Annotated in this window: 56 protein-coding genes and 3 tRNA genes (2 of these 59 only partly in view); 41 read left to right on the top strand and 18 right to left on the bottom strand. The window is 72.6% G+C overall.

Features of this window, described 5'->3' with window-relative positions; genetic code table 11:
• On the top strand, positions 1-337 hold the 3' end of the coding sequence (locus RVR_RS26490; RefSeq protein WP_202236413.1) for an acyl-CoA carboxylase subunit beta. Its footprint begins 1247 nt before the window's first position; 337 of the gene's 1584 nt are visible here — the last part of the coding sequence; its start codon lies off the left edge, out of view; the stop codon is at positions 335-337.
• Positions 338-459: 122 nt separating this feature from the next.
• Positions 460-669, top strand: coding sequence for an acyl-CoA carboxylase epsilon subunit (locus tag RVR_RS26495; protein WP_202239208.1), 210 nt, complete (start codon positions 460-462; stop codon positions 667-669).
• A gap of 140 nt (positions 670-809) precedes the next feature.
• Here the strand turns inward: RVR_RS26495 and gltX are convergent, their stop codons facing one another.
• From gltX to RVR_RS26510, 3 genes are all read right to left on the bottom strand, one after another.
• A complete protein-coding gene (gene gltX / locus RVR_RS26500; RefSeq protein WP_202236414.1) occupies positions 810-2318 on the bottom strand; it encodes a glutamate--tRNA ligase in 1509 nt (502 codons plus the stop codon).
• Positions 2311-3153: a fumarylacetoacetate hydrolase family protein gene (locus RVR_RS26505; protein WP_202236415.1), complete on the bottom strand. Its 843-nt coding sequence runs from the start codon at positions 3151-3153 to the stop codon at positions 2311-2313. Before RVR_RS26505 ends, gltX begins: the two co-directional genes overlap by 8 nt.
• 91 nt (positions 3154-3244) lie before the next feature.
• Positions 3245-3436, bottom strand: coding sequence for a hypothetical protein (locus RVR_RS26510; RefSeq protein ID WP_202236416.1), 192 nt, complete (start codon positions 3434-3436; stop codon positions 3245-3247).
• Between the two features lie 572 nt (positions 3437-4008).
• On the opposite strand from RVR_RS26510, the gene RVR_RS26515 reads away from it, so the two are divergent.
• From RVR_RS26515 to RVR_RS26565, 11 genes are all read left to right on the top strand, one after another.
• Complete coding sequence (locus RVR_RS26515) at positions 4009-8310, top strand: sensor histidine kinase (protein WP_202236417.1); 4302 nt, start codon at positions 4009-4011, stop codon at positions 8308-8310.
• 9 nt (positions 8311-8319) lie between these two features.
• Positions 8320-8733, top strand: coding sequence for a roadblock/LC7 domain-containing protein (locus tag RVR_RS26520; RefSeq protein ID WP_037917495.1), 414 nt, complete (start codon positions 8320-8322; stop codon positions 8731-8733).
• A gap of 112 nt (positions 8734-8845) precedes the next feature.
• The gene (locus RVR_RS26525; protein ID WP_037913670.1) at positions 8846-9253 is read left to right on the top strand and encodes a DUF742 domain-containing protein; all 408 of its coding nucleotides are present in this window, start codon (positions 8846-8848) and stop codon (positions 9251-9253) included.
• Positions 9234-9842, top strand: a complete 609-nt coding sequence (locus tag RVR_RS26530) for a GTP-binding protein (RefSeq protein WP_430393182.1) — start codon at positions 9234-9236, stop codon at positions 9840-9842. The genes RVR_RS26525 and RVR_RS26530 overlap by 20 nt, the downstream gene beginning before the upstream one ends.
• A 459-nt stretch (positions 9843-10301) precedes the next feature.
• Positions 10302-13571, top strand: a complete 3270-nt coding sequence (locus RVR_RS26535) for a sensor histidine kinase (RefSeq protein WP_202236418.1) — start codon at positions 10302-10304, stop codon at positions 13569-13571.
• Positions 13572-13580: 9 nt separating this feature from the next.
• A complete protein-coding gene (locus tag RVR_RS26540) occupies positions 13581-13994 on the top strand; it encodes a roadblock/LC7 domain-containing protein (protein ID WP_093787504.1) in 414 nt (137 codons plus the stop codon).
• 75 nt (positions 13995-14069) lie between these two features.
• A complete protein-coding gene (locus RVR_RS26545) occupies positions 14070-14723 on the top strand; it encodes a DUF742 domain-containing protein (RefSeq protein ID WP_202236419.1) in 654 nt (217 codons plus the stop codon).
• On the top strand, positions 14704-15282 hold the full coding sequence (locus RVR_RS26550; RefSeq protein WP_202236420.1) for a GTP-binding protein: 579 nt from the start codon (positions 14704-14706) through the stop codon (positions 15280-15282). Before RVR_RS26545 ends, RVR_RS26550 begins: the two co-directional genes overlap by 20 nt.
• A 184-nt stretch (positions 15283-15466) precedes the next feature.
• Positions 15467-15538 (top strand) — tRNA-Gln (locus RVR_RS26555).
• A gap of 20 nt (positions 15539-15558) precedes the next feature.
• Positions 15559-15631: transfer RNA gene (locus RVR_RS26560), tRNA-Glu, on the top strand.
• Between the two features lie 63 nt (positions 15632-15694).
• Positions 15695-15767 (top strand) — tRNA-Glu (locus tag RVR_RS26565).
• Positions 15768-15836: 69 nt separating this feature from the next.
• On the opposite strand, the gene ndgR is transcribed toward RVR_RS26565, so the two are convergent.
• Positions 15837-16553, bottom strand: coding sequence for an IclR family transcriptional regulator NdgR (gene ndgR / locus RVR_RS26570; RefSeq protein ID WP_093737876.1), 717 nt, complete (start codon positions 16551-16553; stop codon positions 15837-15839).
• A 127-nt stretch (positions 16554-16680) separates the two neighbouring features.
• Here ndgR and leuC point away from each other — a divergent pair, with 127 nt between their 5' ends.
• The 4 genes from leuC to RVR_RS26590 all read left to right on the top strand — a co-directional run bounded on the left by leuC (position 16681) and on the right by RVR_RS26590 (position 19954).
• The gene (gene leuC / locus RVR_RS26575; protein WP_202236421.1) at positions 16681-18105 is read left to right on the top strand and encodes a 3-isopropylmalate dehydratase large subunit; all 1425 of its coding nucleotides are present in this window, start codon (positions 16681-16683) and stop codon (positions 18103-18105) included.
• Between the two features lie 6 nt (positions 18106-18111).
• The gene (leuD, locus tag RVR_RS26580; protein WP_202236422.1) at positions 18112-18717 is read left to right on the top strand and encodes a 3-isopropylmalate dehydratase small subunit; all 606 of its coding nucleotides are present in this window, start codon (positions 18112-18114) and stop codon (positions 18715-18717) included.
• Positions 18718-18975: 258 nt separating this feature from the next.
• Positions 18976-19200 (top strand): SCO5555 family protein, encoded by a 225-nt coding sequence (locus tag RVR_RS26585; protein WP_202236423.1) that lies wholly within the window; start codon positions 18976-18978, stop codon positions 19198-19200.
• A gap of 133 nt (positions 19201-19333) precedes the next feature.
• A complete protein-coding gene (locus tag RVR_RS26590; RefSeq protein ID WP_202236424.1) occupies positions 19334-19954 on the top strand; it encodes an HU family DNA-binding protein in 621 nt (206 codons plus the stop codon).
• Positions 19955-20085: 131 nt separating this feature from the next.
• Here RVR_RS26590 and RVR_RS26595 read toward each other — a convergent pair whose 3' ends face one another.
• Both RVR_RS26595 and cofC read right to left on the bottom strand, forming a co-directional pair.
• Positions 20086-20322 carry a cupin domain-containing protein gene (locus RVR_RS26595; RefSeq protein WP_202236425.1) on the bottom strand — a complete coding sequence of 79 codons (237 nt, stop codon included), beginning with the start codon at positions 20320-20322 and terminating at the stop codon, positions 20086-20088.
• Positions 20323-20556: 234 nt separating this feature from the next.
• Positions 20557-21228 carry a 2-phospho-L-lactate guanylyltransferase gene (gene cofC, locus RVR_RS26600; protein WP_202236426.1) on the bottom strand — a complete coding sequence of 224 codons (672 nt, stop codon included), beginning with the start codon at positions 21226-21228 and terminating at the stop codon, positions 20557-20559.
• A gap of 149 nt (positions 21229-21377) precedes the next feature.
• On the opposite strand from cofC, the gene RVR_RS26605 reads away from it, so the two are divergent.
• The 3 genes from RVR_RS26605 to RVR_RS26615 are packed head-to-tail and all read left to right on the top strand — an operon-like array spanning position 21378 to position 24301.
• The gene (locus RVR_RS26605; protein ID WP_202236427.1) at positions 21378-22118 is read left to right on the top strand and encodes a lysophospholipid acyltransferase family protein; all 741 of its coding nucleotides are present in this window, start codon (positions 21378-21380) and stop codon (positions 22116-22118) included.
• Positions 22115-23116, top strand: a complete 1002-nt coding sequence (locus RVR_RS26610; protein WP_202236428.1) for an NAD(P)H-dependent glycerol-3-phosphate dehydrogenase — start codon at positions 22115-22117, stop codon at positions 23114-23116. Before RVR_RS26605 ends, RVR_RS26610 begins: the two co-directional genes overlap by 4 nt.
• Before the next feature lie 12 nt (positions 23117-23128).
• The gene (locus RVR_RS26615) at positions 23129-24301 is read left to right on the top strand and encodes a D-alanine--D-alanine ligase family protein (protein ID WP_202236429.1); all 1173 of its coding nucleotides are present in this window, start codon (positions 23129-23131) and stop codon (positions 24299-24301) included.
• A gap of 36 nt (positions 24302-24337) precedes the next feature.
• Here RVR_RS26615 and RVR_RS26620 read toward each other — a convergent pair whose 3' ends face one another.
• Positions 24338-24820 carry a DUF3515 domain-containing protein gene (locus RVR_RS26620; protein WP_237404975.1) on the bottom strand — a complete coding sequence of 161 codons (483 nt, stop codon included), beginning with the start codon at positions 24818-24820 and terminating at the stop codon, positions 24338-24340.
• A gap of 56 nt (positions 24821-24876) precedes the next feature.
• Entirely contained in the window at positions 24877-25110 is a 234-nt protein-coding gene (locus RVR_RS26625) for an Lrp/AsnC family transcriptional regulator (protein ID WP_202236430.1), read from the bottom strand.
• Between the two features lie 170 nt (positions 25111-25280).
• Here RVR_RS26625 and RVR_RS26630 point away from each other — a divergent pair, with 170 nt between their 5' ends.
• Positions 25281-26246: a thiamine-phosphate kinase gene (locus tag RVR_RS26630; protein WP_202236431.1), complete on the top strand. Its 966-nt coding sequence runs from the start codon at positions 25281-25283 to the stop codon at positions 26244-26246.
• Entirely contained in the window at positions 26243-27094 is an 852-nt protein-coding gene (thiD, locus tag RVR_RS26635; protein ID WP_237404976.1) for a bifunctional hydroxymethylpyrimidine kinase/phosphomethylpyrimidine kinase, read from the top strand. Before RVR_RS26630 ends, thiD begins: the two co-directional genes overlap by 4 nt.
• A gap of 59 nt (positions 27095-27153) precedes the next feature.
• On the opposite strand, the gene rpmB is transcribed toward thiD, so the two are convergent.
• Positions 27154-27339 (bottom strand): 50S ribosomal protein L28, encoded by a 186-nt coding sequence (rpmB, locus tag RVR_RS26640; RefSeq protein ID WP_093737864.1) that lies wholly within the window; start codon positions 27337-27339, stop codon positions 27154-27156.
• Positions 27340-27726: 387 nt separating this feature from the next.
• On the opposite strand from rpmB, the gene RVR_RS26645 reads away from it, so the two are divergent.
• From RVR_RS26645 to mutM, 9 genes are all read left to right on the top strand, one after another.
• A complete protein-coding gene (locus tag RVR_RS26645) occupies positions 27727-29586 on the top strand; it encodes a DAK2 domain-containing protein (protein WP_237404979.1) in 1860 nt (619 codons plus the stop codon).
• Positions 29587-30055: 469 nt separating this feature from the next.
• Entirely contained in the window at positions 30056-32323 is a 2268-nt protein-coding gene (recG, locus tag RVR_RS26650; RefSeq protein ID WP_202236433.1) for an ATP-dependent DNA helicase RecG, read from the top strand.
• A gap of 164 nt (positions 32324-32487) precedes the next feature.
• Positions 32488-33069 (top strand): 16S rRNA (guanine(966)-N(2))-methyltransferase RsmD, encoded by a 582-nt coding sequence (gene rsmD / locus RVR_RS26655; protein WP_202236434.1) that lies wholly within the window; start codon positions 32488-32490, stop codon positions 33067-33069.
• 55 nt (positions 33070-33124) lie between these two features.
• Positions 33125-33604, top strand: a complete 480-nt coding sequence (coaD, locus tag RVR_RS26660) for a pantetheine-phosphate adenylyltransferase (protein WP_202236435.1) — start codon at positions 33125-33127, stop codon at positions 33602-33604.
• Positions 33605-33615: 11 nt separating this feature from the next.
• Complete coding sequence (locus tag RVR_RS26665; RefSeq protein ID WP_202236436.1) at positions 33616-34836, top strand: F0F1 ATP synthase subunit B; 1221 nt, start codon at positions 33616-33618, stop codon at positions 34834-34836.
• Positions 34837-35027: 191 nt separating this feature from the next.
• Positions 35028-35642: a YceD family protein gene (locus RVR_RS26670; RefSeq protein ID WP_202239214.1), complete on the top strand. Its 615-nt coding sequence runs from the start codon at positions 35028-35030 to the stop codon at positions 35640-35642.
• A 2-nt stretch (positions 35643-35644) separates the two neighbouring features.
• On the top strand, positions 35645-35818 hold the full coding sequence (gene rpmF, locus RVR_RS26675; protein WP_069465182.1) for a 50S ribosomal protein L32: 174 nt from the start codon (positions 35645-35647) through the stop codon (positions 35816-35818).
• Between the two features lie 19 nt (positions 35819-35837).
• Positions 35838-36599, top strand: coding sequence for a ribonuclease III (gene rnc / locus RVR_RS26680; protein ID WP_202239216.1), 762 nt, complete (start codon positions 35838-35840; stop codon positions 36597-36599).
• A gap of 90 nt (positions 36600-36689) precedes the next feature.
• Positions 36690-37550 carry a bifunctional DNA-formamidopyrimidine glycosylase/DNA-(apurinic or apyrimidinic site) lyase gene (gene mutM, locus RVR_RS26685; RefSeq protein ID WP_202236437.1) on the top strand — a complete coding sequence of 287 codons (861 nt, stop codon included), beginning with the start codon at positions 36690-36692 and terminating at the stop codon, positions 37548-37550.
• 85 nt (positions 37551-37635) lie between these two features.
• Here mutM and RVR_RS26690 read toward each other — a convergent pair whose 3' ends face one another.
• Together RVR_RS26690 and RVR_RS26695 are read right to left on the bottom strand one after the other, a co-directional pair.
• Complete coding sequence (locus tag RVR_RS26690; protein ID WP_202236438.1) at positions 37636-38034, bottom strand: winged helix-turn-helix transcriptional regulator; 399 nt, start codon at positions 38032-38034, stop codon at positions 37636-37638.
• Between the two features lie 39 nt (positions 38035-38073).
• Positions 38074-38865, bottom strand: coding sequence for a CAP domain-containing protein (locus RVR_RS26695; RefSeq protein WP_237404980.1), 792 nt, complete (start codon positions 38863-38865; stop codon positions 38074-38076).
• Positions 38866-39118: 253 nt separating this feature from the next.
• On the opposite strand from RVR_RS26695, the gene RVR_RS26700 reads away from it, so the two are divergent.
• From RVR_RS26700 to RVR_RS26715, 4 genes are all read left to right on the top strand, one after another.
• A complete protein-coding gene (locus RVR_RS26700; RefSeq protein WP_202236440.1) occupies positions 39119-39400 on the top strand; it encodes an acylphosphatase in 282 nt (93 codons plus the stop codon).
• 310 nt (positions 39401-39710) lie between these two features.
• Positions 39711-39914 carry a hypothetical protein gene (locus RVR_RS26705; RefSeq protein ID WP_202236441.1) on the top strand — a complete coding sequence of 68 codons (204 nt, stop codon included), beginning with the start codon at positions 39711-39713 and terminating at the stop codon, positions 39912-39914.
• A gap of 435 nt (positions 39915-40349) precedes the next feature.
• Complete coding sequence (locus RVR_RS26710) at positions 40350-44369, top strand: AAA family ATPase (RefSeq protein ID WP_202236442.1); 4020 nt, start codon at positions 40350-40352, stop codon at positions 44367-44369.
• A gap of 227 nt (positions 44370-44596) precedes the next feature.
• Positions 44597-46027: a sugar porter family MFS transporter gene (locus RVR_RS26715; RefSeq protein ID WP_202236443.1), complete on the top strand. Its 1431-nt coding sequence runs from the start codon at positions 44597-44599 to the stop codon at positions 46025-46027.
• 16 nt (positions 46028-46043) lie between these two features.
• Here RVR_RS26715 and RVR_RS26720 read toward each other — a convergent pair whose 3' ends face one another.
• From RVR_RS26720 to RVR_RS26745, 6 genes are all read right to left on the bottom strand, one after another.
• Positions 46044-46418 (bottom strand): ASCH domain-containing protein, encoded by a 375-nt coding sequence (locus RVR_RS26720; protein WP_202239218.1) that lies wholly within the window; start codon positions 46416-46418, stop codon positions 46044-46046.
• Positions 46415-47509: a hypothetical protein gene (locus tag RVR_RS26725; protein ID WP_346731478.1), complete on the bottom strand. Its 1095-nt coding sequence runs from the start codon at positions 47507-47509 to the stop codon at positions 46415-46417. The genes RVR_RS26720 and RVR_RS26725 overlap by 4 nt, the downstream gene beginning before the upstream one ends.
• A 5-nt stretch (positions 47510-47514) precedes the next feature.
• Complete coding sequence (locus tag RVR_RS26730; protein ID WP_202236444.1) at positions 47515-48117, bottom strand: AAA family ATPase; 603 nt, start codon at positions 48115-48117, stop codon at positions 47515-47517.
• A complete protein-coding gene (locus RVR_RS26735; RefSeq protein WP_202236445.1) occupies positions 48114-49022 on the bottom strand; it encodes a hypothetical protein in 909 nt (302 codons plus the stop codon). The genes RVR_RS26730 and RVR_RS26735 overlap by 4 nt, the downstream gene beginning before the upstream one ends.
• An 81-nt stretch (positions 49023-49103) precedes the next feature.
• Positions 49104-49373: a hypothetical protein gene (locus RVR_RS26740; protein ID WP_202236446.1), complete on the bottom strand. Its 270-nt coding sequence runs from the start codon at positions 49371-49373 to the stop codon at positions 49104-49106.
• Positions 49374-49388: 15 nt separating this feature from the next.
• The gene (locus RVR_RS26745) at positions 49389-50063 is read right to left on the bottom strand and encodes a helix-turn-helix domain-containing protein (RefSeq protein WP_202236447.1); all 675 of its coding nucleotides are present in this window, start codon (positions 50061-50063) and stop codon (positions 49389-49391) included.
• 366 nt (positions 50064-50429) lie between these two features.
• Between RVR_RS26745 and RVR_RS26750 the strand changes: the two genes are divergently transcribed.
• The 5 genes from RVR_RS26750 to ftsY all read left to right on the top strand — a co-directional run bounded on the left by RVR_RS26750 (position 50430) and on the right by ftsY (position 54562).
• Positions 50430-51257 carry a helix-turn-helix domain-containing protein gene (locus tag RVR_RS26750; RefSeq protein ID WP_237404982.1) on the top strand — a complete coding sequence of 276 codons (828 nt, stop codon included), beginning with the start codon at positions 50430-50432 and terminating at the stop codon, positions 51255-51257.
• Complete coding sequence (locus tag RVR_RS26755; RefSeq protein ID WP_202236449.1) at positions 51254-51499, top strand: DUF397 domain-containing protein; 246 nt, start codon at positions 51254-51256, stop codon at positions 51497-51499. Before RVR_RS26750 ends, RVR_RS26755 begins: the two co-directional genes overlap by 4 nt.
• A 186-nt stretch (positions 51500-51685) precedes the next feature.
• Positions 51686-52519, top strand: coding sequence for an alpha/beta fold hydrolase (locus RVR_RS26760; protein ID WP_202236450.1), 834 nt, complete (start codon positions 51686-51688; stop codon positions 52517-52519).
• Between the two features lie 22 nt (positions 52520-52541).
• Entirely contained in the window at positions 52542-53081 is a 540-nt protein-coding gene (locus RVR_RS26765; protein WP_202239220.1) for a TetR/AcrR family transcriptional regulator, read from the top strand.
• Between the two features lie 272 nt (positions 53082-53353).
• Positions 53354-54562, top strand: a complete 1209-nt coding sequence (ftsY, locus tag RVR_RS26770) for a signal recognition particle-docking protein FtsY (RefSeq protein ID WP_202236451.1) — start codon at positions 53354-53356, stop codon at positions 54560-54562.
• 178 nt (positions 54563-54740) lie between these two features.
• On the opposite strand, the gene RVR_RS26775 is transcribed toward ftsY, so the two are convergent.
• Positions 54741-55463: a bifunctional DNA primase/polymerase gene (locus RVR_RS26775; protein ID WP_202236452.1), complete on the bottom strand. Its 723-nt coding sequence runs from the start codon at positions 55461-55463 to the stop codon at positions 54741-54743.
• 196 nt (positions 55464-55659) lie between these two features.
• Between RVR_RS26775 and nsdA the strand changes: the two genes are divergently transcribed.
• Positions 55660-56973, top strand: partial view of a transcriptional repressor NsdA gene (gene nsdA / locus RVR_RS26780; RefSeq protein WP_202239222.1) — the 5' portion only. It continues 150 nt past the right edge of the window; the window shows 1314 of its 1464 coding nt (coding positions 1-1314); it begins with the start codon at positions 55660-55662; its stop codon lies beyond the right edge, outside the window.

Genomic DNA, 56973 nt, shown 5'->3' on the forward strand with positions numbered 1-56973 from the left:
CGGTGCTTACATCGTCATGGACAGCCAGTCGATCGGCGCTGACCTGACGTTCGCCTGGCCGACCAACGAGATCGCGGTCATGGGCGCGGAAGGCGCGGCGAACGTCATCTTCCGCCGGCAGATCGCGGACGCCGACGATCCGGAGGCGATGCGGACCCGCATGGTCAAGGAGTACAAGGCGGAGCTGATGCACCCGTACTACGCCGCCGAGCGCGGCCTGGTGCACGACGTCATCGACCCGGCCGAGACCCGCGAGGTGCTCGCCCACTCGCTGGCGATGCTCCGCACCAAGCACGCCGACCTGCCCTCCCGCAAGCACGGCAACCCCCCGCAGTGACCCTCGAACCCGGCCGGGTGAGCGCCACGTTCCGCAACGCGGCGCCCGCCTCCGACCACCCGAACGATCCGAACGACCCGGCCCGGTCCGGCACGCTGCCCACCGGTTCACCCTTGGAGACCATCGTGAGCACTCCCACGGATTCGCTGGTGCGCGTCGAGAAGGGGCACGCGGCACCCGAGGAACTCGCCGCGCTCACCGCGCTGCTGCTCGCCCGCGCCGCCGCGGGCGGCGGCCCCGCCGTTCAGGCCCTCCCCGTCCGCTCCACGGCCGGCTGGCGCCGCCTGGAGCGCACCCCGGGCTTCCGCGCGCCGCACTCCTGGCAGGGCTAGGGCCGGTCCGGCGGATCCTGCCGGGCTCAGGTGGTTCCCCCGGGGGAGGGAACCACCCACCGGTGGGGGCGCGCGGTTGCCCGCGGCCCGCCACCGTCGACCCCCGCGGCCTTGTGGACCGCAGGACGGGGCCCGGAGGGTCAGGCGAGCTTCAGCAGGGCCGCGTCCACGCGGGCGAGGGTCCGCTCGCGTCCCAGCACCTGGAGCGACTCGAACAGCGGCAGGCCGACCGTACGCCCGGTGACCGCCACCCGGACCGGTGCCTGCGCCTTGCCCAGCTTGAGCCCGTGCTCCTCACCCGCCGCGAGCACGGCCTCCTTCAAGGACTCGGCGGCCGACCAGTCCGCCGCCGCGAGCTTGTCCCGGGCGGTGCGCAGCAGCGCGTCCGCCCCCTCCTTCATGGCCTTCGCCCACGACGCCTCGTCCTGCACCGGCTCGTCGAGGAAGAGGAAGTCGACGTTCGCGGTGATGTCGGAGAGCACCGTCACCCGGGTCTGGGCGTACGGCGCGATCGCCTGCCACGCGGCCTCGTCGAAGGATTCCGGCGCCCAGGGCGCGAACGGCGCGCGCAGCCACGGCGCGCACGCCTCGGTGAACTCCTTCACCCCGAGCCGCCGGATGTGGTCGGCGTTGATCGCCTCGGCCTTCTTCAGGTCGAAGCGGGCCGGGTTGGCGTTGACGTCGGCGATGTCGAACTTCGCCACCATCTCCGCGACCGAGAAGACGTCCTGGTCGGCGGAGTACGACCAGCCCAGCAGCGAGAGGTAGTTGAGCAGCCCCTCCGGCAGGAAGCCGCGCTCCCGGTACAGGTTGAGCGACGCCTGCGGGTCGCGCTTGGACAGCTTCTTGTTGCCCTCGCCCATGACGTACGGCAGGTGGCCGAAGGCCGGCACCGTCCTGGCCAGGCCCAGCCCGATCAGCGCCTCGTAGAGCGCGATCTGCCGCGGGGTGGAGGAGAGCAGGTCCTCGCCGCGCAGCACGTGCGTGATCTCCATCAGCGCGTCGTCCACCGGGTTGACCAGGGTGTACAGCGGCGCGCCGTTGGCCCGCACGATGCCGTAGTCCGGCACGTTCTCCGGGGCGAAGGCCAGCTCGCCGCGGACCAGGTCGGTGAAGACGATCGGGCGGTCGGGCATCCGGAACCGGACGATCGGGGCGCGGCCCTCGGCCCGGTAGGCGGCGACCTCGTCGGCGCCGAGGTCCCGGCAGTGGCCGTCGTAGCCCGAGGGGCGGCCGGCGGCCCGGGCGGCCTCGCGGCGGGCCTCCAGTTCCTCGGTGGTGCAGTAGCAGTCGTACGCGTGCCCGGCCTGCTTCAGCCGCTGCGCGACGTCGGCGTAGACGTCCATCCGCTGGGACTGCCGGTAGGGGGCGAACGGGCCGCCGACCTCGGGGCCCTCGTCCCAGTCCAGGCCGAGCCAGCGCATCGAGTCCAGCAGTGCCCGGTAGGACTCCTCGGAGTCGCGGGCCGCGTCGGTGTCCTCGATGCGGAAGACCAGGGTGCCCTGCTGGTGCCGGGCGAACGCCCAGTTGAACAGCGCGGTGCGGACCAGCCCGACGTGCGGGTTGCCGGTCGGGGAGGGGCAGAACCGGACGCGGACGCCGGAGTCGCCGGAGGCGGGGGAGGGGGGTACGGGAGATGCGCTAGCCACGCGAGATCACCTTGTTGGTGAGAGTGCCGATGCCTTCGATGGTGACGGCGACCTCGTCGCCGGGGAGCAGCGGGCCCACGCCCGCGGGGGTGCCGGTGAGCAGGACGTCACCGGGCAGCAGCGTCATCGCCTCGGTGATGTTGACGATCAGGTCCTCGATCGAGTTCAGCATCTGCCGGGTGCGGCCCGCCTGGCGCAGTTCGCCGTTGACGGTCGCGGTGATCGCGAGGTCGCCGGCGGCGTCGAGGTCGAGCGAGGTCTCGATCCAGGGGCCGAGCGGGCAGGAGGAGTCGAAGCCCTTGGCCCGGGCCCACTGCTTCTCGGCGCGCTGGGTGTCACGGGCCGTCACGTCGTTGGCGCAGGTGAAGCCGAGGATCACGTCCTTGACCCGGTCCCGCGGCACGTCCCGGCACAGCCGGCTGATCACGACCGCCAACTCCGCCTCGTGGTGCACCTCCTGGGAGAAGGAGGGGTACACGATCGGGTCGCCGGGGCCGATCACCGAGGTGGAGGGCTTGAAGAACGCCCAGGGCGCGTCCGGCACCTCGTTGCCGAGTTCCGCGGCGTGGGCCGCGTAGTTGCGGCCGATGGCGACGACCTTGTTGGGCAGGACCGGCGGCAGCAGCCGCACCTTGTCCAGCGGGATCTTCGTGCCGGACAGCTCGAAGTCCCCGAAGGGCACGCCCTTCATGATGTCGACGACGAGGCCGTCGGAGCCGGGGGGAGTCCCCTCACCGGCGGCAGTGGGAGTCCCCCCGCCGGAGGCAGGGGGAGGGCCGCCCTCGACCGCTCCGAACGCCACGTTGCCGTCGATGGAGAACCTGACGATGCGCATGCCCTCAACCCTAGGGCCTCCGGTCAGGGGCCCCGCCGACCGACCGGGGCCACCGGCCGCCGACCGGCGCGCCCCCGGGCCGGCGGTGGCGTCAGGGGGTGACGGGCGCCTGCGGCAGCTCGTTGAGCACGGTGCGGCGCGGGTTCGCGGTGCGCTGCGGCAGCACGGTGGGCGCCGCTTCGGCGGTCTCGGTGTCTGCCGCGTCCGCGGGGGCGGGCAGGCCGGACAGTTCGGACGCGTCCTTGAGGTGCGCGAGGGTGGTACGCCGCGGGTTGGCGATCATCTGAGGGACCTCGGGTCTCGATGGGGGCCGGGAGCGCGGTCCACACCCCCGCTTGCCGGATAAAGCACCAGATTAGTGTGGGCCTTTCCCGTGTCCGCCGGGCCCAGACATCTGACGCCCTGTGATTTTGCTCACGAACTCCGCCGCATTGCGCGCCATTCGGACAATCGGTCCGGCGGGAGGAAGCGCGCAAAAGCCGTGAAGGCCGGGAAAAGGTCGCCGCCCGCCGGCGCGGACACGGCCCGACACGTGTCGAACCGGTTACCCGCCGGGCCCGTATTCGCCCCATATCGACGTCCTGGCGCTCGACGCTGTGTGCATGCACCATTGCGATCAGTGACGCATTCCAACAGACCGGCTACGGGCCTTGTTGCGAGATCCGGCACTGTGCTGGAATTCCCCGAACCGCCGCATCACAACGAACCGGCGCGCAGGGGGCGCGCACGGAACACGGGTGGCGGTGAAGGGCACATCAGCCGTCCCGCGACCCGGGCCGGCCTGAGCCCCCATGACTCGACACCGTCCCTTCCGCCTCACGGCGAGGGACGCCTGGTCCAGAGGTTGCGACGCTAGTGCAGGGACGTTTCAAGAGGGACAGCGGCGCCGCGGGTGACCCGGAGCAGCAGCCCGGGGGGACCGGCAACGGCTCCCAGGCCGCGGCCGACTCCGGAACCGCCGCGCCGGGTACCACTGCGGCCCCCGGCCGGATGAGCATGCCCAGCGGCTTGGAAGCCGGCAAGATCACCGGTCTCGACGGCAAGCCCGGCCCCCGAATAGCCATGCGCAACTGGCGCATCAGCACCAGGCTCATCTCCCTGCTCGCCCTCCCCGTGGTCACCGCCTCCGCCCTCGGCGGCCTGCGCATCAACAGCTCGCTGGACAACATCCACCAGCTCGAGCACATGAAGACCCTGACCGACATCACCGAGCAGGCCACCAACCTCGCCGCCGCCCTCCAGGAGGAGCGCGACAGCTCGGCGGGCCCGCTGTCGGCCAACCAGAAGAACAACGACGCGGTCGCCGCCTCCCGGCAGGCCACGGACCGCGACCTCAAGCTCTACGAGCAGGCGACCGACGACATCTCGGACGACGACCCGGTCTTCAGCGGGGTCCGCGCCACCCTGGTCGCCATCGGCGGCCAGCTCGCCAACCTCAACGAGATCCGCGGCGAGGCGTACACCTCGCAGTCGGGCATCGCGCAGACCGTCTCCGAGTACGACGGCCTGGTCACCTCGCTGCTGTCGCTCTCCCAGGACATGGCGCAGGCCACCAGCAACTCCGAGATGATCAAGGCGACCCGCGCGCTGTCGGCGTTCTCCTCCGCCAAGGAGTACGAGTCGATGCAGCGCGCGGTGATCAGCGCCGCGTTCGCCAGCGGCGGCAAGCTCAACGCCGACGAGTACCAGTCGGTGAAGTGGGCGGCCGCGGACGAGAACACCGCGATCACCCGCTTCATGAAGGTCTACGGCACCGACGCCGCCTCGCTGCTGCGCCCGATCCAGGGTGACAACGACACCATCGCCGCGCACGACAACGAGCGCGAGCGGATCGCCAGTTCGCAGGGCGCGATCACCAAGATCAACAGCTCGTACCTGGACTGGGACGACGCGGCGAAGACCAAGATCGACGCGATGAACCAGATCGAGCGCTCGCTGCTCAGCGAGATGCAGCAGAAGTCGCTGCACCTCCAGAGCGAGGCGAAGCGCGAGGCGCTGATCTCCGGCGCGATCATCCTGCTGGTGCTCGGCGTCGCCGTGGTCGGCGCGTTCGTCGTCGGCCGCTCGATGGTCCGCTCGCTGCGCCGGCTCCAGCAGACCGCCCAGGACGTCGCCCAGAAGCGGCTGCCCGAACTGGTCAAGCAGCTCTCCGACACCGACCCGCAGGATGTCGACACCTCGGTCGAGTCGATCGGCATCAACAGCCGCGACGAGATCGGCCAGGTGGCCCGCGCGTTCGACGAGGTCCACAGCGAGGCGGTCCGGCTCGCCGCCGAGCAGGCGCTGCTGCGGGGCAACGTCAACGCGATGTTCACCAACCTCTCGCGCCGCAGCCAGGGCCTCATCCAGCGCCAGCTGTCGCTCATCTCCGAACTGGAGTCGCGCGAGGCCGACCCGGACCAGCTCTCGTCGCTGTTCAAGCTCGACCACCTCGCGACCCGCATGCGCCGCAACGGGGAGAACCTGCTGGTGCTCGCCGGTGAGGAGCCCGGCCGCCGGTGGACCCGCCCGGTCCCGCTGGTCGACGTGCTGCGCGCCGCCGCGTCCGAGGTGGAGCAGTACGAGCGGATCGAGCTGACCTCGGTGCCCTCGGCCGAGGTCACCGGCCGCATCGTCAACGACCTCGTCCACCTGCTCGCCGAGCTGCTGGAGAACGCCACGTCGTTCTCCTCGCCGCAGACCAAGGTGCGCGTCACCGGCCACTCGCTGCCCGACGGCCGGGTGCTGATCGAGATCCACGACACCGGGATCGGCCTGTCCCCGGAGGACCTGGCCGACATCAACGAGCGGCTGGCCAACCCGCCGACCGTGGACGTCGCCGTCTCCCGCCGGATGGGCCTGTTCGTGGTCGGCCGGCTGTCCCTGCGGCACGGCATCCGCATCCAGTTGCGCCCGTCGGACTCCGGCGGCACCACCGCGCTGGTCATGCTGCCGGTCGACGTCACGCAGGGCGGGGCCAACGCGAAGGGCGCCGCCCCCGGCGGGCGTCCCGCGGCCGCGGTCGGCGGCGGTGCCGGCACCGGCATCGCGGGCGCGTTCGGCAACGCGGGCCAGGGCGGCAACCGCGCCGGCCAGCGCGGCCAGGTCGGCTCCGGCGCGGCGCGCCCCGCGCTCCCCGGACGGCAGCCCGGCGGCACCGGCGGGCCGGGGGGACCCGGTGGCCCCGGCGGCAACGCCGGTCCCGGCGCCCCGCAGCCCGCGGGCCAGCGCTGGACCGCGCAGGACAACCCGCAGCAGGGCTTCGGCGAGGACACCCCGCGCGGCCACGAAGAGGCCGAGGCGCCCGCGTTCGACGCCTTCGACCAGTCGGCCCCCGGCAACCGCCAGCAGCCGCAGCAGCCTCAGCCGCAGCAGCCCGGTGCCGGCCGCCCGGGCCCGCTGAACGGCCCCGGCGGCTTCCCGGCCCCGCAGCCGCAGAACACCGGCCCGTCCGGCTTCCGTTCCGACGTCTTCGGCGGCCGCTCCGGGCCCATGCAGCGGCCCGGCAACGCCGGCGCGACCGGCCCGACCCCGGCGGCGGCCTCCGGCGGCCCCGGCGACACCAGCCAGTTCCCGGCCGTCCGCGCCGACGGCGGTGCGCCCGGCGCCCAGGGCGGCGGCGCGCAGAACCGCCTGCCCCAGCGCGGGCCGCGCGGCCCGCAGGGCGGCGCCGGCTGGAACCCCGACGAGCAGCGCGGCGGCCGTCCCGGCGACACGGGTTCGTTCCCTCTGCCGGGTGGCGCCGGCGACACGGCCCAGTTCCCCGCGGTACGGGACGAGGGCTTCCCGCAGGGCCCGGGTCCGGGTCAGTCGCAGGGTCAGGGTCAGGGTCGTCCCGGTGACACGGGGTCCTTCCCGCAGCCCGGTGGCGCGGGTGACACCAGCCAGTTCCCGGCGGTGCGCGCCGACGGGTTCCCGCAGAACCACCCGCAGGGCCCGGGTCAGGGTCAGTCGCAGGGCCAGGGTCAGGGTCGTCCCGGTGACACGGGGTCCTTTGACACGGGTTCGTTCCCGCAGCCCGGTGGCGCGGGTGACACCAGCCAGTTCCCGGCGGTGCGCGCCGACGGGTTCCCGCAGAACCACCCGCAGGGCCCGGGTCAGGGTCAGTCGCAGGGCCAGGGTCAGGGTCGTCCCGGTGACACGGGTTCCTTCGCGCTGCCGGGCGGCCCCGGCGACACCAGCCAGTTCCCGGCCGTGCGCGCCGACGGCGGCCCCGGGGCGTACCCGGACCAGCAGTCCGGCCCCGCGCCGGCCGGCGGGCTGCCGCAGCGCGGGCCGCGCGGCCCCCAGGGCACCCCGGGCTGGAGCCCGCAGGGCCAGGGCGGCCAGCCGCAGCAGGTCCCGGACCCGTACGCCACCGGCGCGCAGCCGATGCCGGGCCTCGGCGACACCGGACCGTACCCGGTCCCGCACCAGCCGCAGCAGCACGACGGGCTGCCGCCGTACCAGGGCCAGCACGGCGGCGGGCAGCAGCCCGCGCCGCGCCCGGAGCCGCAACTCCCGGGCCCGGCCGAGCCGATGGCGCTGCCGCCGGCTCCGACCCGGGGCGACGAGCCGACGCCGATCTTCGCGTCGATCGAGTCCGACTGGTTCCGCACCGGCCAGGCGGAGCGCATGCAGCAGATCCACGTCGAGCAGAGCGGGCGCGGCCAGCAGGCGCCCCCGCCCCGCCCGGTGGGTCGCACCGCGCCGCCGCAGCGCCCGCGCACCGACCGGCCGGGGCCGAGCCCCGCGGACGGCCCGCAGCGGCTGTCCGGCGGCCCCCAGCCGGCCGTGCAGGCCGGTGCGGCGGCCCCGGGCCCGATGGCGCAGAGCAGCGCCCAGAACGGCATCCAGGCGCCTTCCGCGCCGGGCGCCGAGCCGCTGCCGCGCGAGACACCCAACTGGCGCACCTCGCCCAACGACGCGCTGCGTCAGCGGGCCGAGGCCATCCGGGAACCCACCGCGGGCGGGGTCACCCCCTCCGGCCTGCCGCGGCGGGTCCCCCGGGCGAACCTCGTCGCCGGCGGAGCGACACCCCAGCAGGCCCCCCAGGGCGGTCCGCAGGTGTCCCGTTCCCCCGACGACGTGCGCGGACGTCTGACCAACCTCCGCAGGGGCATCCAGCAGGGCCGCCAGGCCGGCGGTACCGGTACCACCGACGGCCGTGGTTTCGGCATGAACAACCAGGAGCGCTAGTTGAGTGCGATGAGCCAGGCGGCACAGAATCTGAACTGGTTGATCACCAATTTCGTGGACAACACCCCTGGGGTGTCCCACACGGTGGTGGTCTCCGCCGATGGCCTGCTGCTCGCGATGTCTGATGGTTTTCCGCGTGATCGTGCGGATCAGTTGGCGGCGGTGGCCTCGGGGTTGACGTCGTTGACGGCTGGTGCCTCCCGGATCTTCGAGGGGGGGAGTGTGAACCAGACGGTGGTGGAGATGGAGCGGGGCTTCCTGTTCATCATGTCGGTGTCGGACGGCTCGTCGCTGGCCGTGCTGGCGCATCCCGAGTGCGACATCGGTCTGGTCGGCTACGAGATGGCCCTGCTCGTCGACCGGGCGGGCGCCGTCCTCACCCCCGACCTCCGCGCCGAACTCCAGGGCAGCCTCCTGAACTGAGGACCGCACGCCGCGAGGCGGCCGGCGGGCATCCGTCCCCGGCCCGCCCGCACACAAGAAGTTCCCGTACTTCCGCACCAGCCGCAGCACTGCCCGGACACGGAGGACCCTCATGACCCCGCCACCCGCCTCGCCGGGCCCGTACGGCGCGTCCCACCACGCGCCGTACGGGGTGGAAGGCGACCAGCCGCTGGTGCGGCCGTACGCCATGACCGGTGGCCGCACCCGGCCTCGCTACCAGCTCGCGATCGAGGCGCTGGTCAGCACCACCGCCGATCCGGCGCAGTACGCGGGGCTGCTTCCCGAGCACCAGCGGATCTGCCACCTGACGCGCGAGATCAAGTCGGTGGCCGAGATCTCGGCGTTGCTCGCGATACCGCTCGGTGTGGCCCGGATCCTCGTGGCCGACCTCGCCGAGGCCGGCATGGTGGCCATCCACCAGCCGGGCAGCGGCGAAGCGGGTGGCCAGCCAGACGTGACATTGCTTGAGAGGGTGCTCAGTGGACTTCGGAAGCTCTAGGCCGCAACCGCAGCAGACGGCGTACGTCGCGCCGCCGGTGCGGTCGACCACCTCCGCCAAGATCGTGGTGGCGGGTGGCTTCGGCGTGGGCAAGACCACGTTCGTCGGTGCGGTGTCGGAGATCAACCCGCTGCGCACCGAGGCCGTGATGACCTCGGCCTCGGCCGGCATCGACGACCTGAGCCACGTCCAGGACAAGACCACCACCACCGTGGCGATGGACTTCGGCCGCATCACGCTGGACGACGACCTGATCCTCTACCTGTTCGGCACGCCCGGGCAGGACCGGTTCTGGTTCATGTGGGACGACCTGGTGCGCGGCGCGATCGGCGCCGTGGTGCTGGTGGACACCAGGCGGCTGGCGGACTGCTTCCCGGCGGTGGACTACTTCGAGAACAGCGGACTGCCGTTCGTCATCGCGCTCAACGGCTTCGACGGCCACCAGCCCTACCGGCCGGAGGAGGTCCGCGAGGCACTCCAGATCGGTCCCGAGGCGCCGATCATCACCACCGACGCCCGGCACCGCGGCGAGGCGAAGAGCGCGCTGATCACGCTGGTCGAGCACGCGCTGCTGGCACGCCTCAAGTAGCACGCGCCGCCGGCCGCGCGCCGGAGGCGGAAGACCGAGGACCCGTTATGTCGCACGACGTGACGGGTCCTCGGTCTTCATAACGTTTCGAGAGAGTTTCCGGGAGGTTGCGGACACCGCTCGCGCTCGATCAGTGTCACCGCGTGTACGTCTGTCTTATGGTTTGCTCGGCCTTTGGACTTATGCCCCTTTTATCTCTAGCCTTCTCCCGTAGTCCGCCGGACGCGGGACGTTTGGCGTGCACCTGCATGGCGTGCTGGAATTCGCAGAACCTGAGCGTAGGAACGGCCGTCGTTGTTGCGTCGTCGCCGAGAGGTTGTTGGTCCAGTGAGGAATACGAGGCGAGTCGAGGCGGGCCCCGGCGAGGGTCCGCGGGGGAACTTCACTCCGCCGCGGCGCCCCGGGAGCACCCCGGGGCCGGCGGCCGAGGACCTGCCGGGCCCGGGAAGCCGGTTCGGCATGCGCAACTGGCGCATGGCCACCCGGCTGAACGCCATCCTCCTGATACCGGTGCTCGTCGCCCTCGTGCTGGGCGGCTTCCGCGTCGACAGCTCCGTCAACACCTGGCGGCAGGCCGACGACGCGGTGCACATAGCCGACCTGGTGCGCGCCGCCGCCACCTACAGCAACGCGCTGGAGAACGAGCGCGACACCACCGTGGTCCCGCTGCTGGAGGGCCACCGCGACGCGCAGGCCGTGTCGTCCGCCTACGCCGCCACCGACGCGGCCGCCCGCGCCTTCGACGACGCCGCCGTCGGCATCCCCGACGGCGCCGACCTCAAGCGCCGGATGGCCAGCTTCCGCAGCGTCGAGCCGCAGCTCCCCTCGCTCCGCAAGTCCGCCTACACCGGCCAGCTCTCCGGGGTGCAGACCGAGGAGTGGTACGTCAAGATCCAGCACCCGCTCAGCGAGCTGTCCAACGAACTCGGCTTCGGCACCAGCAACAGCGCCTCCTACGGGCGCACCCTGTACGCCATCTCGCTCGCCAAGGCCGCCGAGTCGCTGACCCGCGCCATCGGCACCCACATCCTGGTCGAGAAGCACCCCTCCGCCCAGGAGCTCGCCCTCCAGAAGACCGCGCTCGGCTCCTACCAGTACCTGGAGGGCATCGCGCTGGAGGAGTACGACGGGGGCGGCACCACCGCGGACCAGGCCCGGCTGAAGGCCGCGCAGGACGCCGCGGTGAAGAAGGGCCAGGCCCAGGTCACCGCCGCGCTGAACAAGGCGAAGACGGACCACACCGCGTACATCGTGCCGCCGGACCTGACCCGGATGGTCACCGACCTGACGGACCCGGCGTACACCGTCGCCCGGCTCCGCGCCGAGGGCGTCACCCCGCAGTCGTACCTGTCCGCCTCCACGCTCTCCTTCGACGCCTACCGCTCGGTGGAGACCCACCTCGCCGACCAGGCGGCCGCCGACTCCTCGCACCTGGCCTCCGACGCCAAGCGCGACGTGTTCATCAACTCCGCGATCGTGCTGGTCGCGCTGATCCTCGCGTTCATCGTGGCCGCGCTGATGGCCCGCTCGATGTCCCGCAGCATGCAGCGGCTGCGGGCCGCGGCCTTCGACGTCGCCGAGACCCGGCTGCCCGCGGTGGTCGACCAGCTCTCGCGCACCGACCCCGGCCGGGTCGACACCCAGGTCGCGCCGATCCCGATCCACACCCGGGACGAGATCGGCGAGGTCGCCCGCGCCTTCGACCAGGTGCACCGCGAGGCGGTCCGGCTCGCCGCCGAGCAGGCGCTGCTGCGGGGCAACGTCAACGCGATCTTCACCAACCTCTCGCAGCGCAACCAGGGCCTCATCCAGCGCCAGCTCAGCCTGATCACCGAGCTGGAGAACAACGAGGCGGACCCGGACCAGCTCGAGAACCTCTTCAAGATGGACCACCTCGCCACCCGCATGCGGCGCAACGGCGAGAACCTGCTGGTGCTCGCCGGCGAGGAGCCGGGCCGCCAGTGGAACCAGCCGGTGCCGCTGGTGGACGTGCTGCGCGCCGCCGCGTCCGAGGTGGAGTCGTACCACCGGATCGAGCTGGTCGGCATACCCGAGACCGACATCCACGGCAGCGCGGTCAGCGACCTGGTGCACCTGCTCGCCGAACTGCTGGAGAACGCCACCACCTTCTCCTCGCCGCAGACCAAGGTGCGGGTGACCGCGACCCGGCTGCCGGACGGCCGGATGATGATCGAGATCCACGACAAGGGCATCGGCCTGACCGCCGAGGACTTCGCGGACATCAACCACAAGCTCGCCGACCCGCCCACCGTCGACGTGGAGATCGCCCGCCGGATGGGCCTGTTCGTGGTCGGCCGGCTCAGCGAGCGGCACGGCATCCGGGTCCAGTTGCGCCCCTCCGGGGAGCAGGCCGGCACCACCTCGCTGGTGATGCTGCCCGAGGCGATCACCCGCGGCGGCGGGGGCGACCCGGTGCCGGACGACACCGACTTCACCGTCTCCCGGATCGTCCCGGAGCACGAGGCCGACCGCTCCGGCGTCCAGCGGCCCGAGGTCTCCGGCCAGCGCACCGCGGCCGAACTCGGCTTCGACGACTCCCGCTACGAGCAGGGCGGCGCCGGACCCCGTCCGCTGGACCCGGTCGGCCGCTCGCTGATGCGCGAGGAGCGCCGCGCCCAGTTGGAGGCCGGTGCCCAGTACCAGGAGGGAGATCCGGCCGAACTTCCTCAGCAGCGAACGGAATCGGCCGACTTCGCGCCGGCCGCCCAGGACTTCGCCGCCCCCTCCTTCACCGGCCACGACGCCTTCGGCCAGGACCACACCGCGCAGCAGTTCGACGGCGGGCAGTACGCCGGCCAGGGCTTCGACACCGGGCAGCCGACCGCCGGGGACCTCCCCGGCCAGGGCTACCCGCAGGACTACGGCCGGCAGTACGCCCAGGACAACCCCCTGGGATACGGCCCCCACCTCGACCCCGCCTACCCGCAGCAGGCGTACGACCAGGGCTTCACGTCCGGTTACGCGCAGCAGGACCCGGCCGCGCAGAACGGTTTCGTCGACCAGTCGTACGAGACCGGTTCCGGCCAGTCCTACGAGCCCGTCGCCCCCTACGGCGAGCCGTCCGGCTACGGTGCGCCCTACCAGGACGGCGGCCCGCCGGCCGGTTTCCCGGACGCCGCCGGTTACGGCCCTGCTCAGGAGGGATGGCCGCAGGACGCACCCCAGGTAACGGAATCCGTTCCGCCGCTCCCCGAGGGACCCTCCGAGAGCGTAGTCTCGCCTTCGCTGACGGACGCCGGCCTCCCGCGCCGCGAACGGCAGCGCCCCACCCCGTCCGACCAGCAGTCCGATCAGCAGCCCGGCGAGCCGAACCGAGCGACGGGCCCGAATCCGCAGGCGGCACCGCCCGCGGAGGAACAGCCCGCCCAGGAGTCCACCGATCCCCACGAGCAACCCCAGCCGGACGGCGCCGACTGGCGGTCGACGAACGACGAGCACTGGCAGCGGGCCGAGGCGGTCCGCGAGCCCAAGGCAGGCGGAGTCACCCCCTCCGGTCTGCCACGGCGGGTACCCAAGGCCAATCTGGTCCCGGGTGCCGCGGCACAGACCCCGCAGGGCGGCCCACAGGTCTCCCGCGCACCGGAGGATGTACGGGGCAGGTTGAGTAATCTGCGACGTGGCGTCCAGCGAGGGCGCACTGCTGGAACTGACACGAACGGACAGGCCGACGACAGCCGATTCGGCGGCCCCCAGAACCAGGAGCGCTAGTTGAGTGCGATGAGCCAGGCGGCACAGAATCTGAACTGGTTGATCACCAATTTCGTGGACAACACCCCTGGGGTGTCCCACACGGTGGTGGTCTCCGCCGATGGCCTGCTGCTCGCGATGTCTGATGGTTTTCCGCGTGATCGTGCGGATCAGTTGGCGGCGGTGGCCTCGGGGTTGACGTCGTTGACGGCTGGTGCCTCCCGGATCTTCGAGGGGGGGAGTGTGAACCAGACGGTGGTGGAGATGGAGCGGGGCTTCCTGTTCATCATGTCGGTGTCGGACGGCTCGTCCCTGGCGGTCCTGGCGCATCCTGAGTGCGACATCGGTCTGGTCGGCTACGAGATGGCCCTGCTCGTCGACCGGGCGGGAAGCGTCCTCACCCCCGACCTCCGCGCCGAACTCCAGGGCAGCTTGCTCAACTAACGCACGGGCGGCGCGAGCGCCCGGGCACCTGCCAGGTGTTCGGGCGGCCGCGCGGCCGTTTCAGGAGGAGGACCAGTGAGCACTTCCCCCGGTGCAGACCCGTACGGCAACCAGCACCAGCAGCCGGCGCAGCCGTACGGCTACCCGTCGGCCCCCGAGCCGGAGCGGCGGCCCGGGCAGCCCGGCACGCCCTACCGCCAGCCGCGCATCCAGCCGTACGCCCCACCGCAGGCACCGCCGCCGCAGGGCCAGGGGCCGCGCCAGGGACAGTACGGCCGCCCGCCGGCGCAGGGCCAGGGCCCGGACTACGGCCAGGGCGCGGAGTACGGGCAGGGCGCTGAGTACGGCCGGGAGACGGGCCGGCACGAAGCCGACCGCTCACGCACGCCCTCGGGGCTGGTCCGCCCCTACGCCATGACCGGCGGCCGCACCAGGCCGCGCTACCAGCTCGCCATCGAGGCGCTGGTCAGTACCACCGCCGACCCGGAGCGGCTGCGCGGGCAGCTCCCCGAGCACCAGCGGATCTGCCTGCTGTGCCGCGAGGTCAAGTCGGTCGCCGAGATCTCCGCGCTGCTGACCATCCCGCTCGGGGTGGTCCGCATCCTTGTCGCCGACCTGGCCGAGGCCGGACTGGTCGCGATCCATCAGCCCGGCGGCGACGAGGCCGCCGGCGGCCAGCCAGATGTGACACTGCTTGAAAGGGTGCTCAGTGGACTTCGGAAGCTCTAGCGGTCCGGCCCGCGCCACCACCTCCGCGAAGATCGTGGTGGCGGGCGGATTCGGCGTGGGCAAGACCACGTTCGTCGGTGCCGTCTCGGAGATCAACCCGCTGCGCACAGAAGCCGTGATGACCTCCGCGTCAGCCGGCATCGACGACCTCACGCACGCGCCGGACAAGACCACCACCACGGTGGCGATGGACTTCGGCCGCATCACGCTCGACGAGGACCTGATCCTCTACCTGTTCGGCACGCCCGGGCAGGACCGGTTCTGGTTCATGTGGGACGACCTGGTGCGCGGCGCGATCGGCGCGATCGTCCTGGTGGACACCAGGCGGCTGGCGGACTGCTTCCCGGCGGTGGACTACTTCGAGAACAGCGGGCTGCCGTTCGTGATCGCGCTCAACGGCTTCGACGGCCACCAGCCGTACGGGCCGGAGGAGGTCCGCGAGGCACTCCAGATCGGTCCTGAGGCGCCGATCATCACCACCGACGCCCGCAACCGCGGTGACGCCAAGAGCGCGCTGATCACGCTGGTCGAGCACGCCCTGATGGCCCGGCTGCGCTAGCGCCGGACCGTCCCGCCGGTGCGCCAGCGCGGCGCACCGGCCCGGTTCCGGGGGGACTTGGCGATACTCGTTTTGGAGCGCTGTCCCGGATCGGGTAATGTTCTTCCTGCGCCGCCGGACAGGGCCAAGGCCCGGGACGGAGACGCGAAACCGAACAAGATCCCCTGCGGGGATTGCGTTTTGGTGGGGTATGGTGTAATTGGCAACACGGCTGATTCTGGTTCAGTTGTTCTAGGTTCGAGTCCTGGTACCCCAGCAGCACTCAAGCAAGTGCGAGCCCCCGTTGTGTAGCGGCCTAGCACGCTGCCCTCTCACGGCAGTAGCGCCGGTTCGAATCCGGTCGGGGGTACTGATCCTCTCGCTCCGTCCCCGTCGGGTCGCTCCCGGCGCGGACGACGCGAGGATCGCTAGGGCCCCCGTTGTGTAGCGGCCTAGCACGCTGCCCTCTCACGGCAGTAGCGCCGGTTCGAATCCGGTCGGGGGTACGCATCGAACGTCCAGAAGCCCGCCGCGGACCGCGGCGGGCTTCTTCCGTGTGTCCGCGGGCACCGCGCTCAGCCGGTGCGGCGCAGCGCCTCGCTGAGCCGGCCGGCGGCGTCCACCACGGCCTGGGCGTGCATCCGGCCCGGGTGCCGGGTGAGCCGCTCGATCGGTCCGGAGACCGACACCGCGGCGACCACGCGGTTGGACGGCCCGCGCACCGGGGCGGAGACCGAGGCGACTCCGGGCTCGCGCTCGCCGATCGACTGCGACCAGCCGCGGCGGCGCACCCCGGACAGCGCGGTGGCGGTGAAACGGGCCCCCTGAAGGCCCCTGTGCAGCCGCTCGGGCTCCTCCCAGGCCATCAGGACCTGCGCGGCCGAGCCGGCCTTCATCGGCAGCGTGGAGCCCACCGGCACGGTGTCCCGCAGTCCGGACAGCCGCTCCGCCGCGGCCACGCAGATCCGCATGTCGCCCTGGCGCCGATAGAGCTGGGCGCTCTCCCCGGTCACGTCGCGCAGGTGCGTCAGCACCGGTCCCGCGGTCGCCAGCAGCCGGTCCTCGCCGGCCGCGGCGGCCAGTTCCGACAGGCGCGGGCCCAGGATGAAGCGGCCCTGCATGTCGCGAGCCACCATGCGATGGTGTTCGAGCGCGACCGCCAGGCGGTGCGCGGTGGGGCGGGCCAGGCCCGTGGCACCGACAAGCCCGGCCAGGGTGGCCGGACCCGACTCCAGCGCACTGAGCACCAGAGCCGCCTTGTCGAGAACGCCGACGCCGCTAGAGTTGTCCATGCAACGATACTCGCGTCTCAGAGTGTGAAACGCAAGTTCAATTTTCCCGGGAACGCGTCACGCTGGGAGCACAGCGCAGGACCAACACCTAGTGGGCCCCGCGACGACGCGGGCCGGAGGGACAGCGATGGGTAGGACACTCGCGGAGAAAGTCTGGGACGACCACGTCGTCCGCCGCGCCGAAGGCGAACCCGATCTGCTTTTCATCGATCTCCACCTCCTGCACGAGGTGACCAGCCCCCAGGCGTTCGACGGGCTGCGGATGAACGGCCGGCGGGTGCGCCGTACCGACCTCACCATCGCCACCGAGGACCACAACACCCCGACCCTCGACATCGACAAGCCGATCGCCGACCCGGTCTCCCGGACCCAGCTGGAGACGCTGCGCAAGAACTGCGCGGAGTTCGAGGTGCGGCTGCACCCGCTCGGTGACGTCGAGCAGGGCGTCGTGCACGTGGTGGGGCCGCAGTTGGGCCTGACCCAGCCGGGCACCACCGTGGTCTGCGGCGACTCGCACACCTCCACGCACGGCGCGTTCGGCGCCCTGGCGTTCGGCATCGGCACCTCGCAGGTCGAGCACGTGCTGGCCACCCAGACGCTGCCGCTCGCCCCGTTCCGCACCATGGCGGTCACGGTCGACGGCGAGCTGCCCGAGGGCGTCACCGCCAAGGACCTGATCCTCGCGGTGATCAGCCGGATCGGCACCGGCGGCGGCCAGGGCTACGTCATCGAGTACCGCGGCTCCGCGATCGAGAAGCTGTCGATGGAATCCCGGATGACCGTCTGCAACATGTCGATCGAGGCGGGCGCCCGGGCGGGCATGATCGCCCCGGACCGGACCACCTTCGACTACCTGGAGGGCCGCGCCCACGCGCCGAAGGGCGCGGACTGGGACGAGGCCGTCGCGTACTGGAAGACGCTGCGGACCGACGACGACGCCGTCTTCGACCACGAGGTGCGGATCGACGCGGCCGAGCTGGCCCCGTTCGTCACCTGGGGCACCAACCCGGGCCAGGGCGCGCCGCTGAGCGCGTCCGTGCCGGACCCGGCCTCCTACGCCGACGCGGGTGACCGGCTCGCCGCGGAGAAGGCCCTGGAGTACATGGGCCTGACCGCCGGGCAGCCGCTGCGCGAGGTGGCCGTGGACACCGTCTTCGTCGGCTCCTGCACCAACGGCCGGATCGAGGACCTGCGCGCGGCGGCGTCCGTCGTCCGCGGCCGCCAGGTCGCCGACGGGGTGCGGATGCTGGTCGTGCCCGGGTCGGTGCGGGTGGCGCTGCAGGCCGTCGAGGAGGGCCTGGACCAGGTGTTCACCGCGGCCGGCGCCGAATGGCGGCACGCGGGTTGCTCGATGTGCCTGGGTATGAACCCCGACCAACTCGCGCCCGGCGAGCGGTCCGCGTCCACCTCGAACCGCAACTTCGAGGGACGCCAGGGCAAGGGCGGCCGGACCCACCTGGTCTCCCCGCAGGTCGCCGCCGCCACCGCGGTGCTCGGCCACCTCGCCTCGCCCGCCGACCTGTCCGACGCCCCTGCCCTGACGGAGGTCTGAGCCGCCATGGAAGCCTTCACCACCCACACCGGCCGGGCCGTGCCGCTGCGCCGCACCAACGTGGACACCGACCAGATCATCCCCGCGCACTGGCTGAAGAAGGTCACCCGCAACGGGTTCGAGGACGGCCTGTTCGAGGCGTGGCGCAAGGACGAGGCGTTCGTGCTGAACGCCCCGCAGTACGCCGGTGCGACCGTCCTGGTCGCCGGGCCCGACTTCGGCACCGGCTCGTCCCGCGAGCACGCCGTCTGGGCGCTCCAGAACTACGGCTTCAAGACGGTGATCTCCTCCCGCTTCGCGGACATCTTCCGCGGCAACTCGCTGAAGAACGGGCTGCTGACGGTGGTGCTGCCGCAGGAGGTCGTCGAGGAGCTGTGGCAGCTCACCGAGGCCGACCCGACCGCGGAGATCACCGTGGACCTGGTCGCCCGGGAGGTGCGGGCCGACCGCCCGCAGGGGCCGCTGGTCGCCCCGTTCGACCTGGACGACAACGCCCGCTGGCGGCTGCTGGAGGGGCTGGACGACATCAGCCTGACGCTGGCCAACGAGGCGGACATCGCCGCGTTCGAGAGCACCCGGCCGTCCTGGAAGCCCAGCACCGCGCGCGTCTGAACCCCCGGCGGCCGCCCGCCCGGCCGCCGCACGCACCGCGCAAGCGCCCCCCACGTCCTCGTGGGGGGCGCTTTGCGTGTGTCCGGCCGCCCGCCGCCGACCCGTCGCCGCATCTCCGGCCGTGTGTTCGCCCCCGCCCCCGTGCGCGTGACCGCGCCGGACGGCCGAGACCCCGCCATGGGTACGAAAAATCAGGCACGGAACACCCGGTTGGCCCTGTCGCGCTCGACAACTCGCCGCAGATGGCACAATCGACGCATGGAACGCGACGGCCAACTGGAGCTCTACGGGGTCCTCGCCGCGCGTCTGAAGCAGGCGCACACGCGCGTCGCCAATCCCGAAGTCCCGGACGGGACAAGGCGGGAGTTGACCCGGCGGCTGCTCGCGGTGACCGCGGTGGCGAAGCACGATCTCGCCGACGCGGCACGGCGCCTGGAGGTGTTAACGGCTGAGTTGGACGACCTCGGAATCCCCGATCACTGATCACGCGGAGTACCGAGTTCGTTGCGGCACAAGGGTGATTCGCCCGTTTCGTATTTGATTTGCGGTATATATCCGCCTAGCGTGCGAAATCAGCCCGTACTCATTCGCCGGGCAAGTTTCCGAAGGGGAAGACGTGAACAAGGCGCAGCTCGTAGAAGCGATTGCCGACAAGGTGGGCGGCCGGCAGGCCGCCGCGGACGCGGTTGACGCGGTTCTCGACGCGATCGTCCGCGCGGTGGTCTCCGGTGACCGTGTCTCGGTCACCGGGTTCGGTTCGTTCGAGAAGGTCGAGCGTCCCGCCCGTTACGCTCGCAACCCCCAGACCGGGGAGCGGGTCCGGGTCAAGAAGACCTCCGTGCCGCGCTTCCGTGCGGGGCAGGGCTTCAAGGACCTGGTGAGCGGGTCGAAGAAGCTTCCCCGTGGCGGCGAGGTCGCGGTCAAGAAGGCGCCCAAGGGCAGCCTGAGCGGCGGTGCCTCGACCACCGCCCGCACCGCCACGAAGAAGGCCGCCGCGAAGAAGGCGACCACCGCGCGGAAGGCGGCCACCGCCAAGAGCGCGGCCGCGAAGAAGACCACGGCGGCCAAGAAGACCACCGCGAAGAAGGCCACCACCGCCAAGAAGTCGGCGGCGAAGAAGGCCACCACCGCGAAGAAGTCGGCCGCCAAGAAGGCGCCCGCGAAGAAGGCCACCGCCAAGAAGGCCCCGGCCAAGCGCGCCGCCCGCAAGACCGCGAAGCGTGCCGCCGCCAGGTGACAGCCGCTCCACCCCTGCCGCACCGCGGCGCCGCTTCACCGCACCACAGCTCAACCCGCTTCACCGCGCCGGGCCGGGCCCCTCTCCCACGGGGTGCCCGGCCCGCGCTATTGCCCGTCCCCGGGCTGAAATCAGCCCGCGGCCGCGCCCCGGTCCGGCAGGTCGGGCAGGGTCGCCAGCGTCAGGAACGTCACGCGCCGGGCCGGCCCCGTGCCCTCGGTGCGGATGCGGAGGCGCTGGCCCGGGCGCAGCAGCCGCAGTTCGCCGGCGTCGAAGGCCGCGGCGTCGAACTCCAGCGGGGTGCCGTCGTCCAGCAGCACACTGCCGCTGCGGCTGGCGGCGTCGAACGTGAAGGCGGTTGCTTGCATACGGCCCAGCCTAAGGGCTGTCCCGCACCCCCCGACGGGCCTGCGGCGCGGGACCACGGAGCCCGGCCCTAAGGGCTGTCCCGCAATCCCCGACGGGCGTGCGACGACAGCCACGGCGCCTCGCTTCGTTGTCGGGCACATCCACATACGACCCGGTATGAGGACGACCCTCCGCCTTGCGATCCACCGCATCTGACGCCGCACGCTGATCCGCCGGGGATTGCGGGACAGCCTTTAGGCGCCGCGGGCGGTCAGCGCGGCGGCGGCCACCGCCGTGAAGGGCCCGACCCCCAGTGCCAGGGCGGCGGCCAGATCCTCCAGGGTGTCCACGTCCTGCCGCACGGAGGGGGCCGCGGGCAGCGTGATCTCGGCGGCGCCGGACGCGAGATGGCGCGCACGGGATGCCCCGCCGAACCCGGGCGCCAGCGGCAGGCACGGCACCGTGCAGAGCAAGGTTGTCCCCGTGCCGGCCGCATCGGCGAGGAACGCCCGCTCACAGGCCCCGGCCGCCGCCCGCAGCACTTCCGCCAGCTCGGCCGGCCGCAAGGCCGGGAGATCGCCGTTCAGGGCCGCGACCGGCGCGTGCGGGCGGCGCGCCCTGACCGTCGCCTCACCGTGCCGCAGCGCGGCGTTCAACCCGGCGGCGGGGGAGTCCGCCACGACGAACGCCCCCAGCCCGGCGAGCTCCGCCCCGGCGGCCGGGTCGTCGGTGACCACCGTGACGTCCTCGACCTCCGCGCACGCCAGCGCGGCGCCCACCGTGTCCAGCACGAACGCCAGCGCGAGCGCGGGCCGTACCGTCCCCGCGGCCGCCAGCCTGCTCTTGGCCACCTCCAGCGGCTTCAACGGCACCACCAGCGACCAGCCCGTCCCGTCCCCGCCGCTACCGCCCCGCACGCCGCTCATGCCGTCCATTGTGCGGCCCGCGCCGCCGGTGCGGACGTCCCGGCGGCGGCCGGTGGCAGAGGTGCCCCCTCGGACGCCAACCGCTGGCGTTAACCTCTCGGTAGCCGCGATCCTTGAGCGGCGCCACCGGCAACGAAGAGGAGTCCCGGGTGTCCCGCCGCAGAATCGGTTTCTGGTACCGCCTGGCGGCCGCCATCGCCAAGCCGCCGCTCATCGTGCTCTTCAAGCGGGACTGGCGCGGAATGGAGAACATTCCGGCCGAGGGAGGATTCCTCACCGCGGTGAATCACAACTCGTACCTCGACCCGTTGCTGTACGCGCATTTCCAGTACAACACCGGTCGGCTTCCGCGCTTCCTGGCGAAGGCCGCGCTGTTCAAGCCGTTCTTCGTCGGCACCGTGATGCGCGGCACCGGGCAGATCCCGGTGGTGCGGGCCAGCGCCGACGCCGCGGCCGCCTACCGCTCGGCGGTCGAGGCGGTCAACAAGGGCGAGTGCGTGGCGTTCTACCCCGAGGGCACCCTCACCCGCGACCCCGACCAGTGGCCGATGGTCGGCAAGACCGGCGTGGCCCGCGTCGCGCTGCTCACCCGCGCCCCCGTCATCCCGATCGCCCAGTGGGGCGCGAACGAGTTCCTGCCGCCGTACGCGAAGAAGCCGAGCTTCCTGCCCCGCAAGACGCACCGCGTGCTGGTCGGCCCGCCGGTCGACCTCGGCGCCTGGTACGGGAAGGAGCCCACCGCCGAGGTGCTGCGCGAGGTCACCGGGGCCATCATGTCCGATGTGAAGCAACTCCTCGCCGACGTCCGCGGCATCCCCGCCCCGGACGGACTGTACGACCCGCGCAAGGCCGCCAAGGGCACCGCCGCCGACGGCGAGGGGGCGGCGTGACGGCTCGCTGCGCCGTGTTCGGCACCGGGTCCTGGGGCACCGCGTTCGCGATGGTGCTGGCCGACGCCGGCTGCGAGGTGACCTTGTGGGGCCGCCGCCCCGACATCGCGGCCGCCATCAACACCACCCGGACCAACCCGCAGTACTCCAGCGAGATCACCCTGCCGCCGGCCGTGACGGCCACCACCGACCCGGCACGGGCCGCCGCCGGCGCGGAGTTGGTCTTCCTGGCCGTGCCGTCGCAGTCGCTGCGCGCCAACCTCGCCGACTGGGCGCCGCTGCTGCGCCCCGACGCGGTCCTGGTCAGCCTGATGAAGGGCGTCGAACTGGGCACCGCGAAGCGGATGAGCGAGGTGATCGAGGAGGTCGCCAAGGTCGACCGGGACCGCGTCGCGGTGCTCACCGGCCCTAACCTGGCCGCGGAGATCGCCGCCCGCCAGCCCGCGGCCGCCGTGGTCGCCTGCCGCGACGAGGCGGCCGCGCGCCGCATCCAGACCGCGTGCCACACCGCGTACTACCGGCCGTACACCAACACCGACGTGATCGGCTGCGAGCTGGGCGGCGCGGTGAAGAACGTGATCGCGCTCGCGGTCGGCATCGCCGGCGGCATGGGCCTGGGCGACAACACCAAGGCGTCGCTGATCACCCGGGGACTGGCCGAGACCACCCGGTTGGGCCTGGCGATGGGCGCGGACCCGTACACCTTCGCCGGGCTCGCCGGGATGGGCGACCTCGTCGCCACCTGCTCCTCCCCGCTGTCCCGCAACAACACCTTCGGCCACAACCTCGGCCGGGGCATGAGCCTCGCCGAGACCATCGCCGCCACCAGCCAGACCGCCGAGGGCGTCAAGTCGTGCGAGTCCGTCGCCGACCTCGCCCGCAGGCACGGCGTCGACATGCCGATCACGGAGACCGTGGTCGACATCGTGCACAACGGGAAGCCGCCCGTCGTGGCCGTCAAGGAGTTGATGTCACGTTCCGCGAAACCCGAACGGTAAGGTCGACGCGACATGAGCAACCTGCCAACGCCCCAGAGCCAGGACCCGCACTCCGAGCGGCCGCCCTACGACCGAAAGCCGCGCGTCGCCGTCGTGTTCGGCGGGCGCAGCTCCGAGCACGGCGTGTCCGTGGTGACCGCGGCCAGCGTGCTGCGCGCCATCGACCGCGACAAGTACGACGTCCTGCCGATCGGCATCACCACCGAGGGCCGCTGGGCGCTGACCGCCGACGAGCCGGAGCGGATGGCCATCGCCGACCGGCGGATGCCGACCGTCGAGCAGGTCACCGACCACGACGGCGCGGTGCTGCTGCCCGTGGACCCGGCCAGCCGCGAGGTGGTCTACACCGAGGTCGGCGCGGTGCCCAAGGCACTCGGCGAGGTCGATGTCGTCCTGCCCCTGCTGCACGGCCCCTACGGCGAGGACGGCACCCTCCAGGGCCTGCTGGAACTGTCCGGCGTGCCGTACGTGGGCGCGGGCGTGCTCGCCTCCGCGGTCGGCATGGACAAGGAGTACATGAAGCGGATCTTCACCTCCTTCGGGCTGAAGGTCGGTCCGTACACGGTGGTCCGCCCGCGCGAGTGGCAGCAGGACCCGGCCGCCGCCCGCCGCAAGGTGCTGGAGTTCGCGCAGGTCCACGGCTGGCCGCTGTTCGTCAAGCCGACCCGGGCCGGCTCGTCGATCGGCATCAGCAAGGTCGACGGGCCCGAGCAGCTCGACGCCGCCCTCGCCGAGGCCCGCCGGCACGACCCCAAGGTCCTCGTCGAGGCGCTGGTGAACGGCCGCGAGATCGAGTGCGGCGTGCTGGAGTTCGCCGACGGCCCGCGCGCGTCCGCGCCCGCGGAGATCCCGCCGGCCGCCAGCAGCGACTTCTACGACTTCGACGCCAAGTACATCGACTCGGCCGAGGGCGTGGTACCCGCGCCGCTCACCGCCGAGCAGACCGAGCGCGTGCAGCGGCTGGCCGTCGAGGCGTTCGAGGCGGCGTCCTGCGAGGGGCTGGTCCGCGCGGACTTCTTCCTGCTGGACAGCGGCGAGTTCGTGATCAACGAGATCAACACCATGCCCGGCTTCACCCCGATCTCGATGTACCCGCGGATGTGGCAGGAGAGCGGCGTCGGCTACACCGAGCTGATCGACCTGCTCATCCAGGCGGCGCTGCGCCGGTCCACCGGCCTGCGCTGACCGCCCGCCGTACGCCCGCCGACCCCGCCGCGCCGCTCACAGGCCGGCGGGGATCGTCGCCTTCACCGCGGGGGCCAGCTCCGCGAGCGGGGTCGCGTCATGGGCGTACCGGGCCGGCAGCAGCAGTTCCACGTACGCCTTGCGCAGCGTCGTGGTCAGCCGGGCGCTGCCGTCCTCGTCCTGCTGCCACGACCAGGACACCCCGCCCACCTCGGCACCGGGGGTGTTGACGTCGTCGTCGTTCGCCGGCCGCGGTACGCCGCAGCGCAGCACGATCGTAGGATCGCCCCAACCGGCGGTCAGGGGGGATGCCGGCTTGAGAGCATGACCGGACATCCCGTCGACCGTCTTCGGCAACCGCGCGTGCAGTGCCTTGCAGTAGCCGGCGACCTCGGCGGTCGGAACCGGTACGGCGACCGACTCGTCGTCGCCGGAGCCGGCGAACACGTAGACCGCCGCCGCGGACAGGCACGCGGCGGCGGACACGGAGATCAGCATGACCCGGCGGTTGAACGTCACCGGGAAAGCATAGGAAGAAGCGCGGGAGAGCCTCGCACCAGGGGCTCGGTGGGGGGCTATATATGGACGACCGGGCAGGTCAGCGTGCGGGTGATGCCCTCGGCCTGCTGGACCTTGGCCACCACCATGCGGCCGAGCTCGTCGACCGTCTCGGCCTGGGCGCGGACGATGACGTCATAGGGGCCTGTGACGTCCTCCGCCTGGATGACTCCGTCGATCTTGGAGATCACCTCCGCTACTGCCGAGGACTTCCCGACCTCGGTCTGGATCAGGATGTAGGCCTGTACCACGGAACCTCCAGGGCGGCTTCGAGGATCATGTGGGAGGGGAGACGCCACGTTATCGCGTCGCCGCTCGCAGCGGGGAGACCCGCGCGGTACCAGACCCCGGTATTGACGGGAAACACGCAGCGGACCGGACCGGAGCACGCGCGCCGGCCGAGAATCGAGGGGACGACGCTATGAAGGGGACCGTGGGCGAGCTGGGGGAGTTCGGGCTCATCAGGGAACTGACCTCCCGCCTCACCTCTACCCCCGCGGTGCAGATCGGCCCCGGCGACGACGCCGCCGTGGTCGCCGCACCCGACCGCCGGGTGGTCGCCACCACCGACGTGCTCCTCGAAGGACGGCACTTCCGCCGCGACTGGTCCACCGCCTACGACGTCGGCCGCAAGGCCGCCGCGCAGAACCTCGCCGACATCGCGGCCATGGGCGCGGTGCCCACCGCGGTGCTGCTCGCCCTCGTGGTGCCCGCCGAACTGCGCGTGACCTGGCCGGTCGAGCTGATGGACGGCATCAGGGACGAGTGCCAGGTGGCCGGCGCCGCCGTGGTCGGCGGTGACGTGGTGCGCGGTGAGACCATCACCGTCTCCATCACCGCCCTCGGCGACCTGCGCAGCCGGCCCGCGGTCACCCGCGCCGGCGCCCGCCCCGGCAACCTGGTCGCCGTCACCGGCTGGCTCGGCTGGTCCGCGGCGGGGCTCGCCGTGCTCTCCCGCGGCTTCCGCTCGCCGCGGGCCTTCGTCGAGGCGCACCGCCGGCCGGAGCCGCCCTACCACGCCGGTCCGGCCGCCGCCGAACTCGGCGCCACCGCGATGACCGACGTCAGCGACGGCCTGGTCGCCGACCTCGGCCACATCGCCGCCGCCAGCGGTGTGGACATCGACGTGCGCTCCGCGGCGGTCGACATCCCCGCGCAGATGACGGACATCGGCCAGGCCGTCGGCGTCGACCCGCTGCACTGGGTGCTCACCGGCGGCGAGGACCACGCGATCGTGGCCGCGTTCCCGCGCGACGTGAAGCTCCCGGCCCGCTGGCGGATCATCGGCGACGTCACCGCGCCCGCCGGCCGCACCCCGCGGGTCACCGTCGACGGCGCGCCCTGGGACAAGGCCGGCGGCTGGGACCACTTCGGACCGGACGCGTGAGCGCGCCGGGCGCACCCCGGCCGCCGCGCCCCGCGCCGCCGCGGGTGCTGACCGTCGCCGGGTCCGACTCCGGCGGCGGCGCGGGCATCCAGGCGGACCTGAAGACGATGCTGGCGCTCGGCGTGCACGGCATGAGCGTGCTCACCGCCGTCACCGCGCAGAACTCGCTGGGCGTGCACGGCGCGTGGGAACTGCCCGCGGAGGCGGTCCGCGCCCAGTTCCGCGCGGTCGTCGACGACATCGGGGTGCAGGCGGTCAAGACCGGCATGCTCTCCTCCGCGGCGACCGCGGCCACCGTCGCCGACCTGCTGGCCGGCCTGGACCCGCGGGTGCCGGTGGTGGTCGACCCGGTCGCGGTCTCCAAGCACGGCAACGCGCTGCTGCTCGGGGAGGCCGTCGAGGTGGTCCGCTCCCGGCTGCTGCCGCGCGCCACGGTGGCCACCCCGAACCTCGACGAGGTGGCGCTGCTCACCGGCGTCCGGGTCGCGGACGAGGAGGGGATGCGCGCGGCGGCCCGCGCCATGCTCGGCCACGGCTCGCGCTGGGTGCTGGTCAAGGGCGGCCACCTGCCCGGCGCGCGGCACCGGGCCGAGGCGGCGGACCTGCTCTCCGACGGCCGCGAGGAGCACTGGTACCGCGCGCCGCGCTACGCCAACCCCCACACCCACGGCACCGGCTGCACCCTGGCCAGCGCCCTCGCGTCGTACCTGGTGCTCGGCCACGACGTGCCCGCCGCGGTCGGCCTGGCCAAGGAGTACGTCCGGGGCGCGATCGAGGCGGGCTTCCCGCTCGGCGCGGGGGTTGGCCCGGTCGACCACGGCTGGCGCGAGCGGGGCCGGGCGCACTGAAAAGCCGACCCACCGCGAGGTGGATCGGCTTCAGGTGGCCACCCAGGACTGCGCTGAGGTCAGCGCGTGACCTTGCCGGCCTTGATGCACGAGGTGCAGACGTTGAGGCGCTTCGGCGTCTTCCCGACGACCGCACGCACGCGCTGGATGTTGGGGTTCCAACGACGCGGGGTACGGCGGTGCGAGTGGGAGATGCTGTTGCCGAAGCCCGGCCCCTTGCCGCAGACGTCGCAGTTAGCAGCCACGGGTCACTCCAAAGACTTCAGATGCTCAGATGCATTCACGGTGGGAAAACCCGGGAGGGCCCCAGGCAACCGGAGCAGCATACAACGACCGCTCCCGTACAACGAAACTACCACGGTCGGGGCACCGCCCTTCCCCGCGCCGGAGGCTCGTCCCCCTGCCCGCGGCCGTGCCCGGCAGTACGCTCACCAGCAGCCCCGGTACCGGGCGCCGCCCACATCACCGCCACGTCGCCGGGAACCCCGGCCGAACACTCCGAGTCGAACGTCCGAACTCCCGATCACCGAAGTCCCGATCACCGAAGTCCCGATCACCGAAGTCCCGATCAGCCAGTCCCGTCCACCGAACTCCCGATCACCGAGCCCCCGGTGCCCCGCAAGGAGGACCTGTTGCCCCCCACGCTCGACGCGGCCGCGGTGCGTTCCTGGTGCCGGCTCTCGCTACGCGCCCTGGGCAGGGCCCGCGAGGAGATCGACGCGATCAACGTCTATCCGGTGGCCGACGGGGACACGGGCACCAACCTCTACCTGACCGTCGAGTCCGCGGCCCAGTCGGTCGAGGCCGTCTTCGACGCGCACGCGGCGGGGGTCCGAGGGGACCCTGGGGACACGGACACCGGCGGGGACGGGGCCGCGCCGACGCTCGCCGAGGCGTTCCGGGCCCTGTCGCACGGCGCCCTCATCGGCGCCCGCGGGAACTCCGGCACCATCCTCGCCCAGCTTCTGCGCGGCATGAACGCGGCCCTCGCCCAGCCGTCCGGCCCCGACGGGCGGATCGGCCCGGACGACCTGCGCCGTGCGCTCACGGCCGCCGCCGGCGCCGGGTACGAAGCCGTGGCCCGGCCGGTAGAGGGCACCATGCTCACCGTGGCCACCCGCGCCGCCGAGGCGGCCGGCGCCGAAGGCGGCGGCATGGCCGAGGTCGCGCGGGCCGCGCACGCTGCCGCGCTGTCCGCCCTCGCCGCCACTCCGGCCCAGCTCGACGCCCTGGACCGGGCCGGCGTGGTGGACGCCGGCGGCCTCGGACTGGTCGCGCTGCTCGGCGCGCTGTGCGAGGTGGTCACCGGCGAGCCCGCCGCGGATCGGCCCGCCTCCGGCGCGGTCACCTCCTTCCGGCACGCGCACGCGCACCCGCACCCGGGGCCGGAGCAGGGGCCGGGGTCCGGGCAGCCGGACGCGTCGGGGGAGGCGCATCCGGCGGGGCCGGGCCCGGAAGGCTCGGGCGTCCTGGTCGACGTGGGCGACCTGGGTGACCCGTACGCGCCGGAGGGCCCGGACGGCCCCCGCCCGGCGGACGGCCCGGCCGACCAGCCCTGCGCGGAAGGCTCGCGGTTCGGCGGCGACGGCCCGGCCTTCGAGGTGATCTTCCTGCTGGAGGCGACCGACGCCACCGTGGCGGCGCTGCGTGGGCGCCTCGACGCCCTCGGCGACTCCCTCGTCGTGGTCGGCGGCGACGGCCTGTGGAACGTCCACGTGCACGTGGACGATGTCGGCGCCGCACTGGAGGCCGCGATCGACGCAGGGCGGCCGTACCGGATCAGGGTCACGCACTTCGCCGACCAGGCCCGGCGCTCCCGCGGCGAGCGTGCGGTGCGCGCGGTGGTCGCCGTCGTCCGCGGCGACGGCCTCGCCGAGTTGTACGGCGGGGCCGGCGCGACGGTGGTCGCCGTACGCCCGGGGGAGCGGCCCGCCAGCGGCGAGATCGCCGCCGCCGTGCGCCGCGCGCACGCCCGCGAGGTCGTGCTGCTGCCCAACGACACCGAGCTGCGGCACGTGGCCGGCGCGGCCGCCGAGCAGGCCCGCGGCGACGGGGTGCGGGTCGCGCTGATCCCCACCCGCTCGGCCGTGCAGGGCCTGGCCGCGCTCGCCGTCCACGAGCCGAGCCGCCGGTTCGACGAGGACGTGGTCGCCATGACCGCGGCCGCCGGCGCCACCCGCTACGCCGAACTCGCCGTGGCCGAGCACCGGTCCTGGACCACCGCCGGCATCTGCCAGGCCGGCGACGTGCTGGGGCTGATCGAGGACGACGTCGCCGTCATCGGCGCCGACCTCGCCGAGACCGCCGTCGGCACCCTGGAGCGGATGCTGACCGCGGGCGGCGAACTCGTCACCCTCGTCCTCGGCCCGGGCGCCCCGCCCGACCTCGTCGACCGGCTGCGCGCCCACGTCCACGACCACCACCTCGCCGTCGACACGGTTGCCTACGAAGGCGGCGACATGGCGGCGCCCCTGCTCATCGGGGTGGAGTAGGGGACGCCCTTCGGCGGAGGCCGTCGGGACGTCGGTGCCGTTCACGGGGCGGTGGTGCCGTGCCGTTCACGGGGCGGTGGGGGGAACGTGACGTGGAGGAGGCCGGGGGCGTGGAGCGCGGGTGACGTGGGAGCCGTTCTCACGTGAGGGCGCCCGCTCAGCCCCTTTTTTGCCGCCGGCTCGCCTTCGGACGCTTTGACCCGGTGTGGGGGCACCTCCCAAGCGGAGCCCTGGGGGAGGTCGATCATGCTCGGTTTCCTCGTTCCTCGGAAACCTCCGCGTGTTCTCCCTTTCGACACCGGCGCGCCCTTCGGCTCCCCGGCTACCACGGGCGGGCCTGGGGGAAGCCGGGCGCTCGTGCGGACGGCCGGGGGCGGGGGCACCCTCGCGTCCGACCCGCCCCGCGTCACGTTCCCCTTCTCCGTGTGGCTCGCCCTCTTGTCGGTGGTGTGCGCGAAGATGGGGCGTGATGACTGGGAACCCGCTGGACGACCCGCTGCGCAAGCTCGTCGGCGACCGCACGGCCAAGGTGCTCGCCGACCACCTGGGGCTGCACACGACCGGTGACCTGCTCCACCACTACCCGCGGCGGTACGCGGAGCGCGGTGAGCTGACGCGCCTGGCGGACCTGCCGGTCGACGAGTACGTCACGGTGGTCGCCCAGATCGCGAAGGCGGACAAGCGGACGTACGGACGCGGGTCCGGCGTGCGGCTGGAGGTCGTGGTGACCGACGGCAGCGGCTCGCTGACCCTGGTCTTCTTCAGCAAGGCCGCGCACGCGCACGCCCACCGGCTGCTCCCGGGCCGCCGCGGGATGTTCTCCGGCAAGGTCTCGGTCTTCAACCGCACCCGCCAACTCGCCCACCCCGATTACCAGTTGCTCGACGCCGACGCGGACGACGGCCCCGAGGCGAAGGACGCGGTCGACGCGTTCGCCAACCGGCTCATCCCGCTCTACCCGGCGGTGAAGCAGATCACCTCCTGGCGGATCGCCCAGGCCGTGGACACCGCGATCGACTCGCTCGGCGCGATCGGCTGGGCCGGGGTCGGCGAGCCGCTGCCGGCCGAACTGCGGACCGGGCGCGACCTGGTGGCGCTGCCGGAGGCGCTGGTGAAGGTGCACCGGCCGGGCTCCAAGCGGGACATCGAGGTGGCCCGGCAGCGGCTGAAGTGGGACGAGGCGTTCGTCCTCCAGGTCGCGCTGGCCCGGCGCAGGGCCGACGAGTCGGCGCTGCCCGCGGTGCCGCGGGTGCCGGGCGGGGACGGCCTGCTGGCGGAGTTCGACCGGCGGCTGCCGTTCACGCTCACCGACGGCCAGCGGGACGTGTCGGCGGAGATCTTCGCGGACCTGGCCACCGACCACCCCATGCACCGGCTGCTCCAGGGCGAGGTGGGCTCCGGCAAGACCCTGGTGGCGCTGCGCGCGATGCTCGGCGTGGTGGACACCGGTGGCCAGGCCGCCATGCTCGCGCCGACCGAGGTGCTCGCCCAGCAGCACCACCGCTCGATCACCGAGATGATGGGCGACCTCGCCGAGTCCGGCATGCTCGGCGGCTCCGAGCTGGGCACCAAGGTGGTGCTGCTGACCGGGTCGATGGGCGCGGCGGGCCGCCGGCAGGCGCTGCTGGACCTGGTCAGCGGGGACGCGGGCATCGTGATCGGCACCCACGCCCTGATCGAGGACAAGGTGCGGTTCCGCGACCTGGGCCTGGTGGTCGTGGACGAGCAGCACCGCTTCGGCGTGGAGCAGCGCGACGCGCTGCGCGCCAAGGCCGAGCAGCCGCCGCACCTGCTGGTGATGACGGCCACCCCGATCCCGCGCACGGTCGCGATGACGGTCTTCGGCGACCTGGAGACCTCGGTGCTCGACCAGTTGCCGGCCGGGCGCTCCCCGATCGCCACCCACGTGGTGCCGGCGGCCGAGAAGCCGCACTTCCTGGCCCGGGCCTGGGAGCGGGTCCGCGAGGAGGTCGAGGCCGGCCACCAGGCGTACGTGGTCTGCCCGCGTATCGGCGACGAGGAGGACGCGAAGGCGGCGGGCGGCTCCGCCGGCGGGAAGGACGGGAAGGGCGGAAAGGGCGGCGGCGCGGCCGCGGAGGGTGCCCCCGACGACGCCGAGCGCCGCCCGCCGCTGGCCGTGCTCGACATCGCCGACCAGCTCGCCAAGGGTCCGCTGGGCGGCCTGCGGGTCGAGGCGCTGCACGGCCGGATGGCCCCCGACGCCAAGGACGACGTGATGCGCCGGTTCGCCGCCGGCGACCTCGACGTGCTGGTCGCCACCACCGTCATCGAGGTGGGGGTGAACGTGCCGAACGCCACCGCGATGGTGATCATGGACGCCGACCGGTTCGGCGTCTCCCAGCTCCACCAGTTGCGCGGCCGGGTCGGCCGCGGCAGCGCCGCCGGCCTGTGCCTGCTGGTCTCCGAGGCCCACGAGGCGAGCCCGGCGCGGACCCGGCTCGACGCCGTCGCCCGCACCCTCGACGGCTTCGAGCTGTCCCGGATCGACCTCGAGCAGCGCCGGGAGGGCGACGTGCTCGGCCAGGCGCAGTCCGGCAGCCGCTCCAGCCTGCGCGTGCTGGCCGTCATCGAGGACGAGGAGGTGATCGCGGCCGCCCGCGACGAGGCCACCGCGCTGGTCGCCGCCGACCCTGAACTCGCCGCCCACCCGGATCTGCGCAGCGCGCTGGAGAGCCTGCTCGACGCCGACCGCGAGGAGTACCTGGACAAGGGCTGAGGCCCTACGCGTTCAACTGCGCCCGCCCGCCCCGCCGTACGGCCGCCCGCCGCGGTCCGCCGCGCGGTGTCCGCAGGTCCCGGGGCCGGTGCCCGCGCCGTACCGGCCGCGGCCGCGGGGCGTACCCGGCCGCGCGGCGGGTAGGGTCGGGCCGTGATCAAGTCATGACCCGCGTGATCGCCGGAGCGGCGGGCGGCCGGCGGCTGGCCGTCCCCCCGGGCAACGGCACCCGCCCCACCTCGGACCGGGCCAAGGAGGCGCTCTTCTCCACCTGGGAGTCGCTGCTCGGCACCCTGGAGGGCGCCAGGGTGCTCGACCTGTACGCGGGGTCGGGCGCCGTGGGCCTGGAGGCGCTGTCCCGGGGCGCCGCGCACGTCCTGCTGGTCGAGGCGGACCCGCGCGCCGCCGCGGTGGTCCGGGAGAACGCCGCCGCACTGGGACTGCCCGGCGCCGAGGTGCGCCCGGCCCGCGCGGAGAAGGCGGTGGCCGGCCCGCCGCCGGGCCGGCCGTACGACACCGTCTTCCTCGACCCGCCCTACGACGTGCCGGACGCCGACCTCCGGGAGATCCTGCTCACACTCGCCGCCAACGGCTGGTTGACCGCGGACGCACTGGTCACCGTGGAACGCAGGACGCGCGGCGGTGCCTTCGAGTGGCCCGACGGCTTCGCCGGGCTGCGCTCGCGCAGGTACGGAGAGGCGACTCTTTGGTACGGTCGCGCCGCCGAAGTTACCGGCGAGTCGTGAACCCGACATGAGCCGCAGCCCCAGCACCACCGCCACGGAGAGCGAGGAGCCACACTTGCGCCGCGCAGTCTGTCCGGGGTCCTTCGACCCCATCACCAACGGACACCTCGACATCATCGCCCGCGCGTCCCGGCTGTACGACACCGTCCACGTCGCCGTGATGATCAACAAGTCCAAGCAGGGCCTGTTCGACGTCGACCAGCGGATCGCGCTGATCGAGGAGGTCACCGCAGAGCTCGGCAACGTCCGGGTGGAGGCATTCCACGGCCTGCTCGTCGACTTCTGCAAGCAGCGCGAGATCCCGGCCATCGTGAAGGGGCTGCGGGCGGTCAGCGACTTCGACTACGAGTTGCAGATGGCCCAGATGAACATCGGCCTGTCCGGGGTGGAGACGCTCTTCGTGCCCACCAACCCCGCCTACAGCTTCCTGTCCTCCAGCCTCGTCAAGGAAGTCGCCCAATGGGGCGGGGACATCTCCCACTTGGTGCCTCCGCCGGTTCTGCAAGCGCTCAACGCCCGGCTCCGGCAGCAGTAGGCTTGGCCGCTGTGGACGTCCAGAAGAAGCTCGATGAGATCACGGCGACCGTCACCGGCGCCCGGTCGATGCCGATGTCGGCCTCCTGCGTGGTGAACCGGGCCGAGCTGCTCGCGCTGCTCGACGAGGTCGCCGCGGCGCTCCCCGACTCCCTGGCCCAGGCCCAGGAACTCCTGGGCGACCGCGAGCAGATGGTCGAGCAGGCCCGGGCCGAGGCGCAGCGGATCATCGAGTCGGCGCACGCCGAGCGCGGCTCCATGGTCTCGGACACCCAGATCGCCCGGCAGTCCCAGGACGAGGCCGAGCGCATCCTCGCCGAGGCCCGGCGCGAGGCCGACGAGATCCGTGCCGAGGCGGACGACTACGTCGACAGCAAGCTCGCCAACTTCGAGGTGGTCCTCACCAAGACCATCGGCTCGGTGGACCGCGGCCGGGAGAAGCTGCTCGGCCGCGACCCGTACGCCGAGGACGGCCCGGGCGGCACCGGCGCGGCCGAGGACGACCCGGAGGCCCCCGAGCGCAGCTCGGACCCGGAGACGCTGCGCCGCCGCGCCGACGAGTACGTCGACACCAAGATGCGGGCCTTCGAGGCGGTGCTCAGCAAGACCCTCGAAGCGGTCGGCCGCGGCCGGCTCAAGCTCACCGGGCACAACCCGATCGACGACCTGGCCGCGCAGATGGCCGCCGCCGACGCGGCCGAGGGCGGTCCCGAGGTCCACCGGCAGTCCGACGACGAGTTCATGGCCGGCCTCGCCGCGCCGCCCGCCGCCGGCCAGGCCGACCTGTCGCAGTACGGCTACACCCCGGCCGCCGCGGCGCAGGCCGCCCCGCCGCAGCCGCCCGAGCCCGGCTACGAGCCGGAACAGCCGGGTTACGGCACCGATCCCGGCTACGGCTACCCGCAGCAGGACGTCTACGCGCAGGCGACCCCGCAGGGCGGTTACCCGCAGATGCCCCCGGTCCCGCCCCAGCAGGAGTACGCGCAGGCCGGCTACGACCCGTACGGCGGCCAGCAGCAGGGGTACGACTACCAGCTCGGGGCGGGTGGCGACCCGGCCGGCGGCTACGACCAGCAGTACGCCCAGCAGCCCCAGCTCCCGTACCAGCAGCAGGGCCAGGACTACGGGCAGCAGCAGCCGGGGCACCAGCCCGCCGCGCTCGACGAGACCAGCTTCTTCGACACCGGCATGATCGACCTCAACCGGCTCCGGGAGCTGGAACAGGGGTTGTGAGGCGGCCGCCGGGCCGGGCCCGGGCCGCCGCCGGCCGCTCTGTTTGGGTCCGGGCGAAGTGTCCAGTATCCTGTTGGCTCCAGCCGTGTCACGCACCGGCGCTTCGGCCTGCCCGTCCACAAGGGTCCCGCACAGGGCCCGCGCGGACGCGGTCGTGACGTTGCAGGCCGTACCGATGAAAGCAGGAAGCCCTGAACACCCGCCTCGACCACCGCAACCCCCTCGTGTTCGACACACACGAGCTGGGTCGGCGTCCTGGTGCGATGAAGAAGGTCTCCCGCACGGTCTCCGCGCCCAAGGACCTCGGCATCGCCGACGTCATCGGGGTGCCGGAGGGCGCCGACGTCGAGCTGGACATCCGCCTGGAGTCGGTCATGGAAGGCGTGCTGGTCACCGGCGCCGCCCATGCGCCGGTGACGGGCGAGTGCATCAGGTGCCTGGAGCCGCTCGAGCGCGAGCTGGACGCGGAGTTCCAGGAGATGTTCTCCTACCCCGACGCCGACACCCGGACCGCCCGCAGGGACGAAGCCGGTGACGACGCCGCGGCCTCCGAGGAGGACGACGTGCTGTACCTCGAGGACGACCTGTTCGACCTCGAACCCGTGCTGCGGGACGCGGTGGTGCTCGCACTGCCCATGCAGCCGGTGTGCCGGGAGGACTGCCCGGGCCTGTGCTCCCAGTGCGGGGCACGGCTCGCGGACGACCCCGACCACCACCACGAGGCGACCGACATCCGTTGGGCCGCCTTGCAGGACTTCCAGCAGAACGGCACCGGAGACGGTGCCGACGAGAACCAGGAGAAGTAGCCGTGGCTGTTCCGAAGCGGAAGATGTCGCGCAGCAACACGCGCCACCGCCGTTCGCAGTGGAAGGCTGCGCCCGTGAGCCTGGTGGCATGCGAGCGCTGCCACGAGCCGAAGCTCCAGCACATCGCGTGCCCGAGCTGCGGCACCTACAACCGCCGTCAGGTCCTCGAGGTCTGATCGGCGGGTGACAGGCTCAGTGTCCTCAACGTCCTCCACGCCCGACGCCCCGGCGTCGAAGAAGGCCGCCGCGGACAAAGCCTCGTCCCACACGCTTCTGGAAGGGCGGCTCGGGTACCACCTCGAGCCCGCCCTTCTGGTGCGTGCGCTCACCCACCGCTCGTACGCGTACGAGAACGGCGGGCTGCCCACCAACGAGCGGCTGGAGTTCCTCGGGGACTCCGTGCTCGGCCTGGTGGTCACCGACACCCTCTACCGCACCCACCCCGATCTGCCCGAGGGCCAGCTGGCCAAGCTCAGGGCAGCGGTGGTCAACTCGCGGGCCCTCGCCGGGGTCAGTCGCGGGCTCGACCTGGGGGCGTTCATCCGGCTCGGCCGCGGTGAAGAGGGAACCGGTGGGCGGGACAAGGCCTCCATCCTGGCGGACACCCTCGAAGCGGTCATCGGCGCGGTCTATCTCGACCAGGGCCTCGACGCGGCTTCGGCCCTCGTCCACCGGCTCTTCGATCCGCTGATCGAGGAGTCCTCCAACCTCGGCGCCGGCCTGGACTGGAAGACCTCGCTCCAGGAACTCACCGCCGCCGAAGGACTCGGCGTCCCCGAGTACGCCGTCTCCGAGTCCGGCCCCGACCACGAGAAGACCTTCACGGCTGCCGCCCGCGTCGGTGGTGTCGAGTACGGCACCGGCACCGGCCGCAGCAAGAAGGAGGCGGAGCAGCAGGCCGCGGAAGCGGCCTGGCGCTCCATCCGAGAAGCGTCCACCTCACAGCCGGCAGGCTGACCCACCTCCCCGGAACGCCGGGCGGGCCGACCTCCACGTGTCGGCCCGCCCGGCGTTCGCGGACCGGGGCGGGCGGAGAAGGAACCCACGTTGCCAGAACTCCCGGAGGTCGAGGTCGTCCGCCGCGGCCTCGCCAAGTGGGCGGCCGGCCGCACGGTCGCGGCCGCCGCCGTCCTGCACCCCCGCGCGGTGCGCCGCCACCCGGCGGGCGCCGACGACTTCACGCACCGCCTCGCCGGTGCGACGCTCGCCGCCCCGCACCGGCGCGGCAAGTACCTGTGGCTGCCGATCGGCGCGGACACCGCGATGGTGGCCCACCTCGGCATGAGCGGCCAGTTCCTGATCCGCCCGCAGGACGCGCCCGCCGAGAAGCACCTCCGGGTCCGCTTCGTCTTCGACGACACCGAGGGCACCGACCTGCGCTTCGTGGACCAGCGGACGTTCGGCGGGCTCTCCCTGCACGACGCCGTCCCGGGCGACCCGGACCGGCTGCCGCAGCCGCTCGCGCACATCGCCCGCGACCCGATCGACCCGGCCTTCGACGACGACGCCTTCCACGCGGCGCTGCGCCGCAAGAGGACCACGATCAAGCGGGCACTGCTCGACCAGACGCTGATCAGCGGCGTCGGCAACATCTACGCCGACGAGGCGCTGTGGCGCACCCGGCTGCACTACGACCGGCCGACCACCGCGCTGACCCGGCCGCGCACCGCGGAACTCCTCACCCACATCCGTGAGGTGATGGGCGACGCGCTGGCCGCCGGCGGCACCAGCTTCGACAGCATGTACGTCAACGTGAACGGCGAGTCGGGGTACTTCGACCGCTCGCTGGACGCCTACGGCCGCGAGGACGAGCCGTGCCGCCGCTGCGGCACCCCGATCCGGCGCCGGGCGTGGATGAACCGGTCCAGCTACTTCTGCCCGCGCTGCCAGCCGGTGCCGCGCGCCTGACCGCGTCCGCGTCCGCGGGCGCCGGCCTCAGGGCCGGGGACGCCGGCGTCGCCCCCGTGCGCGCGCCCCCTGCGCCGCCGTCGCGTCAGCGGGCCCGGTCGTACCGGCCGCGGGCGGCCAGTACCTCGGGCATCCGTCCCTCGACCAGCCGGATCAGGTCGAGCAGCCGGTCCGCGGTCTCCCGCCCGAGCGGGCTGAGCCGGTACTCGACGTGCGGCGGGGTGACCGGCTGCGCCTCGCGGATCACCAGCCCGTCGCGCTCCAGCGCCTGGAGGGTCTGGGAGAGCATCTTCTCGCTCACGCCGTCCACCCGGCGCCGCAGCGCGTTGAACCGCAGGGTGTCCTCGGCGAGCGCGGACAGCGTCAGGATGCCCCAGCGGCCGGTGACGTGCTCCAGCGTGAGGCGGGAGGGGCAGTCGCGCGAGAACACGTCGAACGCGTCCCCCGGCTCACCCGCCGCCACCTGCTCCGTCACCCGGCCCATCCCCCCACCCTATCGCCGCCCCCTCGCGGGGCGGCCGGGTCAGTAGCCGAAGTCCTGGGTCCACCAGGGGCCGCCGGTGCCGAAGTGGGCGCCGACGCCGAGGGTCTTGTAGTCGCAGTTGAGGATGTTCGCGCGGTGGCCGGGACTGTTCATCCACGCGGTCATCACCGCCTGGGCGTCGGCCTGGCCCATGGCGATGTTCTCGCCGCCGAGGTTGCTGATGCCGAGCTTCGCCGCGCGGGCCCAGGGGTCGTTTCCGTCCGGGTCGGTGTGGCTGAAGAAGCCGCGGGCGGCCATGTCGTCGCTGAAGTCCTGCGCGAGCGTGTCCAGGGACGAGCTGGCGGTGAGCGGCTGGCAGCCGGCGGTGGCGCGCTGCTCGTTGACCAGGCCGAGGATCTCGGCCCGGGCGGAGGCCACCGCGCCGCCGGCGGCCGGGACGGTGGCCGTGGGCGCCGTGGTCCGCGGCGCGAGGGTCGTCACCGGGGTGGTGGGCGCGGCCGTGGTGCGGGTGGGGGTGGGCGCGGCGGCCTTGGTGGTGGCCGGGTGGGACGGCGTGGCGCCGCGGGCCGTCGTGGCCGGGGTGCGGGCGGGCGTGCTCGCGGTGGTCGACCCGGGCGCGGGGGCGGTGGTGCCGTCGGACGAGGGGGTGTTGGTGTCCAGCAGGGACGACGGCGCACCGTCGCCGGTCGGCCCGGCCCCGTCCGCCTGGTTCAGCCCGCCGTCGCCGTCGAGGTGGTGCAACTGGCCGTCGAGGTCGGACAGCAGCCCCGAGGACGCCGCGACCGCACCCACCGCGAGAGCCGCCGACGAGGCCAGCAGGCCCGTCCGCACGGGGTGGTGCCTACGGCGGCCGCGGTGGCCGCGCGGCCCCGGCTGCGGGGCCGCGGGCTGGGCATGTCGGCTGTGACGCCCCATCGCCGGATTCCTCACTGCTCGCACTGCTCGCCTGAACTGCTCCGAACGGGTGAAGCTGTTGCAACGGTGAAGCCGTTGAGGGGGGACTGTAGCGAATGTCTGCGCACCGGACGAGGTTCCGTGGTCAGGCGGCCGGGACCGGCGGGCCGCGGCGGGATAGCGTGCCCCCATGAACGAAGAGGTCCGGCTGACCGCCTGGGTCCGCGGCCGGGTGCAGGGTGTCGGGTTCCGCTGGTGGACCCGGGCGACCGCGCTGGAGATCGGCGCGCTGGCCGGATACGCGGGCAACCTCTCCGACGGCCGGGTCCAGGTGGTCGCGGAGGGTGACTTCGAGCGGTGCGAACGGCTGCTGGCGTGGCTGCGGCACGGCGACACGCCCGGACGCGTGGACGGCGTGACGGAAATCTGGGGGGTCACCCGCGGGGGATACGAAGGATTCGAGATCCGATGACCGCAACCCGTTGCCTTCCGGCGATCGGCGTGTCAGGCTGCCCCCAGCGAGGATGATCGCCAAGCCTCGCGAGTGACCACGCGGGCGGCCCGCGGCGCACGTCGGCGCCGTGTTTTCTGAGGCGCACCCGATCGCTGGGCTGTGATCGTGTTGACCGTCCCCGGTTTTGGTGAGACGCTGGAAGCCCCGCGCACCGCGGCACCAAGGAATGTTCATGGCAGCCGCGACTTCGAGGAAAACGCGCGGGAGCGACCCCTCAACCACGACCCACCCGCCCCGGTCGGTCACTCAGTGTGGAGGACCATCCATCATGGCAAAGGCGCTTCTCGGTTACGTCGGCGGTCCCGACCCGCGACTCCTCTCCGAGATGCGAAGGCTTCAGCAGCGCGTCCAGGACCTGGAGTCCGAGCTGATCCGCATGCAGGCGGAGAACGACGCCCTGACTGTCGCATCGCGCGAAGACTCGCTGCTCGACAGCATCGACGTCACCCGCGCGGAGCCCGCGCTCGCCTGATCCGGCGGGTGACGGGTACCTTCCCCCACCGACATCGCCGGACAGCGTGCTGGGACCGGTACTCCTCCGGTCCTCCAGCGGCCCGTCCTTCGTCTCTCTCTCCTGAGTCGTCGCCGCGTGCGGCGCTGAGTCACTGTTGCGTGCGTCACTGTTGCGTGCGCCGCCGCGATCACGCGTCTGCGGCACCACGCGAATGCCCCGACCCGTACCGCCGCGAGCCGTCGCGGCGGAACACGGTCACGGCACTTCAAGGGACGCCTTCGAGGCGTCCCTTCGTCGTGTTCCGGTCCTGCTCCCCGCGGTCCTGTTCCCGCCCCTCGCCTTCTGATCCGCACGCGTCACGTGCCCGACGATCACCCGTTGCCCCGGTTCTACGTCTGATCTGCCCTGCATGTTCCTCGGTGAAACCGGACCCGGCGGGTAGAGTCGACCGGCGTGCATCTCAAGAGCCTCACGCTGCGCGGCTTCAAGTCGTTCGCCTCGGCGACGACGTTGCGCTTCGAGCCGGGAATCACCTGCGTCGTCGGTCCCAACGGCTCCGGCAAGTCCAACGTGGTGGACGCGCTGTCGTGGGTGATGGGCGAACAGGGTGCCAAGTCGCTGCGCGGCGGCAAGATGGAGGACGTCATCTTCGCCGGCACCACCGGGCGCCCCCCGCTGGGCCGCGCCGAGGTGTCGCTGACCATCGACAACACCGACGGCGTGCTGCCGATCGAGTACGCCGAAGTCACCATCACCCGGATCATGTTCCGCAACGGCGGCAGCGAGTACCAGCTCAACGGCGACACCTGCCGGCTGCTGGACATCCAGGAACTGCTCTCCGACTCCGGTATCGGCCGCGAGATGCACGTCATCGTCGGCCAGGGCCAGCTCGACTCCGTCCTGCACGCCGACCCGATGAGCCGCCGTGCCTTCATCGAGGAGGCGGCCGGCGTCCTCAAGCACCGCAAGCGCAAGGAGAAGGCGCTGCGGAAGCTCGACGCGATGCAGGCCAACCTCGCCCGCGTCACCGACCTCACCGCCGAGCTGCGCCGCCAGCTCAAGCCGCTCGGCCGGCAGGCCCAGGTCGCCCGCCGCGCCGCCGTCATCCAGGCCGACCTGCGCGACGCCCGGCTGCGGCTGCTCGCCGACGACCTGGTGACGCTGCGCGAGGCACTGCGCGCCGAGGTCGCCGACGAGGCCGCGCTCAAGGAGCGCCGGGACGCCGTCGAGACCGAACTCGCCGCCGCCGTACGCCGTGAGGCCCACCTGGAGGAGCAGGTGCGGGCCCTGACCCCGCGGGTCAACGACGCCCAGGCCACCTGGTACGCGCTGTCCCAGCTCACCGAGCGGGTGCGCGGCACCATCGGGCTGGCCGAGCAGCGCCACCGGCACGCCACCGGCCAGCCGGCCGAGGAGCGGCGCGGCCGCGAACCGGAGGACATGGAGCGCGAGGCCGCCCGCATCCGGGAACAGGAGGCCGAACTCGTCGAGGCGCTCGACGCGGCCGAGCACGCCCTGGAGGACACCGTCGCCCACCGGGCCGAGCTGGAGCACCGGCTCGCCGAGGAGGAGAACCGGCTGCGGGTCGCCGCCCGCGCCGTCGCCGACCGCCGCGAGGGCCTGGCGCGGCTGAACGCCCAGGTCAACGCGGCGCGTTCGAAAGCGGGTTCGGCCGAGGCCGAGATCGGCCGGCTCTCGGCCGCCCGGGACGAGGCCCGCGACCGCGCCGAGTCCGCGCAGGGCGAGTACGAGGAACTGCGCGCCCAGGTCGAGGGGCTGGACGCCGACGACACCGAACTCGAGGCCCGCTTCGAGGCCGCCCGCTCCGCGCAGGCCGCGGCGGACGACGAGTTCAGCGCTGCGCGGGAGGCGGCCACCACCGCGGAGCGCCGGCGCGCCGCCGTGGCCGCCCGCCGTGACGCCCTCGCCCCTTCGCTGCGCCGCAAGGACGGCACCGGCGCGCTGCTGGCGCGGGCCGGGACACCGGACGGCCTGGACGGCGTCCTCGGTTCGGCCGCCGAACTGCTCCAGGTCACCCCGGGGTTCGAGGTCCCGCTCGCCGCCGCCCTCGGCGTCGCGGCCGACGCGGTGGCCGTGTCCGGTCCGGCGGCCGCCGCGGAGGCGCTGCGGCTGCTCCGCAAGGAGGACGGGGGGCGCGCCGCGCTGCTGCTCGCACGGCCGTCCGGCGCGGCCGCGACCGCGCCGGTGGCCGGCGGCCCCGCCGCGGGGTCGGCCACGGAATCCGCAGGTCAGGCTGCGGGGGCCGCCGCCCAGGCCGCAGGGGGGCCGGCCCCCTCCGGGCGCGGCGCTGCCGATCCCGTCCTGCCCGGCCAGTCCGCCGGGGAGCGCGACCGGGCGGAGCACGGCTCGGTACCGGGGCAGGCGGACGGCGCCGGTTCCGCCGCGGGCTCCGCGGAGCCGGGCGACGGTCGTACGGCGTACGGCGCCGAGGCCGGCGAGGTCCCCTCGGGGGCAGGGGCAGGGGCAGGGGCAGGGACGGGAGCGGGAGCCGATGCCGCGGCCGGAGCAGCCGCGACCGCAGCCTCCGCCGGGCCGGGCGCGGCCGCCGACCGTACGGCGGCGGCCCTCGCGGCGCCCGGCGTCCCGTCCCCGCGGCCCGAGGGCGCGGGGCTGCCCCCGCAGGCGCGGCACGCCGTGGAACTGGTCGACGGCGACGCGGACCTGCTGCCCGCGGTGCGCCGGTTGCTGCACGGGTTCGTCGTGGTGCCCACGCTGGAGGACGCCGAGGCACTGGTCACCCGCTGCCCGGAACTGACCGCGGTGACCGCGGAGGGCGACGTACTGGCCGCGCACATGGCGCAGGGCGGCTCGGCGAAGGCGCCCAGCGTCCTGGAGGTGCAGGCGCAGGTGGACGAGGCGAGTGCGGAGTTGGAGCGGCTGGCGGGGGAGTGCGCGGAGTTGGCCGAGCGCCAGCAGGCGGCCAAGGAGCGCAGGGCGGCCGCGGCCGGTGAGGTGGACGACCTGGGCCGGCGGCGCAGGGCCGCGGAGAAGGCGAAGTCGTCGGTGGCGCAGCAACTCGGCCGGTACGGCGGCCAGGCGCGGGCGGCCGCGGGAGAGGCGGACCGCGCGGCCGCGGCCGTGGGCCGGGCGGAGGAGGCACTCGCCGCGGCGCGCGAGGAACTGGAGGAGCTGTCGTACCGGCTGAGTGAGGCGCAGGAGGAGCCGGGCGAGGAGGAACCGGACACCTTCGCCCGGGACCGGCTGGCCGCGGACGGCGCGAACGCGCGGCAGACCGAGATGGAGGCGCGCCTCCAGGTGCGCACCCACGAGGAGCGGGTCAAGGGCCTGGCCGGGCGGGCCGACGGGCTGGACCGGGCGGCCCGCGCCGAGCGGGAGACCAGGGCGCGGGCCGAGCGGCGCCGCGCCCGGCTGGCGTACGAGGCGTCGGTGGCGGCGGCCGTGGTGTCCGGTGCGCGGGGGCTGTTGGCGTGCGTGCAGGTCTCGCTCGGCCGGGCGGAGGCGGAGCGGGTGGCCGCCGAGCAGGCCAGGGCCGGGCGGGAGGCGGAACTCGGCACGGAGCGGCGGCGCGGCCGGGAGTTGAAGTCCGAGCTGGACCGGCTGACCGGGGACGTGCACAAGGGCGAGGTGCTGGGAGCCGAGAAGAGGCTGCGGATCGAGCAGTTGGAGGCGAAGGCGCTGGAGGAGCACGGCATGGAGCCGGCCGGCCTGGTCGCCGAGTACGGCCCGGAGCTGCCGGTTCCGCCGTCGCCGCCCGCCGAGGGGGAAGTCCTGCCCGAGGACCCGGAGCACCCGCGCAACCAGCCGGTGCCGTACGTCCGGGCCGAGCAGGAGAAGCGGCTCAGGGCGGCGGAGCGGGCGTACGCGCAGTTGGGCAAGGTCAACCCGCTGGCGCTGGAGGAGTTCGCGGCGCTCGAGGAGCGGCACAAGTTCCTCACCGAGCAGTTGGAGGACCTGCGCAGGACCCGTGCCGACCTGCTCCAGGTGGTCAAGGACGTCGACGAGCGGGTGGAGCAGGTCTTCACGGCCGCCTTCCACGACACCGCCCGGGAGTTCGAGGGTGTCTTCTCGCGGCTCTTCCCCGGTGGCGAGGGCCGGTTGCTGCTGACCGACCCGGACAACATGCTCACCACGGGGGTGGAGGTTGAGGCGCGGCCGCCGGGGAAGAAGGTGAAGCGGTTGTCGCTGCTGTCGGGCGGTGAGCGCTCGCTGACCGCGGTGGCGATGCTGGTGTCGATCTTCAAGGCGCGGCCGAGCCCGTTCTACGTGATGGACGAGGTCGAGGCGGCGCTCGACGACACCAACCTGCAACGGCTGATCCGGATCATGGAGGAGCTTCAGGAGAGCTCGCAGCTGATCGTGATCACGCACCAGAAGCGGACGATGGAGGTCGCCGATGCCCTGTACGGCGTATCGATGCAGGGTGACGGGGTGTCCAAGGTGATCAGCCAGCGCCTCCGGGACGGCAAACGCACGGCCGCCCACGCCGGCTGATCTTTCACGACTCGAACACCGCCGGTCGTCGTGGCCTGCTTTTCCCAGGTGAAATGTGCCACGCGCGCTGCATTCCGCCCTCCTCCGGTTTTTGATGTTCGGAAGTTGTATGCATACTCTCTGAGCGATTGCCCATACGTTCGAGTGGTGGCCGCCGCCGAGGCGGCCAACACTGGAAGATCCGAACCCTCTTGTGAGGGCTCGCCGTCGAGCCCGAGGAGCACACCTTGACCAGCACCGCATCAGCGGCCGGGACGTCGGGCCGGGTTCCGCCGCCGACCGAACACCTCGGCCATGTCATCTTCATCACCGCGGCCGCCGCCATGGGCGGCTTCCTCTTCGGCTACGACAGCTCGGTGATCAACGGCGCGGTCGAGGCGATCCGGGACAGGTACGACATCGGTTCGGCGGCGCTCGCCCAGGTGATCGCGATCGCGCTGATCGGCTGTGCGATCGGGGCGGCCACCGCGGGCCGCATCGCCGACCGGATCGGCCGCATCCGCTGCATGCAGATCTCCTCGGTGCTCTTCACCATCAGCGCGGTCGGCTCCGCGCTGCCGTTCGCGCTGTGGGACCTGTCCATGTGGCGGATCATCGGCGGCTTCGCGATCGGCATGGCCTCCGTGATCGGCCCCGCCTACATCGCCGAGGTCTCGCCCCCCGCCTACCGCGGCCGGCTGGCGTCCTTCCAGCAGGGCGCCATCGTGCTCGGCATCGCCGTCTCCCAGCTCGTCAACTACGGCATCCTCCAGTCCGCCGACGGCGACCAGCGCGGCAACGTGATCGGCCTGGAGGCGTGGCAGGTCATGCTCGGCGTGATGGTCATCCCCGCGGTGATCTACGGGCTGCTGTCCTTCGCCATCCCCGAGTCCCCGCGGTTCCTGCTCTCCGTCGGCCGCGACCGGGAGGCCCGCGCGGTGCTCGCCGACGTCGAGGGCGAGGGCGCCGACCTCGACGCGCGCGTGAACGAGATCCAGACCGCGATGCACCGCGAGCACAAGGCGAGCTTCCGCGACCTGCTCAACCCCCGCTCGGGCGGGATGCCGAACTTCCTGCCGATCGTCTGGATCGGCATCGGCCTGTCCGCGTTCCAGCAGCTCGTCGGCATCAACGTGGCGTTCTACTACTCGGCCACGCTGTGGCAGTCGGTCGGCATCGACCCGAGCAGCTCGTTCCTCTACTCCTTCACCACCTCGATCGTGAACATCATCGGCACGGTGATCGCCATGGTCTTCGTGGACCGGATCGGCCGCCGCCCGCTCGCCCTGATCGGCTCCGCCGGCATGACGGTCGCGCTCGCGCTGGAGGCGTGGGCGTTCTCCTCCAAGCACGGCGCGACGCTCCCGACCGCCGAGGGCACGGTGGCCCTCGTCGCGGCCCACTGCTTCGTGCTCTTCTTCGCCCTGTCCTGGGGTGTCGTGGTCTGGGTCTTCCTCGGCGAGATGTTCCCCAACCGGATCCGCGCCGCGGCCCTCGGGGTGGCCGCCTCCGCGCAGTGGATCGCGAACTGGGCCATCACCGCGAGCTTCCCGAGCCTGGCGGACTGGAACCTGTCGGGCACCTACGTCATCTACACGTGCTTCGCACTGGCCTCGATCCCCTTCGTCCTGCGCTTCGTGAAGGAGACCAAGGGCAAGTCCCTGGAGGAGATGGGCTGACCGCGGGACTGGCGGCTCACCTGGTGCGGGGCGGCCCGACGAGTTCGACGCTGAGGGCGACGACTCCGAGGGCCTCCCGTTCGGGTGGGTAGATCTGACGGATGTTCGCAAGCTGCTCGTCGCGGGTGGCCAGCGGATTGACCGACGCGACGTCCTCGTGGTCGAACATCTCCTCGAAGGTGTCGTAGCGGGCCACGCGTACCACCCGGGTCAGTACCTCGTCGCCCTGGCAGCGGAACCTGATCATCGAGCCCTCCTTGATCTTGCGGCGACTGGAGTCGTTCACGCGGATCTCGGTGGTCTTGCGGCCGGTCGCGATGAGGTCGAAGTAGCGCTTGTAGATACCCATCTCGTGGGCGCGGATCACGGGATCGGTGGGGCGTGCTGTCATGATGCGGCCGAGTTCCTTGACAGTGAACGAGCGGAAGAAGTGCTTGGGGTCGGTGAGCAACCGGCCGACCAACCAGACCAATGCGTCCACGTAGTTGTCAGTCGATCCCGGCCAAGCCGTGGTGTCGAGCATCCAGGGCTCGACATCTGCGGGCAGCACGTCCCTACCCTTGTCCCGCAGCAGGGACTTGGAGAGTTTCGCTCCGGTCGGGGCGAGGACCTGCGGCGTGAAAACGCGGACCGGTGTGCGCGTGATCGGGGTGTTGAGAGCGCCGAGAGCACCATCGACGAGTTGCATCCGAAGACCCAGTCGCCGCCCTTCATCATGACCTGCAACGTGTGGTGACCGCGGCTCAGGGTGCGTTCCTTGACCAGGTTGCGGTAGAGGGTGGCCAGGTCGAGATAGGCAAGATCGTCTTCAGGGTCTATGTGTGCCTCGTATCCGCCGTGGTCCAGACAGACGGCGGTGAAGGTTGCTCCGTCCTCGTCCAGGTGGGCCAATTTGGTGCGGTCCGCGCGCTTCTCCGCCCATCCGCACCTCGGACACGGGACTCGGACGTGGACGACGCCATGGGAGGGTGCCATCCACCATCTGATGTCTTCCAGCCTTTCCAGGGTGCGCAGGAACTCGGCGCGGAACCCGGGTGTGGCCTGCTGATCGGTATATGTCTCCACCCTGTAGTCGGTGTCGGTCGCCTCCGAGAGGGAGGCGAAGAACGCCCCGTAGTAGCCGTCGATGAGCTCGCCGACCCTGTCTTTGCCCAGCGCGTGGTAGTACGTCTGCTGGTAGGCGGTGTGCGTCTCCGGGTCGAGCACCACCTCGTAGGGTGCGTTGTCCAGGGCACCGAAGCGCACCATCGTGTCGATGGAGAACTCCCGTCGCGCGGTCTTGGCGAGCAGGAACGCTGCGGTCTGGACGAGGTTCGTACCCAGGTGAGGTGCCCCGTTGATCTGAGTGCCCACCACGAACTCGATGCGGGTGGGCCGTGCGGCCAGGACGCGTGGGCGCAGGATGTCGATCGAACGCAGCAGCGCGTTGGCCAGCACACTGTTCGGTGAGATGAGTAAGCCGGGTTGTCCCTTGCGGTCCAACGCGTTCACCCTCCTTGGCCGGGTTTGGGCAGGCGCAGGTTGGCGCAGATGAAGTCCAGTCGGTTGCCCGCCGAGTCGGGGGCAACGAAGACGGGTTCGTATCCGGCGTCGTAGTACCCCTGCACGATCAGTTCGTGGACGCGGCGGATCTCGCGATCCTTGGCCCAGACGATGTCGTCGGGGTCCTCGAAGGTGTCCAGCGGATCGAGGACGAAGATCGTGTCGTAGCGGTAGCGGCGGGACGCTTCCTCCAACTGTTCGGCCGGTCTCAGCCCGAAGAACCCCTCCCATCCGTAGCCGTCGGGAATTCCTCTGTTGTAGAAGCGGACCCCGCCCGTGTGCGCCGTGTATTCAGTGATGAACGCCTCGAGCACTTCCAAGGAGTACGCACGGCGGTCCTCTTTGAGGAGGTGCCGACCGAGACGTTCGCGATGCTTGCGGTAGATCTCCCTGCCGGGTTCCTGGACCATGCAGGGGATTCCGGCATCGTGGACCGCCTCGATCAGGTCGTCCTTGCCTGACGACGGGCCACCTGTGATGACGTAACGGCGGGGGGTGTCGGTCGCCGTTGCCTGCAGCATTGCGGCCAGGGCCGGATCGGTGGTCACGACGGTAGTCCGTTCTCTTCATCGGGGGCTTGCCGGGCGGGTGCGGGGCCTGCGGAGAAGCCGTGGGCCCAGGCGTTGCCCAGTTCGATCTCGTCGTGGAGGGCGGAAACGAACTGCTCCCGGCTGACACCGCCGCTGGCGGCCTCGGTCAAGCGGGACACCTGTGCCGAGGTCAGGGTCGGCGTCCAGCCGGCCAGTGCGACCAGCTCTTCCGTCGAGGAGTACTGGCCGGGGTGGAACGCGTCGGTGTAACTGATCGCTTCGGCACGGGCTGCTGCCCACCGCCAGGCGGCGGTCACCGATGTGTGCAGGATGTCCCTCCGGTCCGCGCGTAGGCTGACCAGCCGCTCGACAGCGAGAAGTTCGGCGCGTGCGGCGTAGATCGCCGACCACAGCCGGCTGAGCTGTTCCTCGTGCTCGGTGACTTCCCAGGCGAAGGGGTCGGCCTGGATCGGGCTCCGTTCGGTTGTGGGGGCCAGCCGTGGCGCGATCACCGCTGAACGGGTGAATCGATCGGCATCAGCCAGTAGTTCCCACGCGATCGTCTCCACCAGCTTGGGTTCGACCCGCTTGCGGAAATGGTGGACTTCGTGCCCGGCTTGCTCAGCGGCCAGGATCCGCCGGGTGGTGAGATTCTGCCCCCCATCGGCCGGCGGCAGTCCGAACAGCGCCCGCGCGGCCGCGGCATAGCGGGTGTCGGGGAAACGGGCGAGCAGGCCCCGCAACGTGCCGTCGAGAGCCGTGACGCGGCTGGCTTCGTCCGTGGGGTCAATCGCTCTGGCAAGGACCCCGCGAAGGTCGAGGAGAGCTTTGTCCGCGCTGCCCGGTGTGACCGGCAGGCCGGGCCGGAGCAGTCGTCTTACCGCGGCCACGACCTCTTCCTCCACTGGGCTTTTTCTGGGCATGGCACGAGTGAAGCACGATGCCCAGAAAAAGCCCAGTGCCTGCACTGCTCTGCCTACTGCCCCGCGGGGGTGTCGGTGCGGTCAGGGATGCGTGGCCGGTGTGCTCGCACCTTGAGGTCGAGGCCGGGCCTCGTGCTCCACGGTCTTGGACCGGCCTACGTGGCTCGGACGGGTGCCTTTCTCGGCCGTGGCCGTGTGGGCATAGGCGGCCGCGGTGGTCTCGATCAGGGTCAGGGAGGGCTCCGGGGGGAGGGCGGCGTTCGTGAGGAGGTCGTGGGCCATACGGGCGAGGGACACCGCGGCCGGATCGGTCTGGTGGGTGCCGGTGTGGTCGGTCGCGAAGTGGAGCACCGGACTCTCCTCGGCTTACGTCATGACGCGCAGCGCCCCGTCGGTGGCGGCCGGGTGCGGGGCGGCCGTCAGCGGGAGGACGCGCAGGGTCACGCGCTCGCGCCGCACAAGCTCCGCGAGGTGGCGCAACTGCTCGGCCATCACCTCGGCCCCACCGAGCGGGCGTAGCAGCGCGGCCTCGCCCAGCACCGCGCTGTAGCGGGGGCCGAGGGGGTCCCGTAGGACCGGAGTGCGCGACAGCCGCGCCTCCCAGCGGTGGCGGGTGGGGCGGTCCGCGAGCAGCGTGGCGTACGTCCGTGTGACGGCCGCCGCGTACGCGTCCGTCTGGAGCAGGCCCGGGACCAGCGCGGCGTCCCACTCCCGGATGGCCGTCGCCAGCCACTCCCACTCCGGCAGGGCTGCGAGGCGCCCGGGGGCCGGCGCGGAGCGGGCGGCCTCGACATTGCGTTCGAAGAAGCCGCCGGTGTCCAGGAGTTCGTCCACCGCGGGGGTCAACTCGTCCGGCAGGCGCCGCTCTCCCTGCTCGATCCTCGCCAGGAACGACATCTCGATGTGCAGCTTTGCCGCCAGGTCCACGAGGCTCAGCCCGGCCCGCTCCCGGTGGTACCTCAACTCCGCGCCGTACAGCGCCCGCGCGGACAGCGTCGTGTCCAGCCTCTTCCCGGAAAATCGGCCACGGTTCACAGACATGGCGGGGCTCCTTGTCTTCGGACGGGCGGGTGGCGAGCCTTCGGCGGCTGGCAGCCCGCTCCGCGGTCAGGGTGGATCGTCCGCCGCCGTCCGTGTCGTAACGAGAAGCAAGCGTGCGATCACTCAGAAGAATCCCGCAGGCTTTTTTAACGCACAAGTTAACGTTAAGATCTGGCGAAAATGGCACATGCCAGGTGCTCGGCAGGGCCGTGGTGCGGGGCGACTGCGCAGTCCGCGCGCGGGGCTGGGCGCTTTCCCGCGGGGCGGGCGGCTTCGGCTGGCCGACGCGTGGAAGCGCCGCCGGGACAGGGATCGAGAAGAGGGTGACACATGGCCGCTCGGCGAGGACCGACCTATCTGCGGGTCATGCTCGGCAAGGAACTGCGCGCACTGCGCGAGCGGAACGGCCTGACGGCGGAGCACGTCTCCGTGGAACTCGGTTTTTCGAGGGTCAAGCTGAGCCGGGTCGAGACGGGTGACATCCCGTTGCCGAAGCTCGCGGACCTCGAAAGGCTGATGGACCGCTACGGCGTCGAGGATCCGGACGACCGGGACGCGCTCCTCCACATGCAGCGTGGTTCGCTGAGCCGGGAGCCGTTCACCTCGTACCGGAACCTGTTGCCGTCCGGACTGCCTCTCTATCTCGGCCTGGAGCGGGATGCCACCCGTATCCGTGGTCACGAGAACCGGGTGGTGCATGGCCTCCTCCAGACGCCGGCGTACGCCGAAGCGCTCGCCCTGTCGGCGAAGGTCGTCGAGGAACGCACCACGGAGTTCGTCGAAACGGGTGTGCGCCTGCGTATGGAGCGGAAGCAGTTGCTCACGCAGCCTGACGGACCTGAGGTGCACATCGTGCTGACCGAGAACACCCTTCGTACCGTGATCGGATCTCCCGAGGTGATGCGCGCGCAGTACGCGGAGATCGTCCGACTGTGCGAGGCGGACACGGTGGAGGTCCAGATCATCCCCGACGACCTGCCGACGTACCGCGCGAGTTGGAACTTCACCATCCTTGACTTCACCGACCTCGGCTCGGTGGTCCAGAGCGACAGCGCCATGGCGACGACGATGTGGTCGAAACCCGGTGACGTGGGTTTCTATCAGCGACAGTTCGATGCCATGGTCAAGGCGGCACCGGGGCCGGCCCAGACGCCCGGCTTCCTCCGCGACCTCGAAGAAAGCCTGTGGACATGACGATCCAAGCCGCACGCGCCCGCTCGACCGACCCGCACCTGTGCCCCGCCCGGGCATGGCGCAAGTCCTCCTACAGCTCGCAGGACAACGGGAACTGCGTCGAGGTCGCGCCGCTCGACGGCGTCGTCGGGATACGCGACTCCAAGGACAAGGAGGGCGCCGCGCTTCTCGTCACCGCGGCCGGGTGGGCCTCCTTCGTGGGCCTGGTGCGTTCCGGCGCCGTCGACTTCGGCGTCGTCTGAAGCCGGGGGAGCGGGACGCTTGGCGTGCGGAGGCCGCGGTGCGGGGGCGGGTCGGCGCGCAGCGCATCCGGATACGGGCGGCGCGCGCCCGCGTGGCGGAGCCGAGGCGGGATGTGTTGACACGGTTGGCTAATCGGATTAGCTTTTAGCTAACGGAGTTAGCCGAACCGAGTCCAAGGGGATGCCATGACCGAGTACCTGGCCGTCGAGGGCGGCACGATCGCGTACGACGTGACGGGGGACGGCCCGCTCATCGTGCTCGCGCACGGGATGGGGGACAGCCGCGCCTCGTACCGCGCGATGGCCCCGGCGCTGGTGGCGGCCGGCTACCGGGTCGCCGCCGTGGACCTGCGGGGCTGCGGCGAGTCCAGCGTCCAGTGGCCGGAGTGGAGCCGCACCGCCATCGCCGGCGATCTGCTCGCGGTGATCCGGCACCTGGGCGGCCCGGCCGTCCTCGTCGGGCACTCGATCTCCGGCGGGGCGGCCACCATCGCCGCGGCCGTCGAACCCTCGCTGATCAGCGCCGTGGTCGAGTTGGGCCCCTTCACCCGCAAGCAGTCGCTCGGCCTGGACGCGCTGCGGGTGAAACGGGTCCGGCAGGGCATGCTCCGGCTGGCCGGGGCCGGCCTCTTCGGCAGCGTCCGGCTGTGGAAGGCGTACCTCGACGTCGCGTACCCGACCAAGCCGGCCGACTGGGACGAGCGGATCGGCCGGATCGACGCCACGATGCGGGAGCCGGGCCGGATGAAGGCGATGCAGGGCATGGGCCGCGCCGCCCCGGCGGACGCCGGCGAGCACCTCGGGAACGTCCACCGCCCCGTCCTCGTGGTCATGGGCTCGCTCGACCCCGACTGGGCCGACCCGCACGCCGAGGGCTCGGCGATCATCGACGCGCTGCCGGCCGGGACCGGCCGCCTGGCGATGGTCGAGGGCGGCGGCCACTACCTGCACGACCAGGCCCCCGACCAGGTCGTCCCCCTGGTGCTCGACTTCCTCCGCGAGCAGGCCGCCCGTGCCTAGGGTCGGACTCGACCCGGCGGCCGTGGTCGCGGCCGGCGCCGCCCTCGCCGACGAGGTGGGCCTCGCCCGGCTGACGATGGGGTCGCTCGCCGAGCGGCTCGGCGTGCGCACGCCCTCCCTGTACAAGCACGTGGCCGGCCAGGACGACCTGAACCGGCGGATCGCCGTCCTGGCGCTGGAGCAGGCGGCGGACGCCGTCGGCGGCGCGATCCAGGGGTACTCCGGCCGCGACGCCCTGGCGGCCGCGGCGCGCTCCTTCCGCGCCTTCGTCGTGGCGCACCCCGGCCGGTACGCGGCGACGATCGGCGTGGAACCGTCGGGCCCGGACGACCCGCTGGCCGCCGCGGGGCAGCGGAGCCTCGACGCCTTCAGGGCGGTGCTGCGCGGCTACGCCGTCGCACCCGCCGACATGGACCACGCCCTGCGCACGCTGCGCAGCACCTTCCACGGGTTCGCCACCCTCCAGTCGGCCAACGGCTTCCAGTGGAGCGCCGACATCGACGAGAGCTTCGAGTGGCTGATCGACTTCACCGACCGCGGCCTGCGCACCGGCTCGGCCTGACCCCGTGAGGCCCTTCGGGGTGGCGGACCCGGAGACGGCCGCGAACCGGTTGGCCCGAAGACGGCCGCGAGCCCGTGGGCCCGCAAACGGGCCGCGCCGACCCCGCCCGAGGGCCCCGTCCCCGGGCGCGGAAGGCGTGTCGCGGGCCCTGCGCGCGGCGGCCGTCCGCACCCCCCGCCTGCGCGTCCCGCCGGCATGTCGGCCGCGCGCACCCGAGCGGGTCGCGCGGGATGGGACGGCGGCGACCCCGGAGTAGGGATACTGGGGGGGTTATGGAAACCGTCATCCTTGTCGTCGTCATTGCCCTGGTCGTGATCCTGGGGGCCGGCGGGTTGGTGATCGGCAGCCGCCGCAGGAACAGGCAGCTACCGCCGTCGCCGCCGAGCACCCCGACGATCACCAAGCCTCCCGCCGAACCGCACGTCGGGGATGAGGCCGAGACCCCGCGGGAGGAGCCCCGCCGGACCATCGAGGAGGTCCCGCTCCCCGGCGCGACCGCCGCGCCCGAGGCCCCGGAGGAGGTGGAGCTCCCCGAGCAGGTCGTCGTCGAGCGGCCCGAGCCGACCGAGGGCCGGCTGGTGCGGCTGCGCTCCCGGCTGTCCCGCTCGCAGAACTCGCTCGGCAAGGGCCTGCTCACCCTGCTGTCGCGGGAGCGGCTGGACGACGACACCTGGGAGGAGGTCGAGGACACCCTCATCACCGCCGACGTCGGCGTGACCCCGACCCAGGAACTCGTCGAGCGGTTGCGCACCCGGGTGCGCGTGCTGGGCACCCGCACCCCCGACGAGCTGCGCACCCTGCTGCGGGAGGAACTGCTCGCGCTGGTCGACCCGACCCTGGACCGCGCCCTGCGCACCGAGAGCCACGAGGAGTCCCCGGCCGTCGTGCTGGTCGTCGGGGTGAACGGGACCGGCAAGACCACCACCACCGGCAAGCTCGCCCGTGTGCTGGTGGCCGACGGGCGCAGCGTGGTGCTGGGCGCCGCCGACACCTTCCGCGCCGCCGCCGCCGACCAGCTCCAGACCTGGGGCGAGCGCGTCGGGGCCCGCACCGTCCGCGGCCCCGAGGGCGGCGACCCCGCCTCGATCGCCTTCGACGCGGTCAAGGAGGGCATCGCCGAGGGCGCCGACACGGTGCTGATCGACACCGCCGGCCGGCTGCACACCAAGACCGGCCTTATGGACGAGCTGGGCAAGGTCAAGCGCGTGGTCGAGAAGCACGGCCCGGTCGACGAGGTGCTGCTCGTGCTCGACGCGACCACCGGCCAGAACGGCCTGGTGCAGGCCCGCGTCTTCGCCGAGGTCGTGGACATCACCGGCATCGTGCTCACCAAGCTCGACGGCACCGCCAAGGGCGGCATCGTGGTCGCGGTCCAGCGCGAGCTGGGCGTCCCGGTCAAGCTCGTCGGGCTCGGCGAGGGCGCGGACGACCTCGCCCCGTTCGAGCCGGAGGCGTTCGTCGACGCGCTGATCGGCGAGTAGGGGGAGGCGGACGGCACCGGGCCGTACCTCCGCGGATGTGTAAGGGGCGCCCACCCCCGGTGGGCGCCCCTTACACGTGAGGGTCGGCGCGCTGACGCGCACACGTGAGGGGCAGCGCGCCTACGCAGGCCCGCGTCCGGTGCGAGTGCCTACGCGGACCCGCGACCGGTACGGGGTCCTACGCGCAGACCCGCGTCCTGTGGGCCACGTAGGCCAGCGTCCCCAGCAGCAGGCGCGCCTCCGGCGGCTGCGGCATCGAGTCCAGCCGCGGCTCGCGCAGCCACCGGGCCGGCCCGAGCCCGCCGAAGTCCGAGGGGGGAGCGGTGACGTGGTCGCCCGGGCCCAGGCAGCGCAGGTCGAGCCGCGCGTCGTCCCAGCCCATCCGGTACAGCAGGTCGGGGAGTTCCGCCGCGGCGCCCGGCGCCACGAAGAACTGCGCCCGCCCGGCGGGGGTGAGCAGCACCGGCCCCAGGTGCAGCCCCATCCGCTCCATCCGCACCAGCGCCCGCCGGCCCGGCAGCTCGGCCACCTCGATGACGTCGAAGGTCCGCCCGACCGGCAGCAGCACCGACGCGCCCGGCATCCGCTCCCACATCCGCTCGGCGGCCTCCGGCCCCGCGCCGGCCGGCAGCTCGGCGGCCGGGTCCAGCGGGTGCGCGCCCGGCTCCTTGCAGCGCGGCTCCCCGCAGGAGCACACCTCCCCGCCGCGTTCCGCCCGGGCCCCCGGCACCACCGCCCACCCGCACAGTCCGGTGTACTCGGCGACGGTGCCGCACAGCGCCGTACGCCCCCGGCGGCGGGTGGCACTCCAGGAGCCGGGGAGCGCCGCCACCCGCGCGGCGTGCCGCACGACGGTCCGCTGCTGCCGCATCTCGCGCATGCTGCCGATCGTGAACACCATGACCCCTCCAACGGATCGCGCCGGCCGTTGGTTACGCACGCGCACGGCGCCCCGGCGGCATGGGTCCAGTCAATCGCCCGCCGGTCCGGCGGAGTTCATTCGATGGGGTGGCGAATGGTGGCGTTTCCGCAATTGCGGTCGCAACGCGTGTGACTGGAGGGCTACGTTACGGGTGAAGCAGAAGCGGGATGGGGGCGTGGCCGTGACCGGGACAGCGGACAAGCAGCCCAACGCGCAGTTGACCTCGTGGTTCGTGCGCAGCGGTTGGTCCAAGGGGGAGCTCGCGCGCCAGGTCAACCGCAGAGCCCGCCAGTTGGGCGCCCACCACGTCAGCACGGACACGTCAAGGGTGCGCCGCTGGCTGGACGGCGAACAGCCGCGGGAGCCGATCCCGCGCATCCTGTCCGAGCTGTTCTCCGAGCGCTTCGGCTGCGTCGTGCCCGTCGAGGACCTCGGGCTGCGCTCGGCCCAGCAGCCTCCCTCCGGCGGCGACATCGACCTGCCGTGGGCCGGCCCGCAGACCGTCCAGCTCATCAACGAGTTCTCCCGCAGCGACCTGATGCTCGGCCGCCGAGGATTCCTCGGCGCCTCCCTCGCGCTGTCGGCCGGGCCGGCCCTGCTGGAACCCATGCAGCGCTGGCTGGTGCCCACCGCCGCAGCCCCCCGCCCGGCCGCCGCGCAGGGCCCGGGCGCCGGCGGCGGCCGCGCCGCCCGGCTGTCCGAGCAGGAGCTGCAACTGCTGGAGTCCACCGCCGCGATGTTCCGCGAGTGGGACAGCCAGTGCGGCGGCGGGCTGCGCCGCAAGGCCGTCGTCGGCCAGCTGCACGAGGTCACCGACCTGCTCCAGGAACCGCACCCCGAGCCCGTCGCCCGCCGGCTGTACCGGGTCACCGCCGACCTCGCCGCCCTGGCCGGCTGGATGAGCTACGACGTGGGTCTGCAACCGATCGCCCAGAAGTACCTGGTCCTCGCGCTGCACGCGGCCAAGGAGGCCGGAGACCGCCCGCTCGGCGCGTTCGTGCTCTCCTCGATGAGCCGCCAGATGATCCACCTGGAGCGCCCCGACGACGCCCTGGAACTCATCCACCTCGCCCAGTACGGCAGCCGCGACTCGGCCGGAGCCGCCACCCAGTCGATGCTGTACGCCCTGGAGGCCCGCGCCTACGCCAACATGGGCCAGGTCAACAAGTGCCACCGGGCGGTCCGGATGGCCGAGGACACCTTCTGCGACGTCCGCGCGGGCGAGGAGCCGGCCTGGATCGACTTCTTCACCGAGGCCGAGCTGCACGCCGAGAACGCGCACTCCTACCGCGACCTCGCCTATGTCGCCGGACGCAGTCCCACCTACGCCTCGCTCGCCCAGCCGGAGATGCTCCAGGCCGTCGAGGGGTTCCGCCGGGACGACGTCCACCAGCGCGCCTACGCGCTGAACCTCGTCGGCATGGGCACCGTCCAACTGCTGATGCGCGACCCGGCGCAGGCCGCCCACTACACCGACCAGGCGATGGCG

This window comes from Streptomyces sp. SN-593, assembly GCF_016756395.1.
GTDB lineage: Bacteria > Actinomycetota > Actinomycetes > Streptomycetales > Streptomycetaceae > Actinacidiphila > Actinacidiphila reveromycinica.

Coding starts and splice junctions, on each gene's coding strand:
- rsmD (WP_202236434.1), top strand. CDS start 32,488: ATGACCCGCGTGATCGCCGGAGCGGCGGGCGGCCGGCGGCTGGCCGTC.
- RVR_RS26760 (WP_202236450.1), top strand. CDS start 51,686: ATGACCGAGTACCTGGCCGTCGAGGGCGGCACGATCGCGTACGACGTG.
- RVR_RS26750 (WP_237404982.1), top strand. CDS start 50,430: ATGCTCGGCAAGGAACTGCGCGCACTGCGCGAGCGGAACGGCCTGACG.
- RVR_RS26745 (WP_202236447.1), bottom strand. CDS start 50,063: ATGTCTGTGAACCGTGGCCGATTTTCCGGGAAGAGGCTGGACACGACG.
- RVR_RS26585 (WP_202236423.1), top strand. CDS start 18,976: ATGGAACGCGACGGCCAACTGGAGCTCTACGGGGTCCTCGCCGCGCGT.
- RVR_RS26595 (WP_202236425.1), bottom strand. CDS start 20,322: ATGCAAGCAACCGCCTTCACGTTCGACGCCGCCAGCCGCAGCGGCAGT.
- RVR_RS26755 (WP_202236449.1), top strand. CDS start 51,254: ATGACGATCCAAGCCGCACGCGCCCGCTCGACCGACCCGCACCTGTGC.
- RVR_RS26705 (WP_202236441.1), top strand. CDS start 39,711: ATGGCAAAGGCGCTTCTCGGTTACGTCGGCGGTCCCGACCCGCGACTC.
- cofC (WP_202236426.1), bottom strand. CDS start 21,228: ATGAGCGGCGTGCGGGGCGGTAGCGGCGGGGACGGGACGGGCTGGTCG.
- RVR_RS26720 (WP_202239218.1), bottom strand. CDS start 46,418: ATGACAGCACGCCCCACCGATCCCGTGATCCGCGCCCACGAGATGGGT.
- leuC (WP_202236421.1), top strand. CDS start 16,681: ATGGGTAGGACACTCGCGGAGAAAGTCTGGGACGACCACGTCGTCCGC.
- ftsY (WP_202236451.1), top strand. CDS start 53,354: ATGGAAACCGTCATCCTTGTCGTCGTCATTGCCCTGGTCGTGATCCTG.
- RVR_RS26615 (WP_202236429.1), top strand. CDS start 23,129: ATGAGCAACCTGCCAACGCCCCAGAGCCAGGACCCGCACTCCGAGCGG.
- RVR_RS26735 (WP_202236445.1), bottom strand. CDS start 49,022: ATGCCCAGAAAAAGCCCAGTGGAGGAAGAGGTCGTGGCCGCGGTAAGA.
- RVR_RS26535 (WP_202236418.1), top strand. CDS start 10,302: ATGCGCAACTGGCGCATGGCCACCCGGCTGAACGCCATCCTCCTGATA.
- RVR_RS26630 (WP_202236431.1), top strand. CDS start 25,281: ATGAAGGGGACCGTGGGCGAGCTGGGGGAGTTCGGGCTCATCAGGGAA.
- RVR_RS26505 (WP_202236415.1), bottom strand. CDS start 3,153: ATGCGCATCGTCAGGTTCTCCATCGACGGCAACGTGGCGTTCGGAGCG.
- recG (WP_202236433.1), top strand. CDS start 30,056: ATGACTGGGAACCCGCTGGACGACCCGCTGCGCAAGCTCGTCGGCGAC.
- ndgR (WP_093737876.1), bottom strand. CDS start 16,553: ATGGACAACTCTAGCGGCGTCGGCGTTCTCGACAAGGCGGCTCTGGTG.
- RVR_RS26540 (WP_093787504.1), top strand. CDS start 13,581: ATGAGCCAGGCGGCACAGAATCTGAACTGGTTGATCACCAATTTCGTG.
- RVR_RS26775 (WP_202236452.1), bottom strand. CDS start 55,463: ATGGTGTTCACGATCGGCAGCATGCGCGAGATGCGGCAGCAGCGGACC.
- leuD (WP_202236422.1), top strand. CDS start 18,112: ATGGAAGCCTTCACCACCCACACCGGCCGGGCCGTGCCGCTGCGCCGC.
- RVR_RS26520 (WP_037917495.1), top strand. CDS start 8,320: ATGAGCCAGGCGGCACAGAATCTGAACTGGTTGATCACCAATTTCGTG.
- RVR_RS26690 (WP_202236438.1), bottom strand. CDS start 38,034: ATGGGCCGGGTGACGGAGCAGGTGGCGGCGGGTGAGCCGGGGGACGCG.
- RVR_RS26525 (WP_037913670.1), top strand. CDS start 8,846: ATGACCCCGCCACCCGCCTCGCCGGGCCCGTACGGCGCGTCCCACCAC.
- RVR_RS26700 (WP_202236440.1), top strand. CDS start 39,119: ATGAACGAAGAGGTCCGGCTGACCGCCTGGGTCCGCGGCCGGGTGCAG.
- RVR_RS26510 (WP_202236416.1), bottom strand. CDS start 3,436: ATGATCGCCAACCCGCGGCGTACCACCCTCGCGCACCTCAAGGACGCG.